44 protein-coding genes (2 of these 44 only partly in view) are annotated in these 57,671 nt (G+C 37.9%); 19 read left to right on the top strand and 25 right to left on the bottom strand.

The window, feature by feature from the left end:
* On the top strand, positions 1-758 hold the 3' portion of the coding sequence (locus ACB088_RS06515) for a LysR family transcriptional regulator (RefSeq protein WP_375038385.1). It extends 166 nt beyond the left edge of the window; the window shows 758 of its 924 coding nt (coding positions 167-924); the start codon falls outside the window, past its left edge; the stop codon is at positions 756-758.
* A 193-nt stretch (positions 759-951) separates the two neighbouring features.
* Here the strand turns inward: ACB088_RS06515 and ACB088_RS06520 are convergent, their stop codons facing one another.
* Both ACB088_RS06520 and ACB088_RS06525 read right to left on the bottom strand, forming a co-directional pair.
* The gene (locus ACB088_RS06520; RefSeq protein WP_375038386.1) at positions 952-2,043 is read right to left on the bottom strand and encodes an NAD(P)-dependent alcohol dehydrogenase; all 1,092 of its coding nucleotides are present in this window, start codon (positions 2,041-2,043) and stop codon (positions 952-954) included.
* A 69-nt stretch (positions 2,044-2,112) separates the two neighbouring features.
* On the bottom strand, positions 2,113-3,561 hold the full coding sequence (locus ACB088_RS06525; protein ID WP_375038387.1) for an aldehyde dehydrogenase family protein: 1,449 nt from the start codon (positions 3,559-3,561) through the stop codon (positions 2,113-2,115).
* Positions 3,562-3,728: 167 nt separating this feature from the next.
* Here ACB088_RS06525 and ACB088_RS06530 point away from each other — a divergent pair, with 167 nt between their 5' ends.
* Positions 3,729-4,625 carry a LysR family transcriptional regulator gene (locus tag ACB088_RS06530; RefSeq protein ID WP_375038388.1) on the top strand — a complete coding sequence of 299 codons (897 nt, stop codon included), beginning with the start codon at positions 3,729-3,731 and terminating at the stop codon, positions 4,623-4,625.
* A gap of 177 nt (positions 4,626-4,802) precedes the next feature.
* Entirely contained in the window at positions 4,803-6,572 is a 1,770-nt protein-coding gene (locus ACB088_RS06535; RefSeq protein WP_375038389.1) for a tannase/feruloyl esterase family alpha/beta hydrolase, read from the top strand.
* Positions 6,573-7,006: 434 nt separating this feature from the next.
* Here the strand turns inward: ACB088_RS06535 and ACB088_RS06540 are convergent, their stop codons facing one another.
* The 4 genes from ACB088_RS06540 to ACB088_RS06555 all read right to left on the bottom strand — a co-directional run bounded on the left by ACB088_RS06540 (position 7,007) and on the right by ACB088_RS06555 (position 14,943).
* Positions 7,007-7,243, bottom strand: a complete 237-nt coding sequence (locus ACB088_RS06540) for a VF530 family DNA-binding protein (protein WP_003651786.1) — start codon at positions 7,241-7,243, stop codon at positions 7,007-7,009.
* A gap of 1,287 nt (positions 7,244-8,530) precedes the next feature.
* Positions 8,531-9,727: an LLM class flavin-dependent oxidoreductase gene (locus ACB088_RS06545; RefSeq protein ID WP_375038390.1), complete on the bottom strand. Its 1,197-nt coding sequence runs from the start codon at positions 9,725-9,727 to the stop codon at positions 8,531-8,533.
* Between the two features lie 22 nt (positions 9,728-9,749).
* Positions 9,750-12,080 (bottom strand): TonB-dependent receptor, encoded by a 2,331-nt coding sequence (locus tag ACB088_RS06550; RefSeq protein WP_375038391.1) that lies wholly within the window; start codon positions 12,078-12,080, stop codon positions 9,750-9,752.
* A gap of 250 nt (positions 12,081-12,330) precedes the next feature.
* Positions 12,331-14,943, bottom strand: a complete 2,613-nt coding sequence (locus ACB088_RS06555; protein WP_375038392.1) for a TonB-dependent receptor — start codon at positions 14,941-14,943, stop codon at positions 12,331-12,333.
* A 285-nt stretch (positions 14,944-15,228) separates the two neighbouring features.
* Here ACB088_RS06555 and ACB088_RS06560 point away from each other — a divergent pair, with 285 nt between their 5' ends.
* Positions 15,229-16,812: an ABC transporter substrate-binding protein gene (locus tag ACB088_RS06560; protein ID WP_375038393.1), complete on the top strand. Its 1,584-nt coding sequence runs from the start codon at positions 15,229-15,231 to the stop codon at positions 16,810-16,812.
* A 62-nt stretch (positions 16,813-16,874) separates the two neighbouring features.
* On the opposite strand, the gene ACB088_RS06565 is transcribed toward ACB088_RS06560, so the two are convergent.
* The 4 genes from ACB088_RS06565 to ACB088_RS06580 all read right to left on the bottom strand — a co-directional run bounded on the left by ACB088_RS06565 (position 16,875) and on the right by ACB088_RS06580 (position 20,192).
* On the bottom strand, positions 16,875-17,279 hold the full coding sequence (locus tag ACB088_RS06565; RefSeq protein ID WP_147508387.1) for a biopolymer transporter ExbD: 405 nt from the start codon (positions 17,277-17,279) through the stop codon (positions 16,875-16,877).
* Positions 17,279-18,016, bottom strand: coding sequence for a MotA/TolQ/ExbB proton channel family protein (locus ACB088_RS06570; protein WP_375038394.1), 738 nt, complete (start codon positions 18,014-18,016; stop codon positions 17,279-17,281). The genes ACB088_RS06565 and ACB088_RS06570 overlap by 1 nt, the downstream gene beginning before the upstream one ends.
* A gap of 24 nt (positions 18,017-18,040) precedes the next feature.
* Entirely contained in the window at positions 18,041-18,868 is an 828-nt protein-coding gene (locus ACB088_RS06575; RefSeq protein WP_198495781.1) for an energy transducer TonB, read from the bottom strand.
* Positions 18,869-19,058: 190 nt separating this feature from the next.
* Positions 19,059-20,192, bottom strand: coding sequence for an LLM class flavin-dependent oxidoreductase (locus tag ACB088_RS06580; protein WP_375038395.1), 1,134 nt, complete (start codon positions 20,190-20,192; stop codon positions 19,059-19,061).
* Positions 20,193-20,505: 313 nt separating this feature from the next.
* Here ACB088_RS06580 and ACB088_RS06585 point away from each other — a divergent pair, with 313 nt between their 5' ends.
* The 7 genes from ACB088_RS06585 to tatC all read left to right on the top strand — a co-directional run bounded on the left by ACB088_RS06585 (position 20,506) and on the right by tatC (position 25,486).
* Positions 20,506-21,579, top strand: a complete 1,074-nt coding sequence (locus tag ACB088_RS06585; RefSeq protein ID WP_375038396.1) for an ABC transporter substrate-binding protein — start codon at positions 20,506-20,508, stop codon at positions 21,577-21,579.
* A gap of 3 nt (positions 21,580-21,582) precedes the next feature.
* On the top strand, positions 21,583-22,422 hold the full coding sequence (locus ACB088_RS06590; protein WP_375038397.1) for an ABC transporter permease: 840 nt from the start codon (positions 21,583-21,585) through the stop codon (positions 22,420-22,422).
* Positions 22,422-23,210 carry an ABC transporter permease gene (locus ACB088_RS06595; RefSeq protein ID WP_375038398.1) on the top strand — a complete coding sequence of 263 codons (789 nt, stop codon included), beginning with the start codon at positions 22,422-22,424 and terminating at the stop codon, positions 23,208-23,210. The genes ACB088_RS06590 and ACB088_RS06595 overlap by 1 nt, the downstream gene beginning before the upstream one ends.
* A 33-nt stretch (positions 23,211-23,243) precedes the next feature.
* Positions 23,244-23,999, top strand: a complete 756-nt coding sequence (locus tag ACB088_RS06600) for an ABC transporter ATP-binding protein (protein ID WP_375038399.1) — start codon at positions 23,244-23,246, stop codon at positions 23,997-23,999.
* A gap of 95 nt (positions 24,000-24,094) precedes the next feature.
* On the top strand, positions 24,095-24,310 hold the full coding sequence (locus tag ACB088_RS06605; protein WP_045432320.1) for a Sec-independent protein translocase subunit TatA: 216 nt from the start codon (positions 24,095-24,097) through the stop codon (positions 24,308-24,310).
* Between the two features lie 13 nt (positions 24,311-24,323).
* Positions 24,324-24,743 (top strand): Sec-independent protein translocase protein TatB, encoded by a 420-nt coding sequence (gene tatB / locus ACB088_RS06610; protein ID WP_133746010.1) that lies wholly within the window; start codon positions 24,324-24,326, stop codon positions 24,741-24,743.
* A complete protein-coding gene (gene tatC, locus ACB088_RS06615; protein WP_375038400.1) occupies positions 24,740-25,486 on the top strand; it encodes a twin-arginine translocase subunit TatC in 747 nt (248 codons plus the stop codon). The genes tatB and tatC overlap by 4 nt, the downstream gene beginning before the upstream one ends.
* A 29-nt stretch (positions 25,487-25,515) precedes the next feature.
* Here the strand turns inward: tatC and ACB088_RS06620 are convergent, their stop codons facing one another.
* Positions 25,516-26,592, bottom strand: coding sequence for a sigma-54-dependent Fis family transcriptional regulator (locus ACB088_RS06620; RefSeq protein ID WP_017390729.1), 1,077 nt, complete (start codon positions 26,590-26,592; stop codon positions 25,516-25,518).
* Between the two features lie 315 nt (positions 26,593-26,907).
* On the opposite strand from ACB088_RS06620, the gene ACB088_RS06625 reads away from it, so the two are divergent.
* Positions 26,908-27,996: an LLM class flavin-dependent oxidoreductase gene (locus tag ACB088_RS06625; protein WP_375038401.1), complete on the top strand. Its 1,089-nt coding sequence runs from the start codon at positions 26,908-26,910 to the stop codon at positions 27,994-27,996.
* Positions 27,997-28,090: 94 nt separating this feature from the next.
* Here the strand turns inward: ACB088_RS06625 and ACB088_RS06630 are convergent, their stop codons facing one another.
* The 4 genes from ACB088_RS06630 to ACB088_RS06645 all read right to left on the bottom strand — a co-directional run bounded on the left by ACB088_RS06630 (position 28,091) and on the right by ACB088_RS06645 (position 35,689).
* Complete coding sequence (locus ACB088_RS06630) at positions 28,091-29,302, bottom strand: lipase family protein (protein ID WP_375038785.1); 1,212 nt, start codon at positions 29,300-29,302, stop codon at positions 28,091-28,093.
* A gap of 88 nt (positions 29,303-29,390) precedes the next feature.
* On the bottom strand, positions 29,391-31,883 hold the full coding sequence (locus tag ACB088_RS06635; protein WP_375038402.1) for a TonB-dependent receptor plug domain-containing protein: 2,493 nt from the start codon (positions 31,881-31,883) through the stop codon (positions 29,391-29,393).
* Between the two features lie 165 nt (positions 31,884-32,048).
* Positions 32,049-33,881 carry an ABC transporter ATP-binding protein gene (locus tag ACB088_RS06640; RefSeq protein ID WP_375038403.1) on the bottom strand — a complete coding sequence of 611 codons (1,833 nt, stop codon included), beginning with the start codon at positions 33,879-33,881 and terminating at the stop codon, positions 32,049-32,051.
* Complete coding sequence (locus tag ACB088_RS06645; protein ID WP_375038404.1) at positions 33,878-35,689, bottom strand: ABC transporter ATP-binding protein; 1,812 nt, start codon at positions 35,687-35,689, stop codon at positions 33,878-33,880. Before ACB088_RS06645 ends, ACB088_RS06640 begins: the two co-directional genes overlap by 4 nt.
* 283 nt (positions 35,690-35,972) lie before the next feature.
* Here ACB088_RS06645 and ACB088_RS06650 point away from each other — a divergent pair, with 283 nt between their 5' ends.
* A complete protein-coding gene (locus ACB088_RS06650) occupies positions 35,973-37,025 on the top strand; it encodes an ABC transporter substrate-binding protein (protein ID WP_375038405.1) in 1,053 nt (350 codons plus the stop codon).
* Positions 37,026-37,668: 643 nt separating this feature from the next.
* Here the strand turns inward: ACB088_RS06650 and ACB088_RS06655 are convergent.
* From ACB088_RS06655 to ACB088_RS06690, 8 genes are read right to left on the bottom strand one after another with little or no spacing between them, the layout of a single operon-like run.
* A complete protein-coding gene (locus ACB088_RS06655; RefSeq protein WP_375038406.1) occupies positions 37,669-38,937 on the bottom strand; it encodes an acyl-CoA dehydrogenase family protein in 1,269 nt (422 codons plus the stop codon).
* Positions 38,938-38,964: 27 nt separating this feature from the next.
* The gene (locus ACB088_RS06660) at positions 38,965-40,782 is read right to left on the bottom strand and encodes an ABC transporter ATP-binding protein (RefSeq protein WP_375038407.1); all 1,818 of its coding nucleotides are present in this window, start codon (positions 40,780-40,782) and stop codon (positions 38,965-38,967) included.
* 2 nt (positions 40,783-40,784) lie between these two features.
* Positions 40,785-41,633, bottom strand: coding sequence for an ABC transporter permease (locus ACB088_RS06665; protein WP_375038408.1), 849 nt, complete (start codon positions 41,631-41,633; stop codon positions 40,785-40,787).
* Positions 41,630-42,781, bottom strand: a complete 1,152-nt coding sequence (locus tag ACB088_RS06670; protein WP_309950946.1) for an ABC transporter permease — start codon at positions 42,779-42,781, stop codon at positions 41,630-41,632. The genes ACB088_RS06665 and ACB088_RS06670 overlap by 4 nt, the downstream gene beginning before the upstream one ends.
* A 5-nt stretch (positions 42,782-42,786) precedes the next feature.
* Positions 42,787-44,358 (bottom strand): ABC transporter substrate-binding protein, encoded by a 1,572-nt coding sequence (locus ACB088_RS06675; protein WP_375038410.1) that lies wholly within the window; start codon positions 44,356-44,358, stop codon positions 42,787-42,789.
* Between the two features lie 10 nt (positions 44,359-44,368).
* Entirely contained in the window at positions 44,369-45,562 is a 1,194-nt protein-coding gene (locus tag ACB088_RS06680) for an LLM class flavin-dependent oxidoreductase (RefSeq protein WP_375038411.1), read from the bottom strand.
* 33 nt (positions 45,563-45,595) lie between these two features.
* The gene (locus ACB088_RS06685) at positions 45,596-46,306 is read right to left on the bottom strand and encodes a class II aldolase/adducin family protein (protein ID WP_375038412.1); all 711 of its coding nucleotides are present in this window, start codon (positions 46,304-46,306) and stop codon (positions 45,596-45,598) included.
* A gap of 13 nt (positions 46,307-46,319) precedes the next feature.
* Positions 46,320-47,378: an ABC transporter substrate-binding protein gene (locus tag ACB088_RS06690; RefSeq protein ID WP_375038413.1), complete on the bottom strand. Its 1,059-nt coding sequence runs from the start codon at positions 47,376-47,378 to the stop codon at positions 46,320-46,322.
* A gap of 1,025 nt (positions 47,379-48,403) precedes the next feature.
* Here ACB088_RS06690 and ACB088_RS06695 point away from each other — a divergent pair.
* From ACB088_RS06695 to ACB088_RS06720, 6 genes are all read left to right on the top strand, one after another.
* A complete protein-coding gene (locus ACB088_RS06695; RefSeq protein WP_045432360.1) occupies positions 48,404-48,694 on the top strand; it encodes a hypothetical protein in 291 nt (96 codons plus the stop codon).
* A 492-nt stretch (positions 48,695-49,186) separates the two neighbouring features.
* Positions 49,187-49,720, top strand: coding sequence for a fimbrial protein (locus ACB088_RS06700; protein WP_000731817.1), 534 nt, complete (start codon positions 49,187-49,189; stop codon positions 49,718-49,720).
* Between the two features lie 86 nt (positions 49,721-49,806).
* Entirely contained in the window at positions 49,807-50,541 is a 735-nt protein-coding gene (locus ACB088_RS06705; RefSeq protein WP_375038414.1) for a molecular chaperone, read from the top strand.
* 58 nt (positions 50,542-50,599) lie between these two features.
* Entirely contained in the window at positions 50,600-53,158 is a 2,559-nt protein-coding gene (locus ACB088_RS06710; protein WP_375038415.1) for a fimbria/pilus outer membrane usher protein, read from the top strand.
* Complete coding sequence (locus ACB088_RS06715) at positions 53,155-54,165, top strand: fimbrial protein (protein WP_375038416.1); 1,011 nt, start codon at positions 53,155-53,157, stop codon at positions 54,163-54,165. Before ACB088_RS06710 ends, ACB088_RS06715 begins: the two co-directional genes overlap by 4 nt.
* Before the next feature lie 112 nt (positions 54,166-54,277).
* On the top strand, positions 54,278-55,249 hold the full coding sequence (locus ACB088_RS06720) for a DUF4882 family protein (protein ID WP_375038417.1): 972 nt from the start codon (positions 54,278-54,280) through the stop codon (positions 55,247-55,249).
* 58 nt (positions 55,250-55,307) lie between these two features.
* On the opposite strand, the gene ACB088_RS06725 is transcribed toward ACB088_RS06720, so the two are convergent.
* Together ACB088_RS06725 and ACB088_RS06730 are read right to left on the bottom strand one after the other, a co-directional pair.
* Complete coding sequence (locus tag ACB088_RS06725; protein WP_003651772.1) at positions 55,308-56,417, bottom strand: S-(hydroxymethyl)glutathione dehydrogenase/class III alcohol dehydrogenase; 1,110 nt, start codon at positions 56,415-56,417, stop codon at positions 55,308-55,310.
* 229 nt (positions 56,418-56,646) lie between these two features.
* On the bottom strand, positions 56,647-57,671 hold the 3' portion of the coding sequence (locus ACB088_RS06730; RefSeq protein ID WP_375038418.1) for a phage capsid protein. The gene runs 847 nt beyond the window's last position; the window shows 1,025 of its 1,872 coding nt (coding positions 848-1,872); its start codon lies beyond the right edge, outside the window; its stop codon occupies positions 56,647-56,649.

Here is a 57,671-nt window from a genome sequence, read left to right on the forward strand (position 1 = left end):
TTCACAGAAGTACTAGAAAAATTTCACTAACGACTGAAGGTGAACAATATTTACAAAGTTGTCTAGAAGCATTGCAAACTCTAGAAACTGCTCAAAATACATTACGCTCAAATTTAAAAGTTCCCTCAGGGACCGTAAGAATTGATATGCCATCAGCTTTTGGGAGAAAGTTTATGGTGCCAATTTTAATGGAAATGTCTACAGTTTATCCTGAATTAAATTTTATTATAAATTTTAATGAGAAAGTAATTGACCCTCAGGATTTAGGATTTGATTTAGCAATTCGATTTGGTGAAGTAAAAGAAAGCTTAGACCTTGTGGCTAAAGATTTGAATGATCAACAACTTGTTTTATGTGCTTCACCTAAATATCTTTCAAAAAGAGGAACTCCTAAAAGTATAGACGATTTACACAATCATGATTGTATTGTAGCGTGGAGGGGAGCAGTTCCCTTAGGTTGGCTGTTAAAAAATGAAAAACAGCAAGATTTTAGGTTTTATCCTAAACCACGCCATCAAATTAGTGATGGTGATGCGATGATTGAAACTTGTTTGCTCGGGGCAGGCATCATGCAATTTCAGCTATCATTAATAAGAGAATACATTGGAAATAAAGAGTTAAGTCTTATTTTGCCAGATTTAAATCCTTCACCTACAAAGCTTAGCCTTATTTGGCCACGTAATCCTAATTTATTACCAGGAATACGTTACGTTATTAATGAACTAATCAAATTATCAAAACAGAATAAATTCTGTTAAAACTATATCTGAATAACCTAAATCATCGGCTACTATTAATACAATATTGGGCTGTTTAGCATAGGTTGAGAAAGTAATAGTTAGAGAGGCCGAAAGTAGTATGATATTTTTTGGCATTATTAAATTCCTTTATATTTGATTTACTTTGAGATGAACATTTCCTTAATGTTCATCTCTCCTTGTTCTCAAAAAGCTAATTATTAATGACTACTATTGGCTTGATTGTTATGCCTGTTTTTGAATCCTCGAAAGCTTGATTAATATCTTTGAAATCATAAAATTTAACAAGTTTGTCAAAAGGAAACTTGCCTTCTTTATAAAATTGAATGATTTTAGGTATATGAATTTGAGGAGTAGAATCACCTTGAATGGTTCCGACAATAGTTTTTCCTTCCATCAAAATATCGTTAGTGAAATTTAAAGTAACGTCACCTCCCATGCCTACGATAGAAATTTTTCCTGCTACTCTTAAGGCATCAATTGCATTTTTAATGACAATTGGTACACCAGTTGTTTCAATAGCATAATGAACACCACCATCTGAAATCTTCTTAATTTCTTCGATGACATTCAAACTTTTACTATTCAATGCATGGGTAGCACCAAGCTCTTTAGCTAGTTCAAGGCGATTTTCATGTATGTCTATAACGATAATATTTTTAAGCCCTAAAAGATTTGCAGCCATTACAGCACTTAAACCCACTGCACCTGATCCATAGATCGCTATAGAAGTCCCTGGTTCAGGATGTAAGCTATTCATTACAGTTCCACTACCTGTTTGTATCCCACATCCTAAAGGGCCTAATAATTTTAAGTCTACGTCTTTATCAACTTTTACTACATTATGTTTATTCGCTACAGCGTAAGTTGCAAAAGAGGATTGACCGAAAAAGGTTGAATAGTCTTGGCCATCTTTATGTAGGCGATAGGTGCGATCTTGCAACTTACCACCAAAATTGAGTTCTACAGTTCTTACACATAAATTATGATGTCCTGTCAGACATTGAGAGCACGAATTACAATATGAATAAGATAATACGACATGATCTCCAACATTTACATTAGCGACACTAGAACCAATTTTTTCGACAATACCTGCACCTTCATGCCCTAAAACCGCTGGGAAGGGAGCTCCATTGCCTTTGATTGATTCTGCATCGGTATGACAAATGCCAGATGCAACTATTCTTATCAGAACTTCATCTTCTTTAGGTTCATCAATTTCAATTTCTTCAATAACTAATGGGTGATTTTTTTCTTTTGCAAGAGCTGCTTGAATTTTCATACATTTTTCCTTAAATGTAGCTGTTACCTAGCTGGAGGCTAGATAACATGTGAGTTAAAAATTAAGTCTTTACTTAATGAGACGAATTGAGTGTGGTTCTAGATAAGATTTTAATGTTTCATTAATATCTAGTTCACGTCCGATACCGCTTTGTTTAATTCCACCGAATGGCATACCAAGTTGTAAAGAATCGAAACTATGACTATTAATAAATGTGCTGCCTGCCTCAATCTTCTGCGCAATTTCATAGGCACGTTCAATGTTCTCAGACCAAACCGACGAACATAAACCTTGCTCATTATCATTGGCATATGCAATCGCTTGTTCCACAGTGTCATAACCAATCAATGGGATGATCGGTCCGAATTGCTCTTGTTGAACAATCTCTAAAGAGTTATCCAAAGTTTTCACAACATGCGGTAATACATAGTATCCTTTATTCCATTGTTCTGGCTTCAGTTTTTGCCCTAACTCACGTACTTCACATTGATCAGATGATTTTGCATTTTCAATAAATTTCTGAACGATTGACCACTGTTTTTTATTATTAAGTGGACCAAAATTTGCTTCGACATCTAAGCCATGCCCAACTTTGTATTTATCAACTTCTTCGCATAAAAGATCGAAATAATGATCAAGCTTATCCTTCGGTACATATATACGTTTCACTGCAAAACAAATTTGTCCGCTACGGGTAAATACACCTTTTAATAATTTAGGAAGAATCGCTTTAAAATCGGAATCATCTAAAATAATTGCTGCGTCATTTCCACCTAATTCAAGTGTGACATCTTTAATTGATTGTGCTGCGCTGGCCATGACAGCTGCACCTGTTGTAGTACCCCCCGTAAATGCAACTTTGCGAACAAGGGGATGACTTGTCATAAGGTTTCCTACATCGGCATCACCATGTACAACATTAATAACACCTTTGGGGAAAGTTCCAGCAATTTTTGCTAATAACTGAGTCAATGCTAGTGCGGCAAAAGGAGAGGGTTTGAGCACTACTGTATTACCAGCTAACAATAGTGGGCCAAGTTTCATCATGGTTAATACAATCGGCATATTCCAAGGAACGATTGCAGATATAACACCTTTAGCCCTTTTGTGAATACGGATCCAACCGGTTTCTTCTGCTATTTCCTTTGGGGCTAAAAGATCATCTGGAGCTTGAGCATACATACTCATCACACCGGAACCTAAGTAAAAATCAGTTTCTGCCTCCCAAAGCATTCCACCATGTTCAGCGACCAATAATTCTTTTAATAAATCCTTTTGTTGGAAAATGAGTTCAGCAGATTTTTTTAAAAGTTCTTGTCTCTCTTGAATTGAAGTTTCTTTCCATTTTTGAAATGCTTGATGAGCAACTTTAATAGCATTTTCTACATCATTTAAGCTAGTGTTGCTAATAGTACCGATCTGATTGGCGGTATTCCCTGGATCATATACAGGTTGAATCTGATCGGAAACGGTTAAAAACTCCCCATTTATAAAACCAGTAATTTGAACTTGTGACATATGTGTTTCTCCTTGAAAGCACTCAGATCCACTCTGTAGTGTCTCGATAAACTAATAGCTAAAAATTCAAAATTAACTATCCGATATTTTGAATTTAGATAATAATAATCACAATATCGGAGATAAAGTAAGCTAATTTGAGAGCTTATGTTTCATGGAGTGAAAGTATGAGTGCATACGATAAAATTAGTGATTTAGATTTTTTTTTAAAAATTGTAGAGGCAGGGTCATTAACTCGAGCAGCAATCTTATTAGAGAGCTCACTACCATCGATGAGTCGGCGCTTATCACAACTAGAGCAAAGACTCGGAGTAAAATTAATAGATCGTAATGCTCGGCGCTTCAAACTAACAGAGAAGGGTCTTTTTTTTCTAGAACAATCTCAGCACATTGTTTCGTTAATTGAGAATATGGAAAGCAACTTACAAGGACAGCAGGATTTTCTTACAGGTAGACTACGGATAGGCTCACTTAATCAATTTGGAAAACAACGGTTAGCTGGTTGGATAACCGAATTCGCAGAACAATACCCATATTTAAAAATTGAATTATTGTTGTCAGACTCCAAAGTCGATTTAATGGAACAAGAACTTGATTTTTCTTTCCAGATCGAAATTCCCTTGGAAGCGGATTACATGTCAGTACCTGTAATTCAGGGCAAAAAAATTTATTGTGCTTCTCCAAGTTATTTCCAGAAATTTGGAAAACCCGCTAATCCTCAAAGTTTGTCTGATCATCAATGTCTTTGTCTAATTAGGAACCGGCATACATTTAATGAATGGTCATTTATTGATTCTGGCAAAAATAACATAGTAAAAGTGACTCCATATTTGGCTAGTAATAGTAGTGAAATAATTCATAAATGGGCCTTAGATGGAAATGGTATAGCCTATAAATTAAATTGGGATATCAAGGATGACTTAGATTCTGGAAAATTAATTGAATGCTTGGAAGACTTTAACCCATTACATAAAAGTCTATATATGGTGTATTTAGAAAGTAACTATACCCAACCTAAAATAAAGTATTTCGCTGACTTTATAGTTAAAAAAATGAAATCTTAATCTCCGATTTGCATCAGAAACTTTTAGTTTCTAATACATTATTATTTTAAATGAATCCTATTATATATTTAAAATCTAATACCCACTTTTAGGGTATAATTTTATATCTTTAAAGTTTTTTAATTTTTTTTCTCACTATGCTTAAATAAATTTTTATTTTCAAAGGATTTGAGGAAAATGAAATCTCATAAGGGAAAAATACAATCAGTTTTATATTTAAGTTTAATTTCATTAGTACTGTATGGGTGTAATGATTCTGATAGTAATGAAGAGGATATAGCAAAACAAACGGGAATTTGTGATAGTTCGGTGTTAAGTAAAAGTTTTAAAGATAATAATTATAAAATTATTACTACTCATTATTTTAAAAAAGGTGAGGAGTTAAAGTTAAAAAATAATACAGAGAATAATTTTATTACTGCAGCTAATAACGTTTGTGTTGTCAAGGTTCTAGTAGGACCTGAAACAAATATTCACGATAAAGGTGAACCCTCATATTCTGAAGGAATCGGAATTGAAATTTGGTTACCTGATCCTGCGAAATGGAACAAAAGGATTCATGTCAAAGGTGGTGGAGGTTGGGTAGGTGGTCAACATCAAGATCCTAATATTCTGGTAGGTATCAGGAACGATTCAGCTGGTTCACCTGCTGAAACTGCTACTATTGAAGGTGCTGTTTCTGCACAAACTGATACAGGTCATGTAATTAATAATGGTTCTTTTGCTATGAATAGTGATGGGACCATCAATACTCAGTTATGGCATGATTTCGCTGAAAGAGGAATTCATGAAATGGCTGTAGTTAGTAAGCTATTAACTAAGCAATATTACAGTGAAAAGCAAAAATATGCTTACTGGAATGGCTTTTCTACAGGTGGTAGACAGGGATTAAAAGAAGTACAAGCGAATCCAGATGATTTTGATGGCGTACTTGCTGGTGCACCAGCAATCAACTGGACACGCTTTATTACCTCTGAGCTTTATCCCCAAATTGTTATGCAAAGAGATTTAAATGGTAAACTTTTAACGACTGAACAGCTCAATTTAGTCTCAAATAGAGCAAATGAAATATGCGGGCAGATTAATGGTCAAAGCTATGGCTACATGCTCGATCCTTCTTCTTGTAAATATGATCCAACCAAAGATACTAGTTTACTTTGTGAAAATAATCAGACAGAAAATTGTTTAACTCCAGCTCAAGCTTTAGCAGTAAATAAAATATGGTATGGACAGACAGAAGATGGTTCTGTACCAGATCCAGCAGAAGATAATAGTTTTAATTTAAATCTTAGCACTAAGCAAAATTGGTTTGGACTTACACGTGGTACGAATTTAACTCATTTAGCTGGTGTTAATCCTTTTATAATTTCTACAGACTTAATTGCTTTAATTCAACAAGATAGTCGAATAGCTCAAGCTAATTTTATTAACAAACTAAGCAATGGTTTGGACCAATGGAGAACATTTGATTATCCTCTACTAGCAGATACCCAGAAAAAAGGTATAGAACTCCAAGGTAAATTTTCAAATATTAATACTGACTCCACTAATTTGAGTAAGTTTCAAAGTTTAGGTGGGAAGTTGATTATATATCATGGAATGGCAGATGAGCTCATCATGCCACAAGGAACAATGAGATATATAAATCAATTGAAGTCGACTATGGGGGATAGTGTGGTTAATAGCTTTATGCAAGCCTATTTTATACCTGGTATGGGACATTCTTTTGGCAATGGTACTTCAAATAGCAATGCAAATGTTGCACTGGTAACTAATCAGGAACTATATCAACAGTTAACTAACTGGGTTGAAAAAGGTATTACCCCGACTGATATGGTAGCAACTTCAGCAAGTAAAGATCGCAGTTTACCTATTTGTTTATATCCAAGGAAAATTGCTTATATTTCAGAAAATATTAACCAAGCAACTAGTTATAAGTGTGAGTGATTTTGTCATTTTATTGATGTTGTTTGAGATTAATTAGTTAAATTTAATTACTTAGAGTTATTAAAATACGGCACGCATAACAATCAGCTTATGACGTGCCGTTTATTAGAATATTTCGATGTGCTAGATAGCTAACGATTTTTAGATACCCGTTGGTGAGATAAAAATTCAATAAAATAAAATGCTTAAGTCTTAGATATTGTATTTAACTTATGTTTACCAAAAATCTAGTTCATAATTAAATTTATATTTAATAAACAATAATTTTAATTACTTAGAGTACTAAAATAATAACTTATAAAATATTTAGTTTATAAACCTAGCTATGAATACATATTTTCCTACTAAAAAGGTCTTAAGAATAGACTAAATTTGTCTAGGAAAGTGGTGGCAGTCCACCACTAATTAAAATGCTGAGGCTAGGATTTTGATAGCTACGATTTCTGTTTGGCTTTTTGCCGTAAGACATACAAATATAAGCTTTCTACTTTTTCACGTGCCCATGGTGTGGTACGTAAGAATCGCAATGATGATTTAACACTTGGATCTATGCAAAAACATCTAATTTCAATTTTACGACTTAAGCCTTCAAATCCACCGTAGTAATCCAATAATTCATCCAAAATGTCAGCAAGCTTTTTGCCGTGTAAAGGGTCATTGGAGGCGTTCATAATAGATCAACAATATTTTTTGAGTCCATTATTATAACCTGAGCTAGTTGGAAAATGAGAGGGATTGCGAAAACACATCCCGAAGCGTATTAGGTTGTAATTGATTATCGAAACTGGCTAATTTCAGTTTTTAGATCTAAACAAGCCAGATAAGCGGGAGAGATTGCTTGAGTATTTTTTGATGCAGTTGGTGTGAGTATTTGAAATACTGTATGTATTGTGGTGATGGAAATCTAAAGAATAGCTGTACACATAAATCATATAAGTTTTTTAAAAGTATGTATAGCTGTATTTTGATTTTTTAATTAAATTTCAATAGGATATATGGTTGTTTGAATTTTAACTAAGAGCTTAGGTTGGCTAAGAACTCTAATGTTTAAAAGGCGATTTAGAAAAAGAAATCTATATAGCAGCCAGTAGTAATCGCAAAATACAGCTCGTAAAGGTGATGTGCAGTTCACTAGGGTAAATATAAAAGTGTAATTACAAATTATAGAAAACTGTCTAGAGAATTACTCTGGCGAAGATTAGAAATAGGGTTCAGCCAGTTTAAGTTGTTAAGAGTGCCAAGGCTTAGTAAGTTGCTCAAGCAACAGATGCAGTTTATAAGCTTTTTATAATTCAGTGTAGTGAAGCCTAAACGGCGTAGTAACAATACAGAGTAGCCAGAGTCTTATATATCGTAGGTTTCCAAATCTTCTATTTAACATAATATACATTATACGAACAATAATATAATTCCTTATTAAGTCTTTAGTTCTATCAAGCTCTTAGCTACATTTCCTTCTTAATGTTGCCTTACCATCACAGTTGTACGATAAAAAATATTGCTGCCCATTGATGACAACATCACTGGAATAAAGATTTCTTTATTCAAATAACATTTATAAAACTCAACTAAATGATGATGATCTTCATCAAGTTTAACTGCCTGCGAACATGCACCATTTGCTCAAGCCCACGATCGAATTTCTCTGATTGCAAAATTAGACGAATATTCTGTGCCTTTATCTCTAGCACGTTCGTCTACTTTGAGTAATTTGCCTTTAAAGATGTTGTGTGCGTTTGTCATGATAAATAGCCCTTATTCTATGCTTATCACGCTGAATTTTCAGGTTCAGAATGAAGATTTTTAAGAATAAATTCGGGTTAATTAAACATATAAGCTATTGATAATAATGGTTTTAATTGTTTAAAATTGCTTGACAAAATGAAACTTATACATAGATAAAAATTAAAAAGCCTGACTAACCTACTAATCAGGCATATTTAAACAACGATCACTTGTTAAAGCGCAATATCAAACTCTGGTGTGACTACTGTAGGCTGTAATCGAGTACGTTGCTTTTTAAAGTATGGAAGTACGTGCTCACCAAGTCGATATGATTCTTCAAGATGTGGATAGCCTGCAAGAAAGAATAACTCTATGCCAATGCTATTATATTCTTGAATACGCTCAATAATCTGTTGGTAGCTTCCCACTAAAGCAACACCTGGTGGAACACCAATATAGCCAAAGCCAGACCAGACATTTGGATGTATAAAGAAGTCGCTGACATTTTTACTACCATCTTTTTCAGCGTATTCTTTTTCGAAGCTCAGTACACGTGCTGAACGTAAACCCGCATGGGCTGCTGCTGCATGTAAGCGTTGCTTTTCAGCTGCTTCATCAAGAAAACGCTGTGCTTCTGCCAACGCTTCTTGTTCAGTACGGCGTGCGATTGTATCTATTGATAAACCAAATTTTATATTTTCACGACCATACTTTTTTGCACGCAAACGCACATCGGCAATCAATGCCGCGATTTCTTCAGGTTTTTCAGCTCTCATTAAATAATAGTCGGCATGTTTCGCTCCAAATTCACGAGCAGCTTCCGAAGAACCTGCGGTGCAAATAATAGGAAGGCTCGCTTTATTCAGTGGATATTTTAATCCGCCACCTTCTGCCGAATAGTACTTTCCTTGATAGTGAAATGAAGGGTTATTCCAATATCCTTTTACAACATCTAGAAACTCTGTAGCACGTGCATAACGTTCGTCATGAGGTAAATCATCACCTACTTGACGTTGAATCACTTCCGAACCGCCATTAATAATATTCCAAACCAGCCGATTACCTGTTGCACGCTGATAAGTTGCCGCAGTTTGTACAGCATTATATGGACTAAAATGATAAGGCTGGAATGCCGTCACAAAGTTAAGTTTTTTAGTTTCTCGAGCAAGTAACGAACATACAGTCCAAGGCTCTTCACCCGTTGGCGCATTCACCATGAGCGCACCAGCAAACCCATTAATTTCTGCTGCCCGTGCGATCTGGCTTAGATAATCAATATAGGTAAAATCATCACCTACGTTATAGTTAGAAACCGCTCCGGTATTTTCAACATTTTCAATATTGGCCCAATCACCGCGATTACGTGGATCACCGGGTAAAAATTCTGTTTCGCCATGAAGCGGCAAACGTGTAAAAAATTCAATTCCCATTATTTTCTCCGTAAAGCAAAGCTTAGAATTTTGCAGTGAGAGAAACACCAACTTGACGTGGGTTTCCATAGGTTAAGACATATTGCCCAGCAGGACCATTTGGTCGCCCATGGACTTGATATTCTTCATCTAACAGGTTTTTAACGTACGCATTAACTTGGTATTTATTATTTGCGCTGTGATACCCAACGTTCGCATTCCATAAGGTATAAGCTTTCTGACTTAAGATCGGGTCAACAGAATAATCTTGACGATTTACTAAGAAAAACTCACGGTCACGATAACTTGCATCAGTGCCCACAATGACTCGTGCTCCACTATCAAGGTTAAAGGTATATTCACCGCCTAAACCGATGGTGTACTTAGGAGAACGAACTAAGCGGTTACCTGTATTGTCAGCATTTACGACATTGGTTACTGGGTTTTTATCAACAAAGTCGGTGTATTCGCTGTCTAAATAAGCCCCGGCAAAGCGTAGGCGTAAATTATCGGTCGCCAAATAATCTAATTCTAATTCTGCACCTTTTACTTCTGCCTTAGGTCCATTTGCTAAAACTGAGGTTACCCCTCCACCCTGTCCTTCGGTCGCAACCAATAGATTTGTTTGAATGTCTTTGTAATCATAATAGAAAATATTGGCATTGGCCGTTAAATTGCCTTGTAGCAAGCTAGACTTCAACCCTAGCTCATAGCTATTTAGATATTCAGGGTTAACATCTGCAAGTTGAGTCAGACTACTTGAAAGACCGGTGTTGAAACCTCCTGAGCGGAAACCTCGAGCAAAACGGAAGTATGTGTTGATATCAGGAGTAATTTCATATTCAGGCGTAATATCGTAGGTCAGCTCATTCCATCTTTTTTTACGACTTGTTGAACCATTTGCATTCGGTGCTGGGTTATAAACCGCATTACTGTACCCATCCTTTTGCCACCAACTGCCTTTGGTGTAATCGCCCGAGGTAATTTGAACAAGGTCTAGATCAATGTCTTTTTCTTCACTTGTCCAACGTAGACCACCTGTCACCTTAAATTTGTCGGTAAATTTATAGGTACTGTTTCCAAACAAGGCAAAACTTTGGGTGGTCTGGTTATAGGTAATATCCCTAAAAGCTGGTGTTCCCGCCGTTTGGGCTGGAGCGCCATTCGGTAATGTTTTATTTACTCGCGCACTTACGCCTGTTGAGTCTAAATCTTCATTAAAGAAGTGAAAACCTGCGATCCAACTGAGTCTTTTTTCAGCATCAGAAGAAACACGAAACTCTTGGCTATATTGGCGCCACTCATTATCACTATAGCTTCGTGCTACATCATATGGCGTGTAGTCACCATCAGAAATGGATTTTTGAGTGGTTTTATCAAACGCTGTAATGGATGTAAAAGTATGACCGCCCCCTAAATCTCCTGTTAATGTGAGTGATGTACCATCATGTTGAATTTTATTGCTTTCAGGTAAATCTAAATTTGTGTCGCGGCCTTGTGGTCTTTCATAAACACCCCAGTATTTTCCAATACTTAACGAACCATTATTGCCCAGACCATTATAGGTTTGGCTATGCAGATTGACTAAAGCATTCCAATCGTCATTAATTTTTCCTAGTATCTGGAAGCGGAATGATTTTTTATCAACATCTCCGTAGTCTTCTCCACTGGCTAAATTCTTTGCATAACCATCGCGGTCTTCTGAATAGAATGCACCTCGTACGGCAACGTTATCTGATATTGCTCCATTCACGGCGCCTTCAAAAGTACGAAGATTATGGTCGCCTATTCCTATTGTTCCATAACCAGTCGGTTTGTCTGAAAAGACGGGTTTCCGTGAAATGTAATTCACTGCACCAGCCGTGGTATTTTTACCATAAAGCGTGCCTTGTGGACCGCGTAGAACCTCAATACGCTCTAAATCAAATAGGTCTCCAGCACCCGCAACAGGCGCGTTTAAATAAACTCCATCTGCATATATACCGACTGGGAAAACTGTAGAGGCTGCAACATCGCCAGTTCCTAGACCACGAATATACCAACGTGGACGGCTATCGCCATCAGGGTTTTCGGCTGCTGCATTGGGTGTATAAGTTAAAACATCGCCAATAAATGTTGAGCCTTTCGCAGCTAAATCTTTGCCAGAAACTGCCGTAATTGCGGTCGGAACTTTTTGAATGTTTTGCGCACGATATTGTGCAGTAACGATGACATCGCCTAGTTTTTTTACATCTTTTGCATTTACCACCTGAGCTTGTTGCTCAGCAGGAATTGTATCAGCATCATCGTTCGCTAAAGCTAATGTCGAAACACTCGCCGTTACTCCCCACATAGCAGTTAAAATACTCTGCCTAATTTTTGTAACCTTAAACATGGTGACTCCATTTAAATAAATCTATTCTTATATTGGCAACTTCCATGCCATTAAATTTATTTAAATACTTTCAAATACTTATTTAAAAACCAAGAATAAAGCGTGTAAAAACTGCTGATAGATAGACAATCTGAAAGGTATTATTGTTGTTATTTCAACATTCACATATTTTATGTGTTTTATCCAGTATTAATAATAAAGCCATACAGACGTATGGCTTTTTAAGTTTCTTAGAAATAGCGGATGAGTTTTAAAATTTATAACTAAACTGACCCTGTACAGTCAGAGGACGCATAGGTTGTAAAAACTCACTATTCGCTCCTGCCAAACCATTCACAAAATTTCGTTCATTAGTCAGATTGAGAATATTGAGGCCCACCGTCCACTGTGGCTGGCGATAATAAAGACCTAAGTCCAGATTATAGTTATTAGGTACTTTCACGGTTTGACTTAAGTTTGTGTACCAGTAGCTTGTCCACCATCCTGATAGATTGGCCCCAAAACCAGACTGATGTTGGTATTCTACATAAGCACTTGCAGAGTACTTGGGAATTCCTGCTGCATCATAGCGGCCAGCTTTACGTTGGTTTAAAGCATTATTATCTCCCCAAACCGTAGCATTATCCGCATGAAAGCCAAATGGTGAAAAACCAGCAGGTATAATTGAGCTATATTCAGCATCTAAATAAGTGAAATTGCCCCCAATTGCTATATTCTTTTGTAGCTGCCATCTTAATGATGACTCCATGCCTTTTACTTCAAAGCGAGCCATATTGCCGTTCGTATCTGGCGATAAATCTCGTTTTTGTTCAAATCCACTCAGGGTTAAAAATAATTGGTCAGTAATAGGTTCATATTTAAACCCTATTTCTTTTAGCTCACTTTGACTGTCAAAAGCTAAAGGATTGAGTTGATTGCCAGCACCCCAAATCAAGAAAGGCCCAAATACTCCTGTATTTAATGCGGTGCTTTTATCATAGGTAAAATAGAGTGTGCTTTTCGCAGTAGGCTTAATAAATGTACTGAGTTGGTAGCTTAATAGACTATATTTATCACTCGATGAACGTATATCTGTTGGGGTTAAGACCAGTGGGTTTTCAAGTTTTGCTCTTACAGAACTATGGTTAATTCCTAAATTAATGCCGAATACATCGTTAAAGGTAAAATTTTGCTGAGTGAATACGCTTAACGTATCCCAAAAACCAGATCCGGTATAGACAGCTCCTCCTCCATTTGGTGGGAAGCCACCTTTTTCTGCATATAAACCATTTCCAATTGGGTACATGCGCGGTAAATTTAAATATCCAAAATATTGAGAATATTGAGGTACCCCTGCTTGCCCAATCCAACCTCCTGTTGAACCGCTATTGTTGATTAACCCCAGTAAGTCTCCAGGGTTCTTCTGCGATGGATCATTGGTTAAATCATAAGGATTGATATTAAAACTATTATTTGCAGCTAAGGACGTAAACTTTTCATGACGATATGTTCCCCCTGTACTGCTTTTATTATTAATTTTTACGCCACCTATTTCAAAATCATAGTCGCCTAAAAACTCTAGTCGGTTATCAATTAACTCATGATCTAAATCTGTAAAGAAGCTTCCAACAGAGTCGCCTAAATCTTTGTTATTTTGATAGAGCGTACTATTCGCAATAGACCAATGGTCATTTAAATCTTTAATTACTTTTAATTGAGTACTAAATCGCTTGGCACTATTTTTATCTTCACTGCGTCCTGAAACATGATCATCTAGCTTGACCAACTCATTACCGGGGATTGATGGATCATAAACCCAACCTTTAATAGTTCCTGCTTGATCGGCAGTTGAGTTCGGTAACGGCGTGGTCTGAACTCCACCAACAGCAATATATTGGTTTTTATCGTTCTTCTGACGAGTTTGCCAACCAATGACTTTAGAATTTGCCGTACCCGATTCAAATACAGGAGACCAAAAAGTCGAACCGTTTTGAATAATAGGCGTAGCTCTACCTTTGTAATAAAGACCATTATCAACCGATTGTTGCGATGCTCTATTCCAGCCATGTGTCACATTAAAATCGTAATAGTCATCGTAACTAATATTCCAGTCTACCCGTAAACGATCATTTGGACGCCAAGCAAGGGCCCCATAAAATGCATTAAAGTTATTTTTCACATTGTCATAATAGTCATCTGTCTTTTGTGCTGTTGCACTCACGCGAAATGCTAACTCTTTTGAAATTGGGGCCATATGATCAATACTGACAGAGAAATTAGGCTCTGCACCTTTACCTGAGTAAATGGAACCTACAGTCCCAGAAATATTGGTTTCGGCTTTATTAAAATTAGGCTTTTTGGTTAGGTAGTTAATATATCCGCCAGAACCTGAAGTCGGCGCAAAAATTACACCAGTTGGTCCTGCTACAATATCGGCTGCTTCATAAGCATTGAGATTGGTTGGATGGCGGGTACTGTAAATGCGTTGGCTATCTTGAAAAACTTCCGAGTTCTGTCCACGAATTTGTGGAGCAAAGTTAGCATTTTGTCCCCCGCCTCGTGTAATGCTAGGTGCATATTTGACGAGATCATCCGCACTGCGAATAACATCTTCTCTAAATTGTTGTTCTGATACTTGGGATACTACACGTGGAGTGTCTAATACAGAGCTATCCGTTCCATAAATTGAGGTCACTTTACGTTTGGGAACAACGGTGGTTTTCTTGGTCGCTCCAGTAACCACTACATCTGACAAAGTAATTACATCACTCTCGGAATCACCTGCTTGTGGTGGTGTTTCTTCGGCAAAAACATATAACGGTAAAGTCGCCCCTAATATGCTAAGCGCAATAACTAAAGGTTTTAATTGAAAAGGCTGTCTCATATCACACTCAGTAAAGTAAATTTACAATGCGTTACGCAAAGCCTATGCCAACCATTAAACAGCCAAATAATTACCCCTAACCATTTGATTCAGTTATTTTTAATTTCTTATTCTTTATTTATCAGTTCTACTCATGTTTATTTTTTCAACAAAGCTGTTGAAATAGAGACACTCATCAAAAATAATAATTCTATAAGATTCTGATAAATATAGTAAAATTATACAAAAATATTGGCATTTATTCTGCAATACCTTACAAGATGAAGATCTAATCAGGTATTTATAATGACAAATCAAACATTTCTATTATCACGTCGGAAGTTTTTAACGCAAAGTCTCACGGCGCTAGGTGGCGTCTCTCTCGTGGGCAGTCTATCTGGCTGCGGCCCCTCTCCAGACCATAGTACCGAATCAAACAATGCCTCTTCGGCAACACCTAAGCATGGAGGGGTTATACGCTTGGGTCTGATTGGAGGACAACAATCAGGTAGTCTAGATCCTCATCTTTCAGCCTCGGGAAGTGGTATTACACGAGGTTTCGCTATTTATAATAAATTATGGGAATGGGATGAAAATATGCTGCCCCGACTTGCTTTAGCGGAGTTTGCAGAACCTAATCACAATGCAAGCGAATGGACCATTCGGTTACGTAAAGGCTTAGAATTTCATCACGGTAAAACCATTACCGCAGATGATGTGATCTTTTCAGTTAAACGTCTAACAGATCCTAAACTCGCCTCACCATTTCGTAATCTGGTGCAGTGGATTGACCGAGATCGTATTCAAAAACTAGATGAATACACCGTTCGTATTCCTTTTATTAGTACGATTCCCGGCTTTGTTGCACTGCCCGAAACTTGGGTAAACTTTGGAGGAATTGTACCAACTGACTTCGACCCTATTCATAATCCAGTCGGAGCTGGTCCATATAAAGTCAAAGAGTTTATTCCGGGGCAACGTTCTGTTTTCACCCGTTTTAATAATTACTTTAAACCAGACAAACCTTATGCAGATAGTTTTGAAGTGATTGATTTTAAAGATCAGGTCTCTCGATTAAATGCTTTATTGGCTGGGCAAATTGACGTAGCAAACGCAATTTCACCTGAATATATTAAAATTTTGGAGCAAGCAAAACACATTCAAACCATACGCTCTACGACCAATACGCATAATAGTTTTGACTTTAATACTCAACAGGCACCGTTTAATGACCCTAGAGTGCGTCAGGCATTTCGTTTGATTGCAAACCGAAAGGAGTTAGTACAACGAGGCTTAAATGGGCAAGGTCGGATCGCCAACGATCTTTATTCGCCGCAAGATCCTGCCTTTCTCAATCTGCCGCAGCGCCAACAGAATATTGCCGAGGCAAGAAATCTATTAGCGCAAGCGGGTTTTAAAGACGGTTTGAGTGTAGAGCTTGTGACCCCTGTGAGTAGCGCTCAACCTGCATTAATTTTTGCCGAGCAAGCGAAACAAGCCAATGTGAATATTCGGGTTAAACAAGTAGATTTTGCAACGTTTAATGGTCCCGACCGCAATAAGTGGCAGTTATCGAGTAATGCGACCAATGTCGGCACGCCCTATTTATCGACTGCCGTTGTTAACGATGCCCCAATTTCCACAACCAATCGTGTGAACTTTAAAGACCCTGAATATAGTGAGTTGTTTTTTAAAGCACTGGCAGAGCCTGATTTAGCCAAACGCAAAATCCATTTAGCGCAAGCACAAAAAATTCAACATGAACGTGGTGGAATGCTCATTTGGGGATTTAGCCACACCATTGATGCCGCAGCTAAAAATATTGGCGGTTTAGCTCCTGAACATACGATTTTCCCGACATGGCGCTTTGAAAAACTCTGGAAAGCTTAATACCCATTTGTAAACTCACCATAAAAAAAGCTGCCGAAGCAGCTTTTTTTATGGTGGTATAATTATTTAGGCACTGTAATCACAGAGAGTTTATCTACCCCTACACGTTCAATACTTGCCAATAATTTTGCGACTGTTCCATAAGGTACGGTCTCATCAGCATTTAAATTTAATGCTAATTTAGGGTTACTGCTTTTACGTGACTTTATTTCTTGTTCAAAGTTCGCAAGTGTCACCTTATCCTTATCAAGGTATATTTCACCTTGTGGGTTTACACTAATGACTACAGCTTTGTTCTGGTCTGTAGATTGAGTCGGTGCCGCCTTTGGTAAATTAACTTTCACCGTATTTGTTAACAAAGGAGCCGTCACAATGAATACGATAAGTAAAACCAACATGACATCCACCAGCGGCGTAATATTAATTTCACTGACGACATCGTCTTCTTGAGAAGTAGAAATTGCCATTATGCAAACACTCCTTTCTCTTTCACTTCTTTAACAGAATTATCTTTAAGTGCTGTATTTCCAGTCGTACCCTTGGTTTTAGCAGTTGGTAGTTGGAAACCTGCTTTTTGATTCAGGCTCACGAAGTCAGTTGCAAAGTCATCAAGATCTGCGCCAATTGTTTTTACTTTACGTACAAAGTAGTTATAGGCAAGCACCGCAGGTACAGCAACCGCAATACCAATACCTGTTGCAACTAGGGCTTCTCCAATTGGTCCAGCCACGACATCCATGCTCGCATTGCCTGAATGAGCAATCGCTTGTAATGCATGAATAATCCCAAATACTGTACCGAACAGACCAATGAAAGGTGCGTTATTACCAATGGAAGCCAGTAAAGCAGAGCCTTTTTCTAACTGACGGCGTTCAGTTAGAACTTGTTTGCTTAAATGGCGCTCTAATAAGTCCTGACGGCTCCAACTGTTTTGTAAGTCTTGATGTGTCTTTTCATCTGCTTCAATTAATGTCTGAAAACCTGTGTTAGCAACTCGTGCTGCTGGACCTTCACCAAGTTCAGATTTCGTCACTGCATCGGATAAGTTCTTTGCTTTCCAAAACTCTTCTACGAAAAGCTTACTTTGTTTAGTTGCCCGCTGTGTCTGGATTACCTTAACTACAATCAACACCCAAGTCACAATTGAGAAAGCAACCAATAACCAGATCGTGCCGTCATGGATCAATGAATTAATATCTGTCATGAAAATATCCTCTTAATTTAAATTTTATTTCGGTAATTGATAATGAATTGGAACATCGACCCAGCCTTCTACAGGTGTTTTCCCTTTTAGCGCAGGTGAAAATTTCCATTGCTTTACTGTTCTTACAGCAGCACTGTCTAGAAGTTTTTTGCCGCTACTTTGCTTGACACTGACCGTATCAGGGCTGCCATTTGCTAATACTTTGACCCGTAAAATGACTGAGCCTTCCCAACCACGTTCTAAAGCTTGGTCAGGATATTCAGGCGCAGGATTACTGAGATATCCGGCATAACCTTTGGCTTCAGTCACTGGCAAGTTGTCATCTGAAGCTTTTACAGGCTCAGCAACTTTTTTTACTGGTTCTGCGACTACTTCTTTTGCGACCACAGGTGTTGCAACTTTTTGAGGAGTTGGCTCAGCTACTGTTTTTGCAACAGGCTTAGGTTGCTCCACACTCTTTTGGACAGGTTTTGGCTGTTCAACTTGTTTGGGAATTGGCTTGGGCTTTTCCACTACAGGTGGAACTTTAGGTTTTTCAGTAATCGGTGGAATTTTGGGTTCAATCACTTTAGGTGGTTCAACCGGTTTTACGATTTCAATTACCACAGGTTCGGGTTTATGAATATCTAAAGCTGGTGTCGGTAATTGTTTCGCGATATACCAAATTCCAAGATGTGCTGAAGCAACGGCAATAATTGCGATTAAGACTTTATTCAACTTCTCTGGAGCAGGTTGAATGGCTTCTTGATCATGCCGTGCAAACGGATCTGCAATTTCAGTTGAGGCTGCAACTGTTGCATATTGCTCAAAGAGCAAAGCCCGCTTATGGGGATTAAAGATTTGTTCACGCATAGCAACTTAAACTAAAAATAAAAGATTAAGCAGTAAGTTGCACAAGCCATGCCAAATACTTAAGTTATTATTTTTAATATGTTTAATAAAAAATATTTAAATACACCATGTAAAAGATGTTGGTTTTCAAACACTGTTATGCTGTTCAAACAACAAGACCCCTTTGATTTCTCAAAGAGGTCTAAGTTTATTATTTTAATTTATATCCTACTAAGGGTAAGACTTCTTCAGCCACTCGATATGCTTCTTCTAAATGCGGATTACTCGCTAAAATAAAATGTCCTACCCCAATATCAATATACTCTTGCAAACGCTCTGCGACTTGCTCATAGCTCCCTACTAAAATACAGTTTGGCCCACCTCTTACATTTGACATTCCTGCCCACACATTCGGTGCTACAAATAAGTCTTCAAAACGATTGCCCTGTGCTAAGGCTTGCTGGCGTTTAGCTCCTACCGATTCAGTATCTTTTCGTTCAAATGCATTACCATCAACTGCAATGGTTTCATACATCTGTTTAAGCTCTTGGAATGCTTGTTCTTGAGTAGGTCGTGCCAAAATATCGATACGCATGCCAAATTTAACTTTTCGTTCCGGCGAATTCTGCTCAAAGAAATTTTGGGCCTGTTCAATCACTTTTTTCTGTTGGTCTACAGGTTCGCCCCAAGTTAAGTGAATATCAGCATGACGTCCTGCCATTTGTAAAGCAGCATCACTCGCCCCTGCTAACCACAAGCGTGGAACGTCATATTGATTCATTGGGTATTTCAGGCCACCTTGTTCAACATGAAAAAACTTTCCATCGTAATTAAAAGGTGCATGGTGCGAGTAACCTTTCACAAACTCTAAAAATTCGTTGGTCCGTGCATAGCGTTGATCATGTTCGATAAAGTCTCCATATGCGCGTTGTTGTGCGCCCCCACCGCCTGAAATCACATTCCACTCTACTCGTCCCTGACTTAAGCGTTGCAAACTTGCAGCCATTTGGCTTGCATAGGCTGGATGAATAAACCAAGGCTGAATTGCGATGAGCAAACGAAGTCTTTTTGTCTCTCTTGCCAGTGCAGATGCTAACACCCATGGCTCTTCAGTATGTGGAAAAGCAGGAATGAGTGCGCCGTGAAAACCAACAATATCAGCTGCTTTCGCCACTTGCTGGACATAGTCATAGTAAGCAAACAATTGATCTTCATATTGTGGTGCAACACGTTGTGGAGATTTAACTGATGGCGTTAATTGGTTCCATTCACCGCGTGTGTGTAATTGATGTGCTCGACGACCATCCCCATGAACAGGGATTCTCCATAAAAACTCAACTGACATAATGAATCTCGATAATTTAAAGATTTGACGATATTTAATTCGTTAGAGGTCTTAGAGCAGGAATCATGCCGATATTTTTTTAAATTAATTTTCATATATGTAACTGTTTTATATAAATATTAAAAAATTGGGTTTAAATGCTGTGTTGATATTCCAACACTTAAACGTTAACGAGTGTTCCAATCACAACACAACTACGGGATTTAACCTCAACAATAATTTTAAAAAATTATAATTAATTGATTTATTTATAATAATTTTATTGGCTTGGTTTTTGCTCTATACCCATATATTTTTTAATTCTTATGATGATATGCGTATTTTTCCACGTCTACTTTTAGGTTTCAGTTTTTTGGGTCTTGTTGCTTGTGGGGCACAAAAAACCGAAGAGTCCATCCCAAAACAGTCTGAACAGCAACAACTCCGAATTGCAGTCGTTGCCAATGGTACTTCGGGAAGTTTAGACTTTATTGGTGTGCCACAACTTATTTCACAAGATCAAATTTTTCTAAAAGCCTTAAAGCAAAATAATATTGAATTAAAGTGGGAACCAGTGACGACTGCTGCTGTAGCGACTCTGGTCAATGAAAGTTTTATAAATAATAAAATTGATTTTGCTTTTTATGGAAACCTTCCTGCTGTAGTGCTCAATGCAACAGGCGTTAAAACGCAAATTGTTGTACCCGGAGGTGTGGGTAATAACGTCTACCTTATTGTTCCAGCGAATTCACCTATTAAATCGATTGAGGAATTAAAAGGTAAAAAAATTGCCCTACATCGTGGACGTCCGTGGGAAATAAACTTTGGGCAACTCATACAAAGTAAAGGCCTGAGCTTAAAGGACTTTCAAATTGTTAATTTAAATCCACAAGCTGGGGCTGCTGCTTTATCTGCTAAAAGTGTAGATGCCTTTTTTACCTTAAGTGATGCGCTTACTTTACAAGATCGCCATCTTGGTAAAATTATTTGGTCGTCACAATCTTTGCCAGCAGACTGGAAAATGCGTGCCGAACTCTGGGGTAGCAAAAGCTACATTGACCAACATCCAGATACCACACAATTACTGGCTGATGCGACAGTACGTGCAATGGATTGGATTGCACACCATCAAGATGAGTTTCAGCAAAGTCAAACCAAGTTTGGCCAACCACTTAGTGTAATTCAACGTGAAAGCCAGAACACGGCAAGCACATGGCAACAAGACTGGTCACCTAACTATCAAGTCGATTTTCTTAAACAGCATTATTCAAAAGTCATTGATCACGCTGTGAAAAATCAGCTTATTCAAACACCAATCAAAGCAGATGAGCTGTTGAATCCGCAATTTACTCGTCAAGCGATTCAAAATTTACAGGCAAATCATGCCTCCAATAAGCAGGGAAACTAGACAATGAAAATACTAGTAAAGCCACTTATTGAGCAAAATAACGTTTTATTTAAAACCCCACTCCGTAAGAAATTTTCTTCTAAAAAGGTGTATGGGCTGCTCTCTGTGATTTCACCCTTATTAGTATTACTCATTTGGCATTTGATTAGTTCTTTACAGATTTTCCCAACCCAAATTTTGGTGCCGCCTAAAACTGTCTGGAATACTTTCATTGCGTTGTTACAAAGTGGTGAGCTTCAAATGCATCTCAAAGATAGTCTTTCTCGTCTGTTTTTCGGATTTTCTATCGCCGCAATCAGTGCAATTGCTTTTGGTATTGCCTATGGAGCAAACACAACGTTCCGAAATTACACCTATATTTTATTCAACGTTCTTTATCAAATTCCGATCTTTGTCCTTATTCCTATTTTTATTTTAGTTTTTGGGATTGGTGAATTATTTAAAATTTTACTGATTATAAAGGCCTGTTTTTTTCCAATAGCGTTAGCAACGGCCGATGCAGTCAAAAATATTCCCAAAAAATATATTGAACTAGGACAAATCTACCAGCTTAAAACACGTGCTTGGCTCAGGCTTATTGTTCTTCCATCAATACTCCCACCTTTAATTAGTGGGCTAAGAATTGCACTTGGTCGTGCATGGTTGATTTTAGTTGCCGTCGAGCTACTGGCAGCTGGAACAGGTATTGGGCAAATGATGGAACTAGGACGTCAAATGTTGCGATTAGATGTCGTGATGGTCGGTGTGTTTATCACAGGTGTGGTCGGCTTTGGTTTAGATAAAGTTTTACGGTTAGTAGAACAACACTTTATCTCACCTGCACTCAGTTCGAGGGATAAATAATGTCTCAACGTTCAATTACTTTGAAACAAACATGGCAACGGCCAATTATTTTAGTACAAGGCTTAGTACTGCCATTATTTTTATTAGGCTTATGGCAATACAACTCAAGCTTAGGTGCCAGTCATGCCTATGCATTTGTTCCCTTGCAAAACGTTTATTTTGCATTTATTAAATTGCTTGAAACAGGTGAATTGTGGCTAAACACATGGGGAAGTCTTAAAAAAGCTGGAATAGGATTTATCTTAGGTTCGATAAGCGGATTAATTTTAGGTACTTTGCTTGCCTATTCAAAAGTTTTAAATGCTTTAGTTTCTCCACTATTTAACAGTATTCGCCAAGTACCGTTACTGGGTTTAACACCTTTAATTGCCTTATGGTTTGGTAATGGAGAAGAAGCAAAAATCTTTATTATCGCACTTGCCTCATTTTTTCCATTAGTGATTAATACATTTCAGGGGCTTAGCCACAATGATACAAAATATGATGAGATCGCACGTATTTATCAATTTTCATTCTGGCGCAAATTTAAAAAAATACGCCTTCCACAAGCGCTACCCCATATTTTAACTGGCTTAAATTTAGCTGTGCCATTTACTTGGATCACCACCACAGCAAGTGAGTTGCTATTCAATGCCGGTGCAGGTCTAGGCAACTTAATGATGAAAGCCGAGATTAATGCCGAAATGGATATTCTGTTGGTTTGCGCCATCACAGTTACCCTGTGCGGGGCCTTTATGACGGCAAGTATTCATCTTATTTCAAAACGCTTTCTGCAATGGCGTGCCTAATCTTTAATTTAAAAAATAACATCGGAAATTAATATGTCTTTCTCTCTACTTTCTATCAAAAAACTCAATAAATCTTTTCGACGTGATCAAAATACTTTGACCGTTTTAGATGGGATTAACCTCAACATTGAGCAAGGCGAATTTATCTCGATTGTTGGCAGCAGTGGCTGTGGAAAATCAACACTATTACGTCTTATTGCTGGATTAGATCAAGACTATGACGGTGAAATTTTACTGAATCAAAATCAGATAAAAGGTACAGATTTAAAACGCGGTCTTATCTTTCAAGAACACCGATTACTTCCATGGCTTACTGTTTTTGAAAATATCCATTTAGCACTTGAAGAGACTCCACTCACTCGTGAAGAGCGAAATTTACGGGTAAATGAACACATAGAAATTGTCGGGCTGAAGGGTTTTGAAAAGGCTTATCCACATGAGCTTTCGGGTGGCATGGCACAACGTGTTGCAATTGCCCGTGGACTCGTTAATAAACCCGATATTTTACTTTTGGATGAGCCGTTTGGCGCTTTAGATGCCATCACACGGAGTCATTTACAAGCTGAACTTCAGCGTATCTGGCAACACGAAAAAATTACCATGATTTTAGTGACTCATGACATTGAAGAAGCTGTCTATCTTGGAGATCGTGTGATTGTGATGTCGGCCCGACCAGGAAAGATCAAAGAAATTATTCCTGTTCCATTAGCTCATCCTCGACATAAAGAAAGTGAGCTGTTATTTGGTTTCCGTAATCAGGCACTTAATATGCTAGATCACACTGCATAATTAATTTGAATATTGATCGATATTAATATGATTTAGGAAATAGATAATATCGTGATATTAATATTTTTTATTTTAGATAATATAGGATGAAGAAAATGGGTTTATCTATTTGGCATATTTTACTGTTCGCAGTTATTGTTATTTTATTGTTTGGAACTTCAAAGTTAAAGAACCTAGGTAAAGACTTAGGTGGTGCAATTAAAGATTTTAAAGACTCGGTTAATTCTGATGATCAAAAATTATTGCAAAACCAGCAATACAAAGATATCAGCCCACTCGAATCACATAATGAAAAACAAAATAAAATATGAGTGATTTATTATTATGTTTAATATCAGTTTTGGAGAGTTATTAGCTTTTGCAATTATTGCACTTATTATTTTAGGGCCTGAAAAGCTTCCTCACACGTTAAGATCAGTCCTCCTAAAATATAGAGCAGTTAAAACCCAAATCAATAAAATTCAAAATGATATTGAAAACGAACTTGACCTGATCGAACTTAAGAGAGTCATGCAAGAAGAGCTGCAAAAAATAAAACAAAATGAAGAGCAGCTCAAACAACAACTCGCTCTCATGCAACAAGAAATTGAAAATGTACAAACATCTGTTTCTACTGAACAAAAAAACAAAGCACGGCGCATCAATGATTATGTCTACTTAGGATCACATGATGAGTTAAAGACACCATTTTTAGCTCATTTTAAAAAAACAGCCAATAAATTCAGTGAGGACCAAGCCGCATGACGGAACATATTGTCAGTGAAAGCCTCACTGAAATGAAATATAGCGAACATTTAAAAGAATTAAGAAAACGGCTGATCTATAGCATTAGTATTGTTTTAGCGATTTTTTTATTATTACTTCCGCTTGCTCAAAAGAACTACCATTTTCTTGCTCATCCTTTAATTTCATTGCTGCCTAGCAACTCCACCATGATTGCAACAGATGTCATGAGTACATTTTTAGCACCCTTTAAACTCAATATTTATTTTGCGATTTTATTAAGTATTCCCTTTATTCTTTATCAATTTTGGCAATTTGTTGCTCCCGCACTTTATCAAAAAGAAAAAAGATTCGGTATAGCACTTGTGCTTTCGAGTAACCTTTTATTTTATCTAGGAATTGTGTTTGCTTATACTTTAATTTTGCCACTCGCTTTAAAGTTTTTCGTATTGGCATCACCAGACAATGTATTACCCATGACGGACATTAATAGCTATCTGGATTTTTGTTTAAAGCTTTTTCTGGCTTTTGGTCTAGCATTTCAAATTCCAGTTTTAACTTATTTTCTTATTTTCATTGGTCTTATTTCTATTCAACAGCTAGAAGCGCATCGCAAACACATCATTGTATTCTTCTTTTTTATTGCAATGTTTATTACCCCTCCTGATGTTTTTAGCATGCTTGCTCTTGCAGTCCCAATGTGGCTGCTTTTTGAATTGGGTTTATGGGTCACAAAATTCACAACGCAAAAAAACATCCATTAAAAAATGGATGTTTTTTCTATGTAAAATCATTAAGCGATTTCATTTTCATTCTTATTAGGTAATAAGTTATATCTTGATAAAAGATTACGCAAAACATTACGCGATAAACCTAACATTTTTGCGGTCTTAACCTGATTATTCCAGCAACTTGAAAATGCAGTATTTACAATTTTATCTTCAATAATATGCCAAGCTTCCCCATCATATTCCTGAAAAAGACGTTTTAAGATATTCTCAAACTCTTGAATAAGGTCATTATCGGGTAACACGGCGGAACCCGTTTCCTCAGAAAATCTTAAGTGCTCAAGATCAATTGTTTTACCGCCACTCACGAGCAAAGCATAATGGATATTGTTTTCTAACTCACGAATGTTGCCTGGCCAGCTATAGTTCAACAGTGCATTTCTTGCTCTATCACTAATATTGGGTTTAGTGGTAATGAGCTTCTGAGAGTATGAACTTAAGAAGAAATCAACCAGAGGTAAAATATCTCCTTTACGTTCACGCAATGGCAAAATATTAAGTACAACTACATTCAAGCGATAATATAAATCTAGACGAAACTTATTTTCTGCTACAGCCTTACGTAAATCGACATGCGTCCCCGACAAAATACGGACATTAATTGGGATCGGTTTTCGACCACCCACACGTACCACTTCTTTTTCTTGCAATACCCTTAACAGCTTAACTTGTAAGGATAGTGGTAACTCACCCACCTCATCTAAAAATAAAGTGCCACCATCCGCCGTTTCAAAAATACCAGCTCGTGTTTTGTTTGCACCCGTAAAAGCCCCAGCTTCATAGCCAAACAGTTCAGACTCAGCAAGCGTCTCGACTAAAGCACCACAATTGACTGCAAGAAAAGGCTTATTTTTACGATCACTTTTCAAATGAATTTCACGTGCAATTAACTCTTTACCTGTTCCAGATTCACCTTGAATGATGACGCTGGCAGAGCTTGGAGCAATCGTTTCCACTTGATTTAATAATTTACGGGAGTTTTGATCTGAAAAGATAATTGCTTTTGCTCTTATTGGTTTTACAGGAACACCATTATCAGGCAAAGTAATTACTTTATAATCATTATCTAAAAAGGTCTTCATAATTGCCCCATAAAACTTATGATATAAGCATTCTAAAAGGCTATATTACATTTCAGGGTGTTTTTTAATAAATAATAAATAAAGATATTTAATCCAAAATTCATCCATTTTATTCTAAAAATATTTTCTCTTATAAATTAAAAATCAACACAATTCTCTTTTTATGATATGTTGCTTCTCAAACACAATGTTATCTTTTTGATTAAATCCAAACATTAAAATAATTATAAACCACTACAATATTTGATTTATATAGGCGTAAAGCTTGGCATTTATTTTGCTCATTCATTTAAAATCCACAAAATAGGTTTAATAATGAGCATCGAATTTGTTGGTATGGTTTTTCCCAACCAATGGTCTGAAACCAAAGGAACACGTATTGGCCATAAAATTGACCTCGAATATCTACGTTACCATGCACGTGCGCATGAATATGCGGGTTTTGATAAAGTCTTAATTGCTAGCGGGCCAAGCAGTCCAGATAGCGCGCAAATCGCAGCTTATCTGGCACAGCATACTGAGCAACTCGGGTTTATGATTGCCCATCGTCCTGCACTCCTCACTCCAAATCTGGCTGCACGTTCTTTTGCTACGCTTGACCATACAACTGGCGGTGGAAGAATCCGTTTACATGCAATTACGGGAATTACAGCGGAGCCTCAAGAGGGAGATTATATTGTTGATAAAGGTCAGCGCTATGAGCGGACGGGTGAATATCTAGATATCATCCAGAAACTTTGGAAAAGTGATCAACCTATTAGTTATGAAGGTAAATATTTTAAGTTGGATAATGCTTTTTGCCCGTTAAAGCCAGTCAACGGTACAATCCCGATTTCATTCGGTGGCTCATCAGACATCGCTTATGATATTGCAGTTCGCCATGCAGATCTCTATTCACTATGGGGTGAACCACTGGCTGGAGTAAAAGAGCAAATTACTAAATTGAAGCTCGCAGCAGAAAAAGCCAATAAACCCCAGCCTCCTGTTAGCTTATCTGTACGTCTTATTATTGGTGCAACCGAAGAACTTGCTTGGCAACGTGCAGAACAGATTCTTGCAGATATTCAGAATAATCCGACTTTTCAAAATAACGGAACATTATCTGGACATAAAATCAAAGGCATCGGTTCACAGCGTTTATTGGCAGCTGCACAGCAAGGTGATCGACATGACCGTGCATTATGGATGCCAACTGCAACTGCTGTAGGAGCTTATGGTGATACGACAGCCCTTGTTGGTACACCAGACACCATTATTGCATCATTGCTTGATTATGTAGATTTAGGCGTTACGACCTTTTTAAATCGTGGCTACGATCCAATCTATGATACGGTCGATTATGGTCGCTATATCATTCCTGCTGTACGTGAAGAGGCAGCCAAAAGATTAAAACAAATCGCCTAACCATTTAAAGAATCAAGCCGCTCATTCAAAATCTTTGAAGAGCGGCTTTTTAAAATAAAGATTTTCCTCAGTGAGAAAATTTTTATTTTATCTTTTATTGCAAGTCAGGTTTACAAACAGCCTGAATTTTCTCTCCCGCAATCACCTTTTTAGCAAACGGAATTGAATCTTTTAATGAGGCATTAACAGTTTCGCTATGTCCTAAGCCATGATACAAATGGCCTTCGACCACTGTACCGGCTTTACAAGCATCAGCCACCAGTTTCATTTGAGAACGAGCATCTGGTGTTCGGTCGTTTGCCCCTGTTCCAATAAATAATGGGTGACTGATTTTTAATGTAGGGTAATAACCATAATCATTTGACTGTTTCTCTTGCAGCTTTTTATAGCTTGCCGGCGGATTGGATTTATATGCTTGCGCTGGCGAAAGCCCTGCGGTTTGAATATCTCCCATAAAACTTGTTAAGCAGGCATTTCTTGCTTGTTCAACTAAAGGAGCTGCTTCAGGTGTGAAAATATCTTCTGTTTTAATTTCTGGATATAAACTTTGTGTCACTAAAAAACTATAGATGCCATAAGCGAGTGATGGGCTGACTTCGTAAGGATTTAACTTCAACTGATTTTTTTCAGGCGTCGCTTCAGGATCTTGATAAATCACGCCTGTACCAATTGAAGCTTTAATATTTAAGTCAGGTGCGTACGTTGCTGAATAGGAAGAAGCCGCAACAGCCCCAGCGCCTCCTTGTGATTGACCAACAATCACAAACTTATTTGCAAGGGGTAACTTGGTTTTTAAAGCAGCTCTACCACTATCTAAAATACTATAAGCCAGCATTGGGTTATTAATTAACAAGTGCGGCCCTGCAACACCTAAGCCTTCGTAATCTGTGGCAACGACCGCAAATCCTTCTTTAAGCCAACGATTTAAATATTGTACATCTCGGTATGATCGTCCACTCCAAGACGGCGCACAAGCATCGGCCAAACCTACAGTACCATGCGCCCATAACACCACTGGCCAACCTTCTTTAGGTGGCATTCCTTTTGGTAAATGAATACTTCCTGAAACCACAATAGGGGTTTTGCTGTCTTTACCACTGGTAGAACTGTAGAGGATCCGAATGGCCTGACTGTCATTTGCCAAGCGAATATAAGGATTATGAATAGCTTCTGTTTTTAATAATTTTCCAGCTTGATTTGGAATAGCTGATTTCCATGCGTAAAACTCAGAAACTCGGCCATCTCCATATTGATCTTTAGGCGCTGGAGCTTGTTGAGCGTTTGCCAAACAACTCGAAGTTAACACCGTTGTGATTAAAGAAAACTTGCATAACGTTGATAAAAAAGTATGTTGCATTGTAATTTACCTTAAATTTTTTTTCATCATTTTTGATTTAAAATTCGTAACTTACTCGGCCATATAAATATGTTCCAAATGCTCCTTCAGGCGCATTAAAACTATATTTGACGATGTTGCCGACCGAAGAATCTTTTGCTTGATCAGGATGGCTATTAAATAAATTGATCGCGCCTAAATTGAATTTCAGACCTTTCACAAATGCATCCGCTTTGTAGCCAATATCCAAATCTGCAATCCACTGAGGGTCAAAGGTTTGGTCCAGTGCAGTATTGGTATTATTTAAAGTGGTCCATTTATCGTAGCGACGGACTGCTGTATTCACGCTCCATGCTTGATTTGACCAAAGTGCGCCAAGCGTTAGCTTTGTTTTCGGTGCAGCAGATTCAATAAGGCTTTGTGTATTTCGTCCTGCAATGCTTGAAACAGGAATTCGTTCACCTTTTGCAGTAATAGAATCTCTACTTTCGATAATTTCATTTTTGTTATATGCCAGACCGAGATTCAGATTTAACTTGCCATATTGTTCAAGGTTTAAATCATGCTTAAGTGCGAGCTCTAAGCCTTGAGTACGTGTATCTAGTAAATTATTAAAGAATGCCACATTGGCAATGTTTGAATACGCTGTATTGGCAAAAGCATTGGTGATTACACTTCCAGTAATATTGTCTGAAAGCAAAATACGATTTTTAATATCGATTTGATAAAGGTCTAAAGTTGCCGATGTATTGGCAAGAGGCTTCCAAACAAAACCTAAAGAATAATTCGTCGATTTCTCAGGTTTAAGAGAAGTTCCACCAATTAGTAAAGCTGCCTCACTGCCCGCAACTAAAGTTCTTTGTTGCACATCTTGCCAACCTGAAGGGGTCTGTACTGTTTGTACGCTATAAGCTGAATATCCCTGCTGTGCCAATGACGGCGCTCTATAGCCTGTATTTACTGAACCACGTACCGTAAATTTAGGTGATACATCATATTTGGCAAATAATTTTCCGTTTGTTGTCGACCCAAAGTCTGAATATTTTTCACTTCGAACAGCGGCACCCACATTCAAGTTTTTAATAATATCTGCTTCTAAATCTAGATAGACACCATAAACATCACGACTAATTTTTCGTTCATCTTGGTCTGTAATTCCGGCATATATCCCCGGAACTCCAACTCCTAAAGTTGTGCTTGGATTGAAATATGGGCCTCGGGTATAGGCAATTGGATCACCTGCATTTTGCTTATATTGTTCCCAACGATATAAAACCCCTGTAGACAACGTGAGTGGGCTTGCTAACCAATCAATTGCAATATCACGGCTATAATCTAGCCCTGTATTTAATTGCGCAAAGATATTTTCACCCAAGTCATAATTTGAAGGAGAATTTGAGCCATAACTTGGGTTAATACCGTTACCTTGTTCGGTACTCACTTTATTTTGCCCATAGGTCGCATAAAGATCATATTTACCTGACGCTTGCTCTCCCTTTTTAACTCCAACTGTGGTTGCAAAATCATCTACAGTGACTAAGCTTAATGGCGAGCGCCCATCTGGATAACGTTCTTTAAAATAGCTGGATTGATTCAGTATTGTTTTGGTTGTTGGCGGCTCATAAAAGTTTTCCCCTATCGTTTTACGGTGTCCGTAGCTACTAAAGCCATAAAGTGCAACGTCATCCGTCAAAGGTAAATCTAAATTCGCCGTTACATTGATTTGATCTTTTTGTTCTGGTGAACCAAATTTCCAAGTTCTATAGGGTGTATTTTGTTCTGTATATTGAGCCTTGGTTGAACCATCATAAAAAGTTCGCGTATCTGGGGCCGTGTTACTTGCAGCTTCACGTTTGCCTAAATCTAATGCAACCGTCAACGCACCATCATTAGGGAGTGCAAAACCTTTCCAAAGATTGACTTTATGTTGTTCACCATCTCCTTGAGTATAGCCACCTGTTTGATAGCTCACTCCACCGCCATGATCTCGTGATTTCAAAATAATATTAACTACACCAGCAATGGCATCCGACCCATATTGTGCAGCAGCACCATCCCGCAAGATTTCTATACGCTCAATCGCGCTCACTGGAATTAAACTTAGGTCAGTTACCGCTGCGCCTCTTCCACCTGCATAGGCTTGGCGGGTGAAATAAGCTGATGTATGTCTACGTTTTCCATTAATTAAAATTAGAGTTTGATCAGCAGATAATCCTCTGAGCGCAATACTTGGCGGAACCGATGCGCCAAATCCACCCGCAGGAGAGCTGGGTAACGTCACTGAAGGAGACAACCGTGTTAATACTGCTGCCAAATCAGTTGCCCCAGTCTCTTGTAAATCTTTAGCAGTTAAAATATCAACGGGTGCAGGCGCATCGAGAGAACTACTAATGGCTCGTCTAGAACCCGTGACAACGACAGATTGTAATGTGATGACATCCTCTTTCTCTGACAAATTCTTTTGGTCGTTTGCCAAGGCAATTGAAGTAGTAAGTGCACTCAGTGCAAAAAGTGAGGACTGAATAATAAATTGAGAAAAATATGTACGCATATGAGCTTCCTTAACGATCTAGACCGATATAGCAAAGCCAATGCCAATAATTAAATTATTTATTATCAATATCTTAATTAATTAAAATAAAAGAATCATTGTTTAAATTTAAACAATGATTCAAAAAAATGTTTATAAAACTACAGTTTTAAATTTCGAAGATGTTTAGACCAGTTGATTTTGAAGATACGACTGATATAACTGAAAATATGCTGTTTCTTGCTGTATTAACTGCTTATGCGAACCTTCTTCTACGACATGGCCATTTTCAATCACGACAATTTTGTCGGCCTCACGAATAGTACTCAGCCGATGTGCAATCACAATACAGGTTCTATTTTGGCATAAACGTCTGAGCGCATATTGTATTTTTTGCTCGGTATAAATATCGATTGCAGAAGTAGCTTCATCTAAGATTAATATTTTAGGATTTGCTAAATATGCACGAACTAAACAAACCAGCTGTCTTTGCCCATGACTGAGGTTTTTACCGAGGGTTCCTACTTCAGTGAAATACCCTTGCGGAAGTTGTTGCAAAATCTCATCTGCCCCCAAGTCTTCAATTGCCGCGATAAGCATCTGATCTGAAGCATTAGGTTGAACTAGACGCAAGTTATCTAAAATTGTGCCACTAAATAAAACATTATCTTGTAAAACAATACTCACATGCTGCCTTAAACTGGCAAGACGAATATTTTGGATAGGGTAACGATCTAGAAAAATTCCGCCCTGTTGAGGTTCATAAAACCGTGTTAACAACTGAACAATCGTACTTTTGCCATGTCCTGTTGGCCCTACAATCGCAATTATTTTTCCAGCTTCAATCTCCAAATTAAAATTTTGTAAAACCGGCTTATGGGTATAAGCAAAATGTACCCCCTGAAATCGAATATGACCATTCAATTGTTCAAGCTTTACAGCATTCGGTTGTTCTTGAATGCTAGATTGCGTATCTAAAAGTAAAAATATACGTTGGGCACATGCGGCCCCATTTGCATAACGTTCAAATAAATCGGTAAGTTCCTGTAAGGGTGCTAAGAATAAAAACACATAGAAAATACTCTCTGCAAACTGCCCTATACTAATCATTCCACCACTATAGGCATAACTACCAATCACAATAAATCCGGCAGTGGCTACAGTCGAAAGTAGTCCTGTAAAGGGTGCAAACCAACTGGTCCGCTTGCTGCCATAAATAATAGAGTGATTAAAATCTTTTAATAAATCCTGATAACGGGATTGATTTGTTTCGGTGTAATTTAACTGCTGGATGATTTTTGCGCCATTTACAGTTTCAACCAAATGGGCAGTAAATCGACTGCGTTCTTCGGCAACTCTTCCCCAATGTTTTTGCGATGACTTTTTAAAAAAGGCTGTCATCCCAAATAAAATTGGTAAAGTCGCAAATAAGCACCAGAAAAATGGTGGATAGATATGCCAAAGAAGAACAGAAGCCAGACCACAACGCAAAATCGCTGAAAGTAACTCTGGTGGTCCTTGTATTAAAACAGGTTCTAAAGTATCCACGTCACGATCTGCCCGTGAAATAATCCTGCCAGCTTTAGTACGGTCAAAATAGCCAATATTTAAACTTTGAATATGCTGGAACAAAGAACGTCTTAAACCATTAATAACTTTCAAAGCGGCTCGGCCTGACAAATATTTTGATACCCCCGCTAAAGTAAAACGGCAAATCCAACTCAACGTTAAAATGCTAATCGCAATCAATAAAACGGGCTGATGTAGCACCATTTTCCCAGCAATGTGTTGAAAGCCCGAATCTAAAATGTATTTCACCACCCAAGGCCGAACAAAAATGCTCATCACTTGCAAAATTTCTACTGTAATCAAAGCAAGTAGCAAGTAACGGATGGGATAAATTAAAGGAATAAGTTTTGCTAACATCCCTCTATGAATTGAGGTCTTTGCCAAATTTTCTTCGATTTGTAGATCGGCTGATTTTGCGAACGGACGGAAATTTTTAACACTTGTATTCATGCTTCAAGCTCCTTTTGTGGCAACTCAAAACCCATCAACTCTCGATAGAATGAACAATCTTGAACTAATTCAATATGCGTACCTTGAGCAATAATTTGCCCTTGATCTAGAACAATAATTCGGTCAGATAAAGCAATCGTGGTTTGTTTATTGGAGTTGATAATAATGGTTTTCTTAAAATGATTTCCTATATCAGAAAGCGCTGATAGTCGTTGTAAAACCTGTTTTTCTGTCGTCGCATCCAAAGCACTGGTTGAGTCATCTAGGGCTAAAATTGGCGAGTTTTTTAAGATGGAACGAGCCAAAGCAATCCGCTGTTTTTGTCCTCCAGATAAAGTAACGCCTTTATCTCCAATCAAAGTGTCTAATCCATCATCAAGTCGTTGTAATAATTCGGATGCGGAAGCTAAATGTAAAACGTCTCGCATCTCTTGCTCAGTTGCATCTTGCTTAGCAATTCTTAGGTTATCTGCCAATGCGCCACTAAAAAAGAAATTTTCTTGGGGAATAATCTGAACCAAATGGCGTAATTCAAATAGGCTTAAATCTTTGATATTGATCCATCCCTGTTGCTCAGAACCAATCAGGACTTGCCCTTCTGTTGGGTCAATAAACCGATTGAGTAAATTCATCAAAGTAGTTTTACCTGAGCCAGTTTTACCTACAACAGTGACGATTTCACCTGCATGAAATTCAACATGACACTGCTTTAAAATAAACTTTTGTGTTGTTTTATCCTGAAAGCTTACATTTTCTAATCTAATATTTAACCCATCACGCCATTGCAACGGCAAAGGGTATGGTTGATCTTCAATTGCAGACTTTTCATCAAGCATTTGCCATATTCTTGTTGCCGAAGAGCGAGCATCAGCAAAAATTTGTAAGACCTGCCCAATACTTTCAATACGAAATACCAATAAATTTGCCATGAGTATCGCAGCTACAAACTGCCCTACCTGCAACTCGTTTTGGCCAATTAAATAAGCACCAAAGCCAATCACCCATAAATAAGAACACGCAATAATCACTTGTGGGATGGGCAAACGTTTCGCACTTGTGCTTATGGTTTGAATAGAGTGATGAATAAATAGATCTACAGCATGATTAAAGCGTTGTAAAAGTTTCTCTTCGAGTTGAAAAGCTTTGACTACCCGAATCCCATTCACGCTCTCGGCTAAGGTATCGCTGACTTTTTCGTAGGCAGATGCGACTTGATGATCCAGCACCACCAATTGATTGGTCAGTTTAAACAACACCCAAAGACCTAAAAAAATAAATAATAAAGGGACTAGGCCGAGCCAAGGGTGATACCAACACAAGAGTCCAACGGTTACCGACACAACAAGACTTGATTCAAACACTTGCCGCCAAAAATTAATAAGAGCTTCTTTTAATTTATCTGAATCACGTGTTGTTCGAGATAGCACCTCTCCTAACCCATGTTTCCAGTGCCATGAAACATCTAAATGCTGCACTTGGCTAAAGATTCTTTCTCTTAAAATACTGAGTAATTGCTGACCAATGCTTAAAGCACTTAGCCCTGCCAAATACTGAATAACAGCTCTAATACCAGCAATAGTCGCAAGTAGAATGAACCAAAACCAAGGGTTTAAAGGATCAGAAATAGCATGCTGAAATAAGGTTTCTCGCTCACTGTGTTTTAAGGTATCAATCGCATGTCCGATTGAATATTGTTGGAGTGCTAACCCTATATTTGCAATCACAAATAAGGTCGCCGTCAATAAGAAACGAAATGGCATAAAACGATATAAAGCCAAACTTCGTAATAATGGGTAATTTTTAAACATAAAAGATAGTAAAAATTTAAGATTCCGTTTTATTGCGAGATTCATGCCAAATTAATGATCTCTAAAAAGATTTTAAATTATTGTTTTATATTAATTTTATAGTTCACTGTTTATGGGGGTGTTGATTTTAAAACATTAGCGTAAATGATTTGCTGTAATCGCAACAAAATTTGATATATCAACATCATAAAAAACGATATCAAAAATAATCATTAAATATCAATAAATTATTGAGTGGCATCAATTTTGCTTTAAAGCATAAAAACCACAAAAGGATGTCACGATGACAACACTTCAAACTCAACCATTAAACACACTTTGGTATACGCGCTGCCCAGTACCAACAGGCCTAGGTATTTCAATTCAAAAAGGTTGGCTCAAAGAAAAGTTTAATGAGCAACAGATTGAAATTAAATCAATTCGGGAATCAAACTCCAAAGATATTCGTAACTCTCATTTTAACCATACCCTTGCCAACTCAGTTCGACATGGCGGGAGTATTCCTGCAATCTGGGCCTACGCATCTGGTCAAAAAACTAAAGTGATTGGCTTATCTTGGGCTGATGAAGTTCAATTGTTGTTAACACGCTATGATTCAAACATCAAAACTGTTGCCGACCTAAAAGGCAAACGTTTTGGAATTCCATTTAATCAATATGCAATTATTGATTTCTCGCGTGCACAGGCTATTCGGGGGTTAGAAAATGCCTTAAAAACAGTAAATCTGGAGGTGAGCGATCTTGAATTAGTTGATTGTTTACGAGCAGATATTTTATCCGCACAGCAACAACAGCCTACAGAAAATGATTCTAGTTTTTATGGCAATCGTAATAAAATCAATGCAAGTGCAGAGATCATTGCATTAATTAAAGGTGATGTCGATGCTATTTTTCTAAAAGGTGCACATGCTGCGCAAATTGCTCATGATTTCGCCCTGCATACCATTATTGATATTGGTTCACATCCAGACCCTATTCTACGCTCCAATAATGGCACACCAAGAACACTTACTGTCGATGAAGATTTTCTAACGCACTATCCAGAGCAAGCACAATCGATTGTTGACGCGGTTTTACAAGCAGAACAATGGGCACATGCACACGCCGATGAAACCCATCGTTATCTAGCAAAAGAATGTAATAGTAGTGAGCAATGGGTTCATGCAGCTTATGGGGAAAATGCTCATCTAAAACTGAACACCAACTTTGATGAGACTTCTATTATTGCCTTACAAGACTTGAGTGATTTTCTCTATCGGTGGAACTTTATTCCTGCACAAATTAATGTTCGTGAATGGCTTGCACAAGATATTTCTATTCAAGCTCAAGTAGCTTAACAATACAAAAAGCAAAAAGGTTGTCTTGATGACAACCTTTTTTATTTTCAGCATCCAAATTCAAGTAATCATAAACTATCGTAGTAGGCAGTATGGATAATATTAATCTCTTTAATAACAATAATCTTAACGGAGTCTTATCGAGTTTTTACCCAATTTCAGGATTAGCTTTCAGCTGGAGTTACTTTGGTTTCCCCCAAATGAGAAGCAACGCTTCGCAAGAAAGGCATCTTGCGCAGCTATCGCTGCTCACCGCAAAACTCGTTGACTACCATCAGCTCATTTAATGAATCGCAGAAACAATACGCTATTAATGGAGTCCTGTCTCAAACAATTGCGGATGACGTTTCCGAGTACCATATTTCTGATCGAACTCAGATTAGTTAAACCATTAATTGCCTTTGCTTGTGTCAATTCAAAATCTAAACTCACGAAAACATTTACTGGTGCAAAGGCGGCATGGATGCCGTCCGTTTGGCTGTGGCAATATGGACGTTCCATCAGCCAAACAAAGGATTTTTGTTACTTTTCATCCCTGAAAAGTAAGGCATCGCCTATACAAAAAACTTCTGACTAATCTTAACCTATGAGGCAGTATTAACCTCTTTACATACCAGCCCTAAATTTAATTCCTATATTTAGATTATTTATTAAATTTAGTCACATTTTCCGCCTGCTTCTTTAAAAGCACAGAATTATATTCACCAGGTGGAATATTATTTAAATAATAATTTCCAACATGATATAGCCGCCAACGAATTGGATCATGAGTGGTATGGGTTCGTGCATTACGCCAGAAGCGGTCTAGATTCCATTTCGATAAGGTTGAACTTGCCCCGAGTAATCCAAAAATTTCACTCGAAATTTTTAAAGATGCATGATCAGACTGACTACGGGTAGCAGCAACCGATAAAATCAGTTCAGTTTGTAAGTCTTCATCTTCTACATTTGCCAAATGCTGTTCAAAAATCTGTGCTGAACGATCTAACAATGCCTCAGCAGAACGAACTAAAACAGCAAACTCACCAATTTGTTTAATAATATGAGATTCATGTGTAGGTGAATCGACACCACTTTCTACCCATGGACGAGCATGATGTTGTAAATAATCAATTCCGCCTTGTAACGCACCTTTGGCAATTCCTGTGTCCATTGCAGCATGTAAAATTTGAGGCCAAGTGAGACCCGTACGTAAAACAGTGCCTAAGCCGCCTGTATTTCGCTTGGCAACATAACGTTCATCAACAACCACATCTTTAAAATTAACAGTGCCACTGACGCTATTATTTTGTCCCATTGCATCCCAGTCATCGAGCAACTCTACTCCCTGTGTATCTCGATGAATTAAAATCGAGACCGGTCCATCATCACTACCAGCAAATAAAGAAATCCATTCTGCGAGTAAAGAGCCTGTAGAGTAAAACTTACTGCCATTTAAAATTAATTGCCCTTCCGCATTTCGTTCTACGCGTGTTTTATGCTGAAACTTATCTTTGCCTCCCACTTCTGCAAGTGCATTGCCTAAACGTTTTCCACTTAAGATATCACCGAGTAATTGATCACGAATTTCATCGTCATAGCCCGTTAAAATTCCTCGGAACATAGTGAAGTGAATTTGTAATAACTGCCCTACACCACCATCGGCGGATGAAATAATTTTCACCACATTGACCAATGTTGAAATACTGGCGCCTAAGCCCCCAAATTGCTTGGGTACAATAATCGCAGTTAAACCAGCTTCTGAAATTAAGCGAGCCTGATCATAAGGCGCCGTTTTGTTATAACTTGGATCTCGAGCAAATTGATTCAGTTGATCTGCCACCTCTTTTGCAATCTCAAGTGCTTCTTGCTCGCTTTTAATATGTCTAACGCTACCTAATTCTAAAAAATTATGTTGGTTAATATCGTTCATTTTTAACTCCGGAAAATCTATTCTTTTTTATGCGCAAATTTCAAGCACGTTGTTTTTAAACAAACTCGGCGCATGTGTAAGCAAAGTTTGGGTATATATATGTTGAGGATGGCTAAGCACTTGGTCTGTTTCACCGTATTCAACAATATGTCCATTTTTTAATACGGCGACTCGATCTGCGATTGCACGAACAACCCCTAGGTTATGGGTCACAAATAGTAAGGTCACACCTTGCTGCTGAAGGTCTTGTAACAGTTTTAAAATAGATGCCTGAACTGAAACATCCAAAGCAGAGGTAATCTCATCACAAATCAAAACATCAGGTTGGCACAGCAAAGCTCGCGCGATAGCCACACGTTGTCTCTCCCCACCCGATAAATCTCTAGGATAGAGTTCCTGAACTTGTAGAGGCAAAGAGACCTGTTTAAGGACCTGTGTGACTTTTTCTATGGCTTCTTGTCGAGATGCTCCAAAGAAATGCTGCACGACCTTAACGAGTGTCTGACCAATGGTATGCGCTGGATTCAACGCTTTATAAGGGTTTTGAAAGATATATTGCAGTTTATGTCGCTGCTGCAAATGACGCTGTTGTCCACGCAATGACAAGACTTCATCTGCTAATGTGATTTGTCCATCTGCATTTTCATTCAACCCAGCAATAACACGGGATAACGTGGTTTTACCCGACCCCGACTCGCCGACCAATGCTAAACATTCGCCTTTTTTTAATTGAAATGAGATATCAAAAAGTGCCTGTTGCTGCCCATACCATGCATTAATATGTTCAACTTTTAATAATGCTTCTGTGTCAGTTTCTCGTTCAATACCCTGATGATCAATCTCTTTAAAATTAATCACACCAACATGATCCGAATGGTGACAAGCAACAAAATGCGGGTCAAACTCATCTTTTAATTGAGTTAAGTCAGGTTGTTTTTGGCGACATATTTCGGTAGCGAAAGCACAACGTGCAGCAAATGCACAACCTGCTGGACGCTCATTTGGTGAAGGAGCATGACCTTCAATCGGAGATAAATACTTACGAATAGCCACATCAGGAATGGCGTTAAGTAAACCTTGTGTATAAGGATGTTTAGGCATTTCAAATAATTGAGTTAATACTGCATCTTCAGCAATTTGCCCTGAATACAGCACAATCACGCGATCTGCAATATCTTTCACCACCGTTAAATCATGCGATACATAAATAGCGGCAACGTTATATTCCCGACATAATTTACGAATGATATTCAGCACTAAGGTCTGTGTCGTTACATCTAATGCGGTGGTTGGCTCATCCAAAACAATTAAACGTGGCTGTAGCAAGAATGCCAAGGCCAATAAAATTCGTTGTTGTTGACCACCAGAAAGCTGATGGGGATAACGCTTGAGAAATAGCTCATCATGAGGTAACCCCACTTCATCTAAAATTTTGGCTACTTTTTGGTATTTTTCAGCACTAGATAACTGTGATTGATGGACTTCTAATAATTCAAATAAATGTTGGCCAATACTTAATGCTGGGTTAAGTGCTGTTCCAGGATCTTGGGCAACATGACTAATTTTATAGCCACGAACCTGACGTAAAGCATGATCATCTAAACTGAGAATATTTTGATCATCTAACTCAATTATGCCCTGAATAATCTTGGCACCATGTCGTGCATAGCCCAATAAGGCACTCGATAATGTCGTTTTACCAGAACCACTCTCTCCTACCAGCCCTAGAACTTCACCTTCTCGCAAGCTAAATGAAATATTAGAAACGATGTGATTGCCGGTGTTTACCAATGCCACTGTTAAGTCTGTTACGGTCAATACTGTATTTTTAAATGTATTTGCCATGTTTATTTTTCCTCAATCCGAGCTGCTGCACGTCCAACACCCTCAGCCAATACATTCGTTCCGAGTGCAAACAAAGCAATTAAAATGACAGGAGCAAACACGGCCCATGGTTGAACTAATAAACCAGCACGATTTTCATTAATCATGAGTCCCCAATCTGCTGCTGGAGGTGCCACGCCATAACCCAGAAAAGCCAAACCAGATAACATACCCACTGCCCATGTCAGCATCACCCCAAGATGAATTAATAATGGCGTCAACATATTGGGTAAAATTTCACGAAATAAAATATAGGTTTTTGAATAACCAAGAATTCGGGCAGCTTCGATATATTCCTGTTCCACTAGGTTAAGTGCGACACTTCGTGAAAGACGTATAACTCCGGGAATAAAAGCAATTGAAACCGTTAAAACAATCAGCCAAGGTTGCCGACCTAACATCGAAACAATAAGTAAGACCAAAATGAGATCGGGAAAGGCCATAAACACATCAGTCAGCCAAGTCACGAACTGATCAATCTTGTTTCGGGCAAAAGCAGCGAATATGCCTAAACTTGAGCCAATAATTAATGCAACCAAACTGGCAGCCAGTGTCATCCAGATAATAGAAGCACCGCCAGCAAGTACACGTGACCAAACATCATGACCAATATAGTCATAACCTAAAAATGAACGTCCTTCAGGTGAGCCATAAGTCATGCCGACCAACGCAGTAGGCTCAAATGGAACAAATAACGGCCCAATCAGTGCAAAAATCAAAACCAAAACAGTAACTACAAATCCAAAACGTACTTGTCTTTCACGAATTAATGTCTGAAAAAAGTTTCTTTGGTGCCAGTGAAGTGAGCTCATTTGCCACCTCCTTGCTGAATATTCTTTAACGCATTGCGGCGGTCGACAGGTTTTACCGTAATTGGTCGACCTGACTTCCATAAACGTAACGCCTGACGTCGTCCCGGCGAACGTGCTTTATGTCTTTTTGCAGTTCGTATTTTGGGTGTAAGTAAAGTCGTGATTAAATCTGCAATTAAATTAACGACCACCACACAAATGGTGAGCAATAAAACAATCGCTTGAATGGTCGGAATATCCCTCATTTCGATTGCTGCATTGAGTGCATTACCAATACCGGGATAACTGAAAACCACCTCAATAATGAGAGCACCACTCAGCAAAACTCGGATGGTCAATGCTGTTCCCTGCACCACTGGCACCAATGCATTTGGTAAAACATGTTTCCAGATAATCCGTCGCTCAGGAATACCACGCAGTCGAGCAGAGGTCACATATTCCGACTCTAGCGCATCAATCATGGAACCACGCACTAAACGCATCAGATATGGAATGAGTGATAAAGCTAAAGTTAAAATCGGTAAAACTAAAAACTCTAATTGGCTATAAGGTGATTCATTGGGAATCAGCAACGATGCTGCTGGTAAGATGTGTAAAACCGATGTTGAAAAAAACATCATTAACCAAATCGCAATCACAAACCCCGGTACTGCTTTAAACAGAATCGAACTGGAAACAATAATGCGATCTAACTTGCTGTCACGGCGGAGCGATAGCCACACACCCAGCACGACTGAAAGCGGTACAGTAATGACAATAACGAGGCTTGTGAGTGCAACTGTATTACCAAAATAATTCTGAATAATTTGTAAAACAGGCACATTAGAGTCAATCGAGCGTCCAAAATTACCTTGTAATAATTGACTTAACCAATGCCAGTATTGAACCAATATCGGATCATTCAAGCCTAATTGTTCACGAAGTATTTGAACCGTGGCTTCAGGTGCTTCTGGACCTAAAATGACGCGAGCAGGATCCGATGGAAGTGCCTGTGTAGCAATAAACACAATGAGGCTAATAACAAAAACAACCAATGCCCCTGACACCAAACGCGTCAAAAACCAAGGTAACCACGCAGGAAATTCAAATGACTTGGCAATTGTCGGATGTTGAATTGATGCCTCTATTTTGCTGGATTGAATTGTCATATCGGTTACCCTCTACGCCAAAATTCATCTGTACGCCATGCAGCAAAGCCTGTGCGATCAGGCGTTACACCACCAATTTGGCTCGAATGTGCATCGAGTACATTATTAAAGCCCCAAATGAGTAAACCACCTTGCTCATGCTGAATATGCTGTGCTTCATGAACAAGAACTTTTCGTTTTTCCAAATCGGGTTGTTGCAATGCCGCATGCACTAGTTCGGTAAAGCGCTCATTCTTAAAACGAGTTTTATTATTTGCCGCACCCGGCCCATCAATTTGCAAGACTGTTAATAAGAAAGGACGCGAAACGTTCGAACCGGTACTAAATGCCCAATCTTGTTTTACAGCATCAGCAAAGGTAGCAGCCTCAACCTGTTTAACATTAACGATGACTCCAGCCTGAGCAGCATGCTGAGCAAAAACCAATGCCGCATTGCTATCTGGGCCTGTATATAAATCGATAGTTAAATTGTTATTAAAACCAGCTTCTTTGAGTAAAGCTTTAGCTTTATTTAAATCTTGCTTGTGCTGAGCAATGCTATGGTCATATACAGGATCACTAAATGAATAAAGGTCATTTGCAACCCGCCCTTGTCTAGCTAAAGCGCGTTTCACCAAATCGTCTCTATTAGCAATCAATCGAAAAGCTTGTCGCACTCGTGGGTCATTGAACGGTGCTTTAGACGTATTCATATCAAATGATTGCCAAGCATCGGTTTCCGATGAAACCAGATTTAGTCGTTTATTGGCTTGAATTAAAGCAATATGCTCAGCACTTACACCAGACGCAATATCAATTTGACCTGATTGCAATGCAGCAAGACGCCCTGTCTGATCTTTAAAATCAATGATTTCTATTGCATCTGCATAAGGTTGATTTTCTTTCCAGTAATTTTCGAAACGAACAAAACGTGAACGCTGACCCGGTGTAAAACTTTCAAGCTTAAAGGGTCCAGCCCCTACGACATTTTTAACTGGGTCATAATCTGTAGGAACAATGCCACCCCAGCTCATCCATGCTTCTGGTAAAGCAACCAATCCTTTCCCTTGAGTAAAAGGAATTTCAACGGTGTATTCATCGCGCTTTTTAATTGCATCTCGTTGCAAAGAATAAAGATAGGCTGCAAATGGAGAAGCGAGCTTGGGGTCAGTTAACCGGCGTAAGGAGAAAATAACATCATCGGCTGTAATGGTTTTACCGTGGTGAAATTCGAGTCCTTTTTTTAGGCGAATGGTCCATTTCGTTCCGTCATTATTCGGTTCAGCAAATTCAGCAAGTGCGAGTTTTGGCTGAATATCTCTGCCCCATTCCCATAATTTTGCATACAGAGGCCAACCTCTGAACGCACTGGACATACCAATAGGTTTATGTGCATCTAAATTGCCAGCTTGATTACCATTGATCACCCCAATTTTGATAACACCACCCTTTTTCGGCGTATTATTTTGGGTTGTACCAGCAGTAGCACTCTCAGACGATGAGTCTGGTTTAGAGCACCCGATAAGGCTAATTGCAGCAAAAGCGCCAACACCTAATCCAGTCTGTTTAATCAGTTCTCTACGTGTAATCTTATTCATGCCTTCTCCCTTAAACCACGACTTCTTGATTCAAAAGGGAATCAATGGATGAATTTTTATTGAGCTTAGGTAACTCAAAACCATGATCGAGTTCCAATAATGGGAACAATAAATCTGCTACCCGATAGGCTTCCCCAATTAAAGGGAAACCAGACAAGATAAAGGCTGATACGCCATAGTTTTCGTATTCCTTAATTCGTTTGGCAATATTTTCAGCACTACCGACCAAGGCAGTACCCGCAGCTGGGTTTAAAATATCGAAACCAAATAAAGATGGCCCAGTCCAAATATTAGGATAAATTTCAAAATCTTTAGCTTGAGGTAACACACCTCGACGTAATTGTTCTAAATTTTTTTGAATAGATGGATTGTTACTTTGATAACTCTCAAAACTTTCATTTGGAGGAAGCGGTCGTTTAACAGCTTCGATTGCATAATTTACATCAATCTTGTCAAGTAACGACTGAGCATATTGCCAAGCTTCTTCTTCTGTTTCCCGAACAATAATTTGTAATCGAGTGCCAAATTCTAAAGTTCGGCCAATTTTTGCTGCCTCAGCCGCAACCTTGCTAAACTTTTCTCCAAGTAATGGTGGCGTATTAGCAAAACTTAAATACACATCTAGTAATTCAACAGAGTGCTGAACACCTTTGGCAGAAGTTCCTGCTCCCCACAAAGGAACACCCTGTTTTTGAGTGGGCCCATGCCATTTTGACATTGGAGATCCACCTTCTAAGCGTGGGGCAATTTGAATAAACTCCCCTTCAAACCCAGATGTATCACCTACATAGTTTTGCTGAAATGCAGTCCAATATTCTTTACTAAAGTCATAACGCTCATCATGAGTATAGTGAATACCTAAAGCTGCCAAACCCTTATCATTTCCATTGACGACATTAAATATCAAACGCCCTTTAGAAAACGCATCAAAAGTTTGAGCATACTTTGCCAAAACTGCTGGCTGGACTTCTCCAGGATGTTGGGCAACCAGAAACTTTAAACGTTCAGTAAATGGGATTAAACTTGCAGCAACAGCAAGTGTTTCATACTCACTAGTACCCATGAGTGAACCGTAAAAGCCAAGTCGATCTGCGGTAATCGCAATCTGTTGCAAGTGTTCATAATCGGTATCCCACCGCCCAGATTCCAACCAAGGATATGGTCCATCTGGAGAAGTGAGATACCATAAAAGTTTTACAGCCATAATATTCTCGATCTTTATTTTTTAAATCTTTATCTAATTCAGAGGAAGTAAGCCCAGCGATTTTGCTTTTTCAGTCAATCCGCTCATTTTCCATTGCTGATGTAAAACCCCTTGCCCGTATTCTCGGCTGCCACCGACTAATTCAGCCAACAGCTGAATTTGAGCACCTTCTTCAAGCAATAAAATAAATTCAGCAGTTTCCTGTAGCCCTTGGCGTCCCCATACAGTCGCTCCGCCATTGGCTTCTAAGATGGCCCGATACTCAATATCAATTTTGAGTTGATCTAAAATGAAATCGACTTCTGCCTGACGGCGGTCAATGTAAATCGGCAACTCTTTAAATAAATGGAAACGCTGCACAGGTACATAACGAATCGGTAAAGTACGATGGGTTTGAGCCCAAGCGCCTAAATTCGGCGCGTGTACATGAGATATTGTGGTGACATCTGCATGTTCTTTAAAAAGCTTGTTATAGCGCCCACCCGCATTTTTCCTCCCCAATAAAACTTCACCATCAATTGTCTCCACAAGCACTTTGCTTTTTTTATCTTTAGACCACGGCCCTGCATAGTTAAAAGTAATTAAGGTATTTTCCGGCCCACGTTCTACAAAATTAACCGTTCCATTTGCTGTGATTGTTCCTGTTTCACGGAATACTTCAAAAGCAAATTCAGCTTTTTCTCGGTTCAATTCGATAAAGGCATTCAGTTCGTGAGACAGCGGGGTTTGAATAAGTGTTGTCATGATCAAATCCTCTTTAAAAATTTTTATTTTGACGGCGTTTTAAAACTTCGAGCAAAGGACGATGATCAACCCATGTTTCAATATCGACATCGCGCTCTAAGAAACCATGCAACCAAAGAAAATCTTTTTGTTGTTTTAAAAGCTCTAAACGCTCTTCACTTAATGAGGGATGTAAAGACTTATGAAAATTATTTCGGTAGGCTGTCGCAACACTCTCTGCCCCTGCAATGGTTTCATCTTCGAGAATCACCAACACTTCATCTAAATGATCTTGTGCCCAATCCGCCGTATCAAATAGCTCTTCAAGAAAATCGACCACGACATCAAAATGATCTTTTAATAAATCTTCATGGACTGTGATTGGACGAGGTGTTCCGTTATTAACACGAGAAGTCACATCTTCAAATTTATCTAAATCAATCCCAACTTTAAGGCCGCGTTTAGTTGCAGCTTCAACAGCAGATGCTCCTTTTACATACACAGCATCAACTTCACCTGTAATTAATGCGTCAAGACCTGACCAATATGTACTCGCATCACGATTCTCTTTAGGCCCTGCACGTTCAGGTACTTCAATAAAATTCACATCTCTGAAAGTGAGATTGGCAAGTTGTAAAGCACCACGAATACCTTGCAATGACATGGCTCTAAAAATACTACCAGCACGTTTGTCGGCATATTCTGGTAAAGCCACTTTCACATTTTTTAGGTGTTCTGGCTGGCTAATGTTTGAATCAGGTCGAACAATAATGACTTGCCACTCATCAATCCAAGTCAATCCAATGAGTCGGCTTGGTGCACCTTCGGAACGAGCAGCTAATGCAGGTACATTTCCACCTTCTCTGAACAGCGCGGGTAATTGATGATCAAAATGATGAACCGATAAACCCTTACGCGCATCTTGCAATACAGCAACATCAATGCCGTGCTTTTCAAATTTTTTAACCAGAGTGCCGCGCTTTAAGGAAATACCTGTTGCTGTGGGTACAGGACATCGAGTAACCCAAATTTCAGACAGGATGTTTTTTACAAATTCTTTAGAATTTTCTTTTTTATCTACTACAAGTGACATACGGATTCCTTAGGATAATTCCACTTTCATCAGTCACATTGAGCAGCTTTTATGCCAATTTAATTTGTTTTTTATTTTCAATAACTTATTTAAAAATATTTGAGTTGGAAATGTTTATATTTCATCATTTTTCAATGCCAGTGTTGTTTTATCAACACTTACCTCCGACAGATACAACTTACAAAATGCAGAATAATGCAATCAGCCACCCTAGAACTGGTTCTGTTTGAAAGTTGAGTATTTATTGCTGGAGTAGAGCTGATTCTAGAAATGGTACGTACAACGTTAAATGTTGTAGATAATGCTCTAGTTGCTTTCTTAAGATATTTTTTTATCTAGAATAAAGTTTTTAGCATTCAAATAAGATTTATAAAACTCAATTAAAAGATAATTTTCATCAAGTCTAAATATTACTATGTTTTCTCTAATTCATATTTCTACTTTATATAATTTGAACTTGAAAAGATCGTACACGTTTAAATTGTAGCAAAAACTTTTAAAAAGTTTGAAAAACCAAAATTATCTTTTGTGCCTCAATATATTTAAAATATGTGATGAATTTCAACTTATTGATGGTGTGATAATTGTATTTAATAAATAAAGTGAATTTATTTTTTAATTTATAAATAAAAAGTTAAATAAATCACATTTTAAATAAAATTAGTATCTTTTTTCTCTGTAATTATTTTGCAATATAAATACTAAAATCACAAAAATAAATTACATATTTATTAAATGTTTAATTATATATTATTAATTCTTTTAATTTTATTCTGTTCCGTGTTTGAGTTTTATATCATAAATATCAATAATTTGAATTGAAATAAATAATTTTTAAAGTGTTATAATTATTATGTTTCTTAATATGTTTTTAAAATTCTAACTATTACATTATTTAAAACAGTTAATGTGATTTTCGTCACGTCAAAATTAATATTTTTTCTTCATTTAAACTTAATGATTGTTTTTAAATTAAAAATATTGTATCAAATAGATATAAACTATTTTATAAATAGGCATATAAAATGAAAAATAATATATTTAAACTTCTTATTCTGATGGTGCTTTCCACTTCCCCATTATTTTGTTATGCAAATAACACAATAATGATAAGAGGAAATATTGTTGAAGATACATGTTCAACAGAACATAGCGAGATAGAATGTGTTGAGGTAAATAATTTAAATATTAAACTTGATAGTGAATATTTAAACAAAAGTAGTCTTTCTAACTTAGCTCAACATACTGAGAAAATGGACACAAGCATTGAAAGCATAGGTTCTAATCACAAAGTCGTGGTTATCAACTATCATTAACTTATTAGGCATAGTATTTGATGCTATTCCTACAATAAGCATGATTAAAGAGTGATTTGTCGAACTCATCGCACATTTTGATGATTTAAAGGATGAGTCACTCTTTTTTATAAAAAAATGACTATTTGTATGTTTTCTCTATATACATGTGCATAATTTATTCTATATAATTGTATTGTAAGAATTTAAGCTTCTTTTTCACATAAATTGTTCAGTTGTTTCCTGTTTACATAGTGTTCTTATGTAACTTACTTTTTTCTGTAGTATCTCTTTTTTATAAAATAAAAAAACTTTGATAAACAGCTATATAAGCTGTGATTGTTCGCTATGCATCCCAAATATAAAGTGTGATTTAATTAAAATTATGAAAAAATAATGTGATGTGGTTTGCATTTTGTTTAAGAAGTGTTAATATCGCCGCATTACTTTTCAAGATGTCAAACACTGGAAAAGTAAGGAATAAACTTTTATCCAGACTTTTGAGAAAACACTATGAAAAAACTTGCTTTGATTGCTGCTCTTTCAGTTGTAGGAATTGCGAATGCTCAAGCTGCTGATGGTACAATTACAATTAATGGTTTAGTTACAGACAAAACTTGTGACATCGTTACCCCAGCTGGTAAAGACTTCACAGTTACTCTTCCAACTGTTTCTAAACAAACTTTAGCTGTTGCTGGGGATGTTGCTGGTCGTACTCCTTTCCAAATCAAATTAGCTAACTGTTCTGAAGGTAAAGTAGCTACTTACTTCGAACCAGGTGCAAATGTTGACTTTAATACTGGTCGTTTACTTAACAAAGACGCTACTGGTGCTAAAAACGTTAACGTTCAACTTTTAGGTAGCAACAACAACTTCATCCCAGTTCTTGCTGCTGGTGCAAACGGTGCTCAAGCTAACTCTCAATGGGTTGACGTAGCTGCAGCTGGTAGCGCTGACCTTAACTACTATGCTGAATACTATGCAACTGGTGCTTCTACAGCTGGTAAAGTAAATACTTCTGTTCAATACACAATTATCTATCAATAATTAATTGATAGTGGGGTTTCTATGTCCGCATAGAAACCCTCTTTTTGTGGCGCTTTCCCGAATCTTTCTTGGTTGAGAATTCTGAAATGAAATTGAACAGTTATAATTTTTTGTTAGGTTTAGCATTTGCTTCAACAGTTGTAGCACCTGCTACTCAAGCAGAAATTGTAATCCATGGCACTCGTGTAATTTATCCGTCGGATGCTAGAGAAGTTACGCTACAAGTTAGCAATAACGGTTCAAAACCAGCTCTTGTTCAAGCTTGGCTTGATGAAGGCGACTCAAAAAGCACTCCGGATCAATCAAAAGTTCCTTTTATGATTGCTCCCCCTATTTCTCGTGTTGAAGCTACAAAAAGTCAGACTCTTCGTATTACTGCTTTACCAACTGCTTCTCAGTTAAATCAGAAGCAAGAAACGGTTTTGTGGTTAAATGTTTTGGATATTCCTCCAAGACCAACTTCAAAAACTGAAAATACGACGCCTGATAATTTTCTGCAACTGGCAATTCGTTCGCGCATTAAATTCTTCTATCGTCCAGCTTCAATTAAAGATGATGCGAATTTAGCAGCTGATAAGCTTCAATGGGTTAAATCTGGTCAAAATTTAACGGTAAAAAATCCTACCCCTTTTCATATCACGCTGACTTCTGTTTACCAAAAGGCAGGTGATAAAAAAGTTGATTTATTACCTCAAGGTTTAATGATTAAACCTTTTTCTGAAGAATCTGTTCAGCTTAAGAATGGCAATCTTCAAGATATGAGTTTTATGAATGTCAATGACTATGGTGGTCGAATCGAACACCAAATAAAACTTCAGTAATCAGATTTATCTTTTTAATAAATTTAAGCACCTATTATGTGAGTAGGCGGACTTAGCTATGCCAAAAAAAAGGCAAGAATCTTATAAATTATTAAAACGCCATATTTGTTACTACTTGGCTTCTGGTGTTGTCACAATGACAATGCCTGTATTCGTGCACGCTGAAGAAACAGTCGCGAGTGCTCCTGTAGAAGCTGAATTTGATTCTGCTTTTTTAATTGGTGATGCTCAAAAAGTTGATATTTCTCGTTTTAAATACGGTAATCCTGTTTTACCAGGTGAATATAATGTTGACGTTTATGTAAATGGCCAATGGTTTGGCAAACGTCGTATGTTTTTTAAAGCATTAGAATCAAATAAAAATGCTGTAACCTGCTTTACGGGAAATACTCTTGCTGAATATGGTGTAAAACAAGAGATTTTAGCGCAGCATGCTCCTCTTCAAAAAGAAAATAGTAGTTGTTATAAAATTGAAGAGTGGGTTGAAAATGCATTTTATGAGTTTGATAACTCTCGTTTACGTGTAGATATCTCGATTCCACAAGTTGCTTTGCAAAAAAATGCGCAAGGCTATGTCGACCCAAGTTTATGGGATCGTGGGATTAATGCTGCTTTTCTATCTTATAACGGCAGTGCTTACAAAACATTTACCCAGTCTAATGATCAAAGCGAAACAACAAACGCATTTATGGGTGTGACTGCTGGACTAAATTTAGGTGGTTGGCAATTACGTCATAATGGCCAATGGCAATGGCAAGATACCCCTGCTGAAAATCAATCTAAGTCAAGCTACGAAGAAACAAGTACTTACTTACAGCGAGCATTCCCGAAATATCGTGGTGTTTTAACACTTGGGGATAGCTTTACAAACGGCGAAGTATTTGACTCATATGGTTATCGTGGTATCGATTTCTCAAGTGATGATCGAATGTTGCCAAATAGTATGTTGGGTTATGCTCCGCGTATTCGTGGTAATGCTAAAACCAATGCAAAAATTGAAGTTCGTCAACAAGGCCAACTTATCTATCAAACAACGGTAGCACCAGGTAACTTTGAAATTAATGACCTTTACCCTACTGGTTTTGGTGGTGAAATTGAAGTTACTGTTATCGAAGCAAATGGTGAAATACAGAAATTTGCTGTGCCTTACGCATCTGTTGTGCAGATGTTACGCCCTGGCATGAACCGTTATTCTTTAACTGTAGGTCAGTTCCGCGATTCAGACATTGATCTCGATCCTTGGGTTGTTCAAGGTAAATACCAGCAAGGTATTAATAACTACCTAACAGGTTATACGGGCATACAAGCTACAGAAAATTATGCTGCTGTATTGTTGGGTGCTGCTTTTGCTACGCCAATTGGTGCGATTGCACTTGACGTTACACATTCTGAAGCTGAGTTTGAAAAACAGTCTTCACAATCGGGGCAAAGTTTCCGTTTAAGTTATAGCAAGTTGATCACTCCGACCAACACAAACTTAACGCTAGCAGCTTATCGTTACTCAACAGAAAACTTCTACAAATTACGTGATGCTCTACTGATCCGTGATTTTGAAGAAAAAGGTATTAATACCTACTCTGCTGGTCGTCAACGTAGCGAGTTCCAAATTACCCTAAACCAAGGGTTACCTGAAGGTTGGGGTAACTTCTATGTAGTGGGTTCGTGGGTTGACTATTGGAACCGTAGCGAAAGTACTAAACAATATCAGCTTGGTTATAGTAATAATTTCCATGGCTTAACTTACGGTTTATCTGCAATTAACCGCAAAGTTGAGTACGGCTCAACGAATCAAACACACGATACTGAATATTTAATGACATTATCGTTCCCGATTGATTTTAAAAAGAATTCGGTTAACGTTAATGTTACTGCTTCTGAAGACAGCCGTACTGTTGGTGCAAGTGGAATGGTTGGAGATCGCTTTAGTTACGGCGCTTCAATGTCGCATCAGGACTATGCAAATCCATCATTTAACGTAAATGGTCGTTATCGTACTAACTATACAACTGTTGGCGGTTCTTATAGTGTGGCTGATTCTTACCAACAAGCGATGGTTAGCTTAACAGGTAGTGTGGTTGCGCATTCAGAAGGTATTTTATTTGGACCTGAGCAAGGCCAAACGATGGTACTTGTGCATGCACCAGAGGCTGCTGGAGCAAAAGTTAATAATGCGGTTGGTTTAAGCGTGAATAAGGCAGGTTATGCGGTAGTTCCTTATGTTACTCCGTACCGTCTTAATGACATTACCCTTGACCCACAAGAGATGTCGAGCGAAGTAGAACTTGAAGAAACAAGTCAACGTATTGCACCTTTTGCTGGCGCAATTGCTAAAGTAGATTTTGCGACTAAAACTGGTTATGCAGTTTACATTAATAGTAAAACTGTAGATGGCAACAATTTACCTTTTGCAGCTCAAGTCTTTAATCAGAAAGATGAAGCTGTTGGTATTGTTGCACAAGGTAGTATGATTTACTTACGTACCCCACTTGCTCAAGATCGTCTCTATGTGAAATGGGGTGATGAAAGTAACGAGCGTTGTTCGGTTGAGTACAACATCAGTAATCAGTTGCAAAATAAGCAACAAAGCATGGTAATGACTGAGGCTGTCTGCAAATGAAAAGAATATTATTAACAGGTGCTCTATTTACTGCTGGTCTTGGCGTTTATGGCGAGGCTAATGCTGCGTGCTATATAGTTAATTATGAAGCAAATGATGTGCTAATGGCTGTGGGGCGTGTTGTTGTGCGCCCTAGTGATCAAGTCGGTGCCATTTTAAGAAAAGCGACTTTTCCTATTACTCGGACTAGAACACAAGCTAATAATTGTGATAGCCGCGATGTAGCCGTTGCGGAATTAACTCAAGCTTATCCACTAAGTTCTTTGGGTAATAGCATCTATACCACGAATATTCCGGGTATTGGTATTCGCCTATATCGTGAAGCTGAAAATAATACGAATTTTTCTGGTTATTACCCTTATCAACGTGGTGGAATCTCAGGTAATCGTTTCTTGGGAGATGGCTATTTTGTGGTGGAAATCATTAAAATTGCCCCGCAAACAGGTTCTGGGACCTTAGTACCAGGCAGATATAGTAGTTATTATATCCGTGGTTTTCCAAATCAACCTTTCTTAACAAGTACTGTTAATGCTAATGCGATTACCATTGCGTCATCTTCGTGTGAAATTCAAGGTAACATCAATAAAGTTGTACAGCTGCCGACAGTTGCAAAAGCTGGGTTTAAGGGCGTTGGTTCAACTCAAGGCGAACAAACCTTTGATATGAACATTCTATGTAATGGTGGTATTAACCCTACTGGTTATGTAGAGAAAAACCTGATTAGCTTAACTTACGACTTTACACAAGACGGCACAAATAATCAGGTACTGGCAAATACTGCTGCCGCATCTGAAAAAGCAAATGGTGTGGGCGTGCAGCTACTCTGGAATTACCAAAATAAAAATCAGGTCATTAAAAAAGGTGACAAATTAGCCTTAGGTACATTGTCTTCTAATCAGACACTTCAATATAACGTACCGATGACTGCCCGCTATTATCAAACAGCAGCAAATGTGACTGCTGGTAAAGTACGTGCAATGGCTACTGTAACTATTGAATATGATTAATCATATTCAATAGTTTATAAACCTAATAATTTCAAATATTTAAAAATTAATAATAAGTTTTACTTTATCAATATTTTCTCAAAATTTAATACTTAACGCGATAGGAATATTTATGAAAAAAATAGGCATAGTTGCCGTTAGCGCTATTACATTATGTTGGGCAATGTATGAAGTATCTTCTGACAATACAAGTACCGTATCGCGTAATGAATCTAGCCAAAAAGTAACATCTAAAAACTTTTCATCAACTACAAAGAATGAAAAAATAGCACCTCATATGTTGTTAGCTCAAACTAATTCTCTTAATTCTGCGCCAGTCTGCCAATACAATTTTGATGCGACTCAAGAAGATTATGATCTTTGGAATAATGAGCACACTGACTATTTGCCAATGAAAATATTTCCATTGATAAATGGTCAAAAATTTGGTTTTAAAGTGGAGCCTAGGCCAGAAAGCGAGTATGGCGATTTAGATTATGTAGCTACAAGTAAAGCTGGTCTTAATTCGACTAATGACATTGGAGATATAACTATACCTCATACAGGTATTATTGCATTTGAAATGGAGCATAAGATTCCAGTATCAGCTCTTGGAAACTCATCAATTGGAAATTCTACTTATTACTCCTCTAGCATTGCATTTAGTGGCATAACAAATAATGGTTATACAGTTAGATCTAATTATTGGTTTGATATGGGGAGTTATGATCCCGATTTTGGTGAGAATCCTGCTAGATTAAGCTATTCAGTAGCTTACCGACTTAGTGATAATAGCGGCCCTGACAATCCATATTATAAAGGGCAAAACATGACAAATAATGCAAATGGATACCAAAGATTAGGTATATATATTAATCAGAACACTAAACAGGTTGGCTTTATTTTAAATGGTGTTGATCAAGGCTATCAATCTACTTTGCCTGCCCCACTTGAGAATATACGCTTTTCTGCCTCAAGTGGTATATCAATATATTCTAATCAATTATTTGGACAAGAATTGTCTAATGAACTCATTACTGACCGTAATGCGCTACAGTTTAGTTACCCTCAGGGTACAACTGACATGTGTGGTAATGCAATTTAAGATATAAAAAACTATAAGCCATAAAAAAGGGCTGAATCACAGCCCTTTTTTCTTTCATTTAAAAATGAATAACAGTACGAATTGATTTACCTTCATGCATTAAATCAAAAGCAGTATTGATGTCTTGCAAAGGCATCGTATGCGTTACAAAAGGCTCAAGTTGAATTTCACCTTTCATCGCATCTTCGACCATTTTTGGAAGTTGTGAGCGGCCTTTTACGCCACCAAAAGCAGTACCTAACCATTTACGGCCTGTAACCAACTGGAATGGACGAGTCGAAATTTCTTGACCTGCACCAGCAACACCAATAATAACGGATTGTCCCCAACCACGATGTGCACACTCTAAAGCAGAACGCATAACATTGACGTTACCAATACATTCAAATGAATGATCTACGCCCCAGCCTGTCATTTCTACAATAACTTGCTGAATTGGTTTATCGTAATCTTTAGGGTTTAAGAAATCTGTAGCACCAAACTGCTTAGCAAGTTCAAATTTATCTGGGTTTGTGTCTACCACAATAATTTGTCCTGCTTTGGCTTGACGTGCACCTTGTACAACAGCCAAACCTATACCGCCTAGGCCAAATACGGCAACAGAGTCACCTTCTTGTACTTTTGCAGTGTTATGCACGGCGCCAATACCCGTAGTCACACCACATCCAAGTAAACAAACTTGTTCATGATTCGCTTCAGGATTGATTTTAGCTAAAGAGACTTCTGCAACTACTGTATATTCACTAAATGTTGAACAACCCATGTAGTGATAAATCGGTTCACCATTATAAGAAAAACGTGTGGTTCCATCTGGCATTACACCTTTACCTTGGGTGGCACGTACTGCAACGCACAAGTTAGTTTTTCCAGATTTACAAAATAAGCATTCTTTACATTCAGCGGTATAAAGCGGAATCACGTGATCACCTGGTTGAACACTTGTTACGCCCTCACCCACTTCAACTACAACACCTGCTCCTTCATGTCCTAAGATGGCAGGGAAAACACCTTCTGGGTCATCGCCGGATAATGTAAAAGCATCGGTATGACATACCCCTGTATGGGTAATTTTTATTAAAACTTCACCCGCTTGAGGTGGTGCAACATCAACTTCAACAATTTCTAAAGGTTTTCCTGGGGCAAAGGCGACAGCTGCACGAGATTTCATCTTTGGGTTTCCTTTAAATCATTCGGTATTTATAGTCGAGCAAAATAGATTATGTAACAGTAATACAAGAGATTAATTTTGCTTAAATTAAAATTGGCTTTCATGACAATCCATCACAGCATAGCCAGTCAGGTACGTCTAAGCAAGCCTATGTTTCAAAAAGAAGAAAACCTCTTACTTGAAGAGGTTTCTTATCAAATCACTTATCTTATAAACGGTTTATGTTTACTTATAGGTAAATATTTGGTGGATATGGTGTGTTATCACTAATTGGCGAATAAAGCGTATTTTCAACAAAGAAGCCATTTGGGGCTTGAGTGGTATCGATCGTAATCGAATCAAACATGACTTGTGGATATGCCCAGATAAATTGCTTCATTAAACCCAGAGAAACATTGTTTTTCATATCACCAAAAATTCGTTGCCAGATCGGTGTTCGATAAGGTTTGGTTTTATCAAAGCCATAAATATAGGCAATAGATGCATCAGGAACGAATCCTGATAAATAAATGACCTTATTTGCAGGATAGCCCAAACCTTGTATAGGTATTTGAGAAACTGCCTGATGTGCCAAGTCTAAGCGAGCTTCTAATAGCCAATCATAAGCTTCTGTCATCATGTAATCAAAATTAGGATATGAATAGTGCGTGCTTGGATAGTTAATATAAGTTGCTAGTGTCTGAATTGGCGATTGAATCGAAGGAAAGAAAATAAGTGGGCTAACTTTGGCTGTTGAATATTTTGCTTTGATAACGGTACGAATATTTTGACAGGTTTGTCCTAATTTATTTCTAAGCCATGTTTTAAACTCATCATAAGGAGTTCCTGTTTTATTCATGGCCTCATAAATTGTACCTAAATCTGGTGCATATAAACCTGTATCTGCATTAAAAGCCAGTTTTGTTGGATAGTCATACACACAAGGTAGATTCGTGTCAGTGTTGTACCACCACCAAGGTTCACCAATCTGCATGTTTACGTCACATCCCCCGACAACCATTGCATCTGCAAACTCAATAAAGACTTTATGTAGATATGCCAAAGCATTTTGGTCACTTAAACTAAAAAAATAACTCGGTGGTTGGTAGCCTGTTTTACCCAAATTACTATTCCAGTCACGCTGTGCCCAATACTCATTGGCCCCCAAGGAATACATTTCAAAGCTGACCCCAAAGATGGGCTGCATATTGGCGCTATGTAAAGCCTGAGCATATTTCTCATGCCATTTACGGGTACATGAGTTAACAACCGCCT

Source organism: Acinetobacter sp. RW6 (assembly GCF_041956835.1).
In the GTDB taxonomy this organism is placed as follows: domain Bacteria; phylum Pseudomonadota; class Gammaproteobacteria; order Pseudomonadales; family Moraxellaceae; genus Acinetobacter; species Acinetobacter calcoaceticus.

Coding starts and splice junctions, on each gene's coding strand:
- ACB088_RS06520 (WP_375038386.1), bottom strand. CDS start 2,043: ATGAAAATTCAAGCAGCTCTTGCAAAAGAAAAAAATCACCCATTAGTT.
- ACB088_RS06525 (WP_375038387.1), bottom strand. CDS start 3,561: ATGTCACAAGTTCAAATTACTGGTTTTATAAATGGGGAGTTTTTAACC.
- ACB088_RS06530 (WP_375038388.1), top strand. CDS start 3,729: ATGAGTGCATACGATAAAATTAGTGATTTAGATTTTTTTTTAAAAATT.
- ACB088_RS06535 (WP_375038389.1), top strand. CDS start 4,803: ATGAAATCTCATAAGGGAAAAATACAATCAGTTTTATATTTAAGTTTA.
- ACB088_RS06540 (WP_003651786.1), bottom strand. CDS start 7,243: ATGAACGCCTCCAATGACCCTTTACACGGCAAAAAGCTTGCTGACATT.
- ACB088_RS06545 (WP_375038390.1), bottom strand. CDS start 9,727: ATGGGAATTGAATTTTTTACACGTTTGCCGCTTCATGGCGAAACAGAA.
- ACB088_RS06550 (WP_375038391.1), bottom strand. CDS start 12,080: ATGTTTAAGGTTACAAAAATTAGGCAGAGTATTTTAACTGCTATGTGG.
- ACB088_RS06555 (WP_375038392.1), bottom strand. CDS start 14,943: ATGAGACAGCCTTTTCAATTAAAACCTTTAGTTATTGCGCTTAGCATA.
- ACB088_RS06560 (WP_375038393.1), top strand. CDS start 15,229: ATGACAAATCAAACATTTCTATTATCACGTCGGAAGTTTTTAACGCAA.
- ACB088_RS06565 (WP_147508387.1), bottom strand. CDS start 17,279: ATGGCAATTTCTACTTCTCAAGAAGACGATGTCGTCAGTGAAATTAAT.
- ACB088_RS06570 (WP_375038394.1), bottom strand. CDS start 18,016: ATGACAGATATTAATTCATTGATCCATGACGGCACGATCTGGTTATTG.
- ACB088_RS06575 (WP_198495781.1), bottom strand. CDS start 18,868: ATGCGTGAACAAATCTTTAATCCCCATAAGCGGGCTTTGCTCTTTGAG.
- ACB088_RS06580 (WP_375038395.1), bottom strand. CDS start 20,192: ATGTCAGTTGAGTTTTTATGGAGAATCCCTGTTCATGGGGATGGTCGT.
- ACB088_RS06585 (WP_375038396.1), top strand. CDS start 20,506: ATGCGTATTTTTCCACGTCTACTTTTAGGTTTCAGTTTTTTGGGTCTT.
- ACB088_RS06590 (WP_375038397.1), top strand. CDS start 21,583: ATGAAAATACTAGTAAAGCCACTTATTGAGCAAAATAACGTTTTATTT.
- ACB088_RS06595 (WP_375038398.1), top strand. CDS start 22,422: ATGTCTCAACGTTCAATTACTTTGAAACAAACATGGCAACGGCCAATT.
- ACB088_RS06600 (WP_375038399.1), top strand. CDS start 23,244: ATGTCTTTCTCTCTACTTTCTATCAAAAAACTCAATAAATCTTTTCGA.
- ACB088_RS06605 (WP_045432320.1), top strand. CDS start 24,095: ATGGGTTTATCTATTTGGCATATTTTACTGTTCGCAGTTATTGTTATT.
- tatB (WP_133746010.1), top strand. CDS start 24,324: ATGTTTAATATCAGTTTTGGAGAGTTATTAGCTTTTGCAATTATTGCA.
- tatC (WP_375038400.1), top strand. CDS start 24,740: ATGACGGAACATATTGTCAGTGAAAGCCTCACTGAAATGAAATATAGC.
- ACB088_RS06620 (WP_017390729.1), bottom strand. CDS start 26,592: ATGAAGACCTTTTTAGATAATGATTATAAAGTAATTACTTTGCCTGAT.
- ACB088_RS06625 (WP_375038401.1), top strand. CDS start 26,908: ATGAGCATCGAATTTGTTGGTATGGTTTTTCCCAACCAATGGTCTGAA.
- ACB088_RS06635 (WP_375038402.1), bottom strand. CDS start 31,883: ATGCGTACATATTTTTCTCAATTTATTATTCAGTCCTCACTTTTTGCA.
- ACB088_RS06640 (WP_375038403.1), bottom strand. CDS start 33,881: ATGAATACAAGTGTTAAAAATTTCCGTCCGTTCGCAAAATCAGCCGAT.
- ACB088_RS06645 (WP_375038404.1), bottom strand. CDS start 35,689: ATGTTTAAAAATTACCCATTATTACGAAGTTTGGCTTTATATCGTTTT.
- ACB088_RS06650 (WP_375038405.1), top strand. CDS start 35,973: ATGACAACACTTCAAACTCAACCATTAAACACACTTTGGTATACGCGC.
- ACB088_RS06655 (WP_375038406.1), bottom strand. CDS start 38,937: ATGAACGATATTAACCAACATAATTTTTTAGAATTAGGTAGCGTTAGA.
- ACB088_RS06660 (WP_375038407.1), bottom strand. CDS start 40,782: ATGGCAAATACATTTAAAAATACAGTATTGACCGTAACAGACTTAACA.
- ACB088_RS06665 (WP_375038408.1), bottom strand. CDS start 41,633: ATGAGCTCACTTCACTGGCACCAAAGAAACTTTTTTCAGACATTAATT.
- ACB088_RS06670 (WP_309950946.1), bottom strand. CDS start 42,781: ATGACAATTCAATCCAGCAAAATAGAGGCATCAATTCAACATCCGACA.
- ACB088_RS06675 (WP_375038410.1), bottom strand. CDS start 44,358: ATGAATAAGATTACACGTAGAGAACTGATTAAACAGACTGGATTAGGT.
- ACB088_RS06680 (WP_375038411.1), bottom strand. CDS start 45,562: ATGGCTGTAAAACTTTTATGGTATCTCACTTCTCCAGATGGACCATAT.
- ACB088_RS06685 (WP_375038412.1), bottom strand. CDS start 46,306: ATGACAACACTTATTCAAACCCCGCTGTCTCACGAACTGAATGCCTTT.
- ACB088_RS06690 (WP_375038413.1), bottom strand. CDS start 47,378: ATGTCACTTGTAGTAGATAAAAAAGAAAATTCTAAAGAATTTGTAAAA.
- ACB088_RS06695 (WP_045432360.1), top strand. CDS start 48,404: ATGAAAAATAATATATTTAAACTTCTTATTCTGATGGTGCTTTCCACT.
- ACB088_RS06700 (WP_000731817.1), top strand. CDS start 49,187: ATGAAAAAACTTGCTTTGATTGCTGCTCTTTCAGTTGTAGGAATTGCG.
- ACB088_RS06705 (WP_375038414.1), top strand. CDS start 49,807: ATGAAATTGAACAGTTATAATTTTTTGTTAGGTTTAGCATTTGCTTCA.
- ACB088_RS06710 (WP_375038415.1), top strand. CDS start 50,600: ATGCCAAAAAAAAGGCAAGAATCTTATAAATTATTAAAACGCCATATT.
- ACB088_RS06715 (WP_375038416.1), top strand. CDS start 53,155: ATGAAAAGAATATTATTAACAGGTGCTCTATTTACTGCTGGTCTTGGC.
- ACB088_RS06720 (WP_375038417.1), top strand. CDS start 54,278: ATGAAAAAAATAGGCATAGTTGCCGTTAGCGCTATTACATTATGTTGG.
- ACB088_RS06725 (WP_003651772.1), bottom strand. CDS start 56,417: ATGAAATCTCGTGCAGCTGTCGCCTTTGCCCCAGGAAAACCTTTAGAA.